This is a genomic window from Qipengyuania aquimaris (assembly GCF_020171965.1).
Lineage (GTDB): Bacteria > Pseudomonadota > Alphaproteobacteria > Sphingomonadales > Sphingomonadaceae > Qipengyuania > Qipengyuania aquimaris_A.
This window is the reverse complement of sequence record NZ_JAIUZK010000001.1, coordinates 1,247,051-1,300,931: the sequence shown is the minus strand read 5'-3', so window position 1 is coordinate 1,300,931 and position 53,881 is coordinate 1,247,051. Positions and strand designations below refer to the sequence as shown.

Annotated in this window: 64 protein-coding genes (2 of these 64 cut by a window edge); 34 read left to right on the top strand and 30 right to left on the bottom strand. The window is 62.0% G+C overall.

The annotated features are described in order from the left end of the window. The 7 genes from LCM24_RS06405 to LCM24_RS06375 form a co-directional block, all read left to right on the top strand. Window positions 1-788, top strand: the 3' end of a protein-coding gene (locus tag LCM24_RS06405; protein ID WP_224803227.1) for a helicase-related protein. 1,720 nt of this gene lie to the left of the window's left edge; the window shows 788 of its 2,508 coding nt (coding positions 1,721-2,508); the start codon falls outside the window, past its left edge; it ends in the stop codon at window positions 786-788. Then, the gene (locus tag LCM24_RS06400; RefSeq protein WP_318247361.1) at window positions 683-1,102 is read left to right on the top strand and encodes an RNA-binding S4 domain-containing protein; all 420 of its coding nucleotides are present in this window, start codon (window positions 683-685) and stop codon (window positions 1,100-1,102) included. Before LCM24_RS06405 ends, LCM24_RS06400 begins: the two co-directional genes overlap by 106 nt. Beyond that, window positions 1,099-1,437, top strand: a complete 339-nt coding sequence (fdxA, locus tag LCM24_RS06395) for a ferredoxin FdxA (protein ID WP_040964444.1) — start codon at window positions 1,099-1,101, stop codon at window positions 1,435-1,437. The genes LCM24_RS06400 and fdxA overlap by 4 nt, the downstream gene beginning before the upstream one ends. A gap of 13 nt (window positions 1,438-1,450) precedes the next feature. After that, window positions 1,451-2,269: a YihY/virulence factor BrkB family protein gene (locus LCM24_RS06390; protein WP_224803225.1), complete on the top strand. Its 819-nt coding sequence runs from the start codon at window positions 1,451-1,453 to the stop codon at window positions 2,267-2,269. 183 nt (window positions 2,270-2,452) lie between these two features. After that, on the top strand, window positions 2,453-2,986 hold the full coding sequence (locus tag LCM24_RS06385; protein WP_090477095.1) for a CarD family transcriptional regulator: 534 nt from the start codon (window positions 2,453-2,455) through the stop codon (window positions 2,984-2,986). 134 nt (window positions 2,987-3,120) lie between these two features. Beyond that, on the top strand, window positions 3,121-3,900 hold the full coding sequence (locus tag LCM24_RS06380) for a head GIN domain-containing protein (RefSeq protein ID WP_224803224.1): 780 nt from the start codon (window positions 3,121-3,123) through the stop codon (window positions 3,898-3,900). Between the two features lie 53 nt (window positions 3,901-3,953). Next, window positions 3,954-4,283, top strand: a complete 330-nt coding sequence (locus LCM24_RS06375) for a hypothetical protein (RefSeq protein WP_224803223.1) — start codon at window positions 3,954-3,956, stop codon at window positions 4,281-4,283. Here the strand turns inward: LCM24_RS06375 and LCM24_RS06370 are convergent. Next, a complete protein-coding gene (locus LCM24_RS06370; RefSeq protein ID WP_224803222.1) occupies window positions 4,280-5,215 on the bottom strand; it encodes an L-threonylcarbamoyladenylate synthase in 936 nt (311 codons plus the stop codon). The two genes, LCM24_RS06375 and LCM24_RS06370, sit on opposite strands and share 4 nt — an antisense overlap. 48 nt (window positions 5,216-5,263) lie before the next feature. On the opposite strand from LCM24_RS06370, the gene LCM24_RS06365 reads away from it, so the two are divergent. Then, a complete protein-coding gene (locus tag LCM24_RS06365; protein WP_224803221.1) occupies window positions 5,264-7,003 on the top strand; it encodes an acyl-CoA dehydrogenase in 1,740 nt (579 codons plus the stop codon). A 20-nt stretch (window positions 7,004-7,023) separates the two neighbouring features. On the opposite strand, the gene LCM24_RS06360 is transcribed toward LCM24_RS06365, so the two are convergent. Continuing rightward, complete coding sequence (locus LCM24_RS06360) at window positions 7,024-8,475, bottom strand: PQQ-dependent sugar dehydrogenase (protein ID WP_224803220.1); 1,452 nt, start codon at window positions 8,473-8,475, stop codon at window positions 7,024-7,026. Window positions 8,476-8,552: 77 nt separating this feature from the next. Here LCM24_RS06360 and LCM24_RS06355 point away from each other — a divergent pair, with 77 nt between their 5' ends. Both LCM24_RS06355 and LCM24_RS06350 read left to right on the top strand, forming a co-directional pair. Then, window positions 8,553-9,035, top strand: coding sequence for a GAF domain-containing protein (locus LCM24_RS06355; RefSeq protein ID WP_224803219.1), 483 nt, complete (start codon window positions 8,553-8,555; stop codon window positions 9,033-9,035). Between the two features lie 99 nt (window positions 9,036-9,134). Then, a complete protein-coding gene (locus LCM24_RS06350; protein WP_224803218.1) occupies window positions 9,135-9,899 on the top strand; it encodes a glycine zipper 2TM domain-containing protein in 765 nt (254 codons plus the stop codon). Window positions 9,900-9,942: 43 nt separating this feature from the next. On the opposite strand, the gene LCM24_RS06345 is transcribed toward LCM24_RS06350, so the two are convergent. From LCM24_RS06345 to LCM24_RS06320, 6 genes are all read right to left on the bottom strand, one after another. Beyond that, entirely contained in the window at window positions 9,943-10,881 is a 939-nt protein-coding gene (locus LCM24_RS06345) for a ParB/RepB/Spo0J family partition protein (protein WP_224803217.1), read from the bottom strand. Further along, window positions 10,878-11,669, bottom strand: coding sequence for a ParA family protein (locus LCM24_RS06340; RefSeq protein WP_224803216.1), 792 nt, complete (start codon window positions 11,667-11,669; stop codon window positions 10,878-10,880). Before LCM24_RS06340 ends, LCM24_RS06345 begins: the two co-directional genes overlap by 4 nt. Continuing rightward, on the bottom strand, window positions 11,666-12,298 hold the full coding sequence (gene rsmG / locus LCM24_RS06335) for a 16S rRNA (guanine(527)-N(7))-methyltransferase RsmG (RefSeq protein WP_224803215.1): 633 nt from the start codon (window positions 12,296-12,298) through the stop codon (window positions 11,666-11,668). Before rsmG ends, LCM24_RS06340 begins: the two co-directional genes overlap by 4 nt. Then, the gene (gene mnmG, locus LCM24_RS06330; RefSeq protein ID WP_224803214.1) at window positions 12,295-14,151 is read right to left on the bottom strand and encodes a tRNA uridine-5-carboxymethylaminomethyl(34) synthesis enzyme MnmG; all 1,857 of its coding nucleotides are present in this window, start codon (window positions 14,149-14,151) and stop codon (window positions 12,295-12,297) included. Before mnmG ends, rsmG begins: the two co-directional genes overlap by 4 nt. Before the next feature lie 65 nt (window positions 14,152-14,216). Then, window positions 14,217-15,491 carry a tRNA uridine-5-carboxymethylaminomethyl(34) synthesis GTPase MnmE gene (gene mnmE, locus LCM24_RS06325; protein WP_224803213.1) on the bottom strand — a complete coding sequence of 425 codons (1,275 nt, stop codon included), beginning with the start codon at window positions 15,489-15,491 and terminating at the stop codon, window positions 14,217-14,219. A gap of 14 nt (window positions 15,492-15,505) precedes the next feature. Next, window positions 15,506-15,769 carry a DUF6489 family protein gene (locus LCM24_RS06320; protein WP_090477074.1) on the bottom strand — a complete coding sequence of 88 codons (264 nt, stop codon included), beginning with the start codon at window positions 15,767-15,769 and terminating at the stop codon, window positions 15,506-15,508. 110 nt (window positions 15,770-15,879) lie between these two features. Here LCM24_RS06320 and LCM24_RS06315 point away from each other — a divergent pair, with 110 nt between their 5' ends. The 3 genes from LCM24_RS06315 to LCM24_RS06305 are packed head-to-tail and all read left to right on the top strand — an operon-like array spanning window position 15,880 to window position 18,574. After that, entirely contained in the window at window positions 15,880-16,575 is a 696-nt protein-coding gene (locus tag LCM24_RS06315; protein WP_224803212.1) for a dienelactone hydrolase family protein, read from the top strand. A gap of 14 nt (window positions 16,576-16,589) precedes the next feature. Continuing rightward, entirely contained in the window at window positions 16,590-18,179 is a 1,590-nt protein-coding gene (locus LCM24_RS06310) for an FMN-binding glutamate synthase family protein (RefSeq protein WP_224803211.1), read from the top strand. Beyond that, window positions 18,176-18,574: a nuclear transport factor 2 family protein gene (locus LCM24_RS06305; protein WP_224803210.1), complete on the top strand. Its 399-nt coding sequence runs from the start codon at window positions 18,176-18,178 to the stop codon at window positions 18,572-18,574. The genes LCM24_RS06310 and LCM24_RS06305 overlap by 4 nt, the downstream gene beginning before the upstream one ends. A 19-nt stretch (window positions 18,575-18,593) precedes the next feature. Here the strand turns inward: LCM24_RS06305 and LCM24_RS06300 are convergent, their stop codons facing one another. From LCM24_RS06300 to hemE, 4 genes are all read right to left on the bottom strand, one after another. Beyond that, window positions 18,594-18,983, bottom strand: coding sequence for a BLUF domain-containing protein (locus tag LCM24_RS06300; protein WP_224803209.1), 390 nt, complete (start codon window positions 18,981-18,983; stop codon window positions 18,594-18,596). A gap of 43 nt (window positions 18,984-19,026) precedes the next feature. After that, window positions 19,027-20,292 (bottom strand): transcription termination factor Rho, encoded by a 1,266-nt coding sequence (rho, locus tag LCM24_RS06295; RefSeq protein WP_090477067.1) that lies wholly within the window; start codon window positions 20,290-20,292, stop codon window positions 19,027-19,029. A gap of 163 nt (window positions 20,293-20,455) precedes the next feature. Further along, the gene (locus tag LCM24_RS06290; RefSeq protein WP_224803478.1) at window positions 20,456-20,899 is read right to left on the bottom strand and encodes a CopD family protein; all 444 of its coding nucleotides are present in this window, start codon (window positions 20,897-20,899) and stop codon (window positions 20,456-20,458) included. A gap of 31 nt (window positions 20,900-20,930) precedes the next feature. Continuing rightward, complete coding sequence (gene hemE / locus LCM24_RS06285; RefSeq protein WP_224803208.1) at window positions 20,931-21,956, bottom strand: uroporphyrinogen decarboxylase; 1,026 nt, start codon at window positions 21,954-21,956, stop codon at window positions 20,931-20,933. Between the two features lie 312 nt (window positions 21,957-22,268). Between hemE and LCM24_RS06280 the strand changes: the two genes are divergently transcribed. The 9 genes from LCM24_RS06280 (at window position 22,269) to LCM24_RS06240 (ending at window position 28,205) form a co-directional block, all read left to right on the top strand. Next, window positions 22,269-23,126, top strand: a complete 858-nt coding sequence (locus LCM24_RS06280; RefSeq protein ID WP_224803207.1) for a pyruvate, water dikinase regulatory protein — start codon at window positions 22,269-22,271, stop codon at window positions 23,124-23,126. Then, window positions 23,123-23,719, top strand: coding sequence for a Maf family protein (locus LCM24_RS06275; protein WP_224803206.1), 597 nt, complete (start codon window positions 23,123-23,125; stop codon window positions 23,717-23,719). Before LCM24_RS06280 ends, LCM24_RS06275 begins: the two co-directional genes overlap by 4 nt. Further along, a complete protein-coding gene (aroE, locus tag LCM24_RS06270) occupies window positions 23,716-24,567 on the top strand; it encodes a shikimate dehydrogenase (protein WP_224803205.1) in 852 nt (283 codons plus the stop codon). Before LCM24_RS06275 ends, aroE begins: the two co-directional genes overlap by 4 nt. Further along, a complete protein-coding gene (coaE, locus tag LCM24_RS06265) occupies window positions 24,564-25,166 on the top strand; it encodes a dephospho-CoA kinase (RefSeq protein ID WP_224803204.1) in 603 nt (200 codons plus the stop codon). Before aroE ends, coaE begins: the two co-directional genes overlap by 4 nt. 41 nt (window positions 25,167-25,207) lie before the next feature. After that, window positions 25,208-25,894 carry a DNA polymerase III subunit epsilon gene (gene dnaQ, locus LCM24_RS06260; protein WP_224803203.1) on the top strand — a complete coding sequence of 229 codons (687 nt, stop codon included), beginning with the start codon at window positions 25,208-25,210 and terminating at the stop codon, window positions 25,892-25,894. Between the two features lie 67 nt (window positions 25,895-25,961). Next, entirely contained in the window at window positions 25,962-26,531 is a 570-nt protein-coding gene (hpf, locus tag LCM24_RS06255; RefSeq protein ID WP_090477055.1) for a ribosome hibernation-promoting factor, HPF/YfiA family, read from the top strand. A gap of 12 nt (window positions 26,532-26,543) precedes the next feature. Next, window positions 26,544-27,002, top strand: coding sequence for a PaaI family thioesterase (locus LCM24_RS06250; RefSeq protein ID WP_090477053.1), 459 nt, complete (start codon window positions 26,544-26,546; stop codon window positions 27,000-27,002). Next, window positions 26,999-27,349: a DUF1491 family protein gene (locus LCM24_RS06245; RefSeq protein WP_224803202.1), complete on the top strand. Its 351-nt coding sequence runs from the start codon at window positions 26,999-27,001 to the stop codon at window positions 27,347-27,349. Before LCM24_RS06250 ends, LCM24_RS06245 begins: the two co-directional genes overlap by 4 nt. A gap of 202 nt (window positions 27,350-27,551) precedes the next feature. Continuing rightward, complete coding sequence (locus LCM24_RS06240) at window positions 27,552-28,205, top strand: cell wall hydrolase (protein WP_224803201.1); 654 nt, start codon at window positions 27,552-27,554, stop codon at window positions 28,203-28,205. Window positions 28,206-28,269: 64 nt separating this feature from the next. On the opposite strand, the gene xth is transcribed toward LCM24_RS06240, so the two are convergent. From xth to LCM24_RS06225, 3 genes are read right to left on the bottom strand one after another with little or no spacing between them, the layout of a single operon-like run. Continuing rightward, entirely contained in the window at window positions 28,270-29,055 is a 786-nt protein-coding gene (xth, locus tag LCM24_RS06235) for an exodeoxyribonuclease III (RefSeq protein ID WP_224803200.1), read from the bottom strand. A gap of 38 nt (window positions 29,056-29,093) precedes the next feature. Continuing rightward, complete coding sequence (locus LCM24_RS06230) at window positions 29,094-29,423, bottom strand: HesB/IscA family protein (protein ID WP_224803199.1); 330 nt, start codon at window positions 29,421-29,423, stop codon at window positions 29,094-29,096. Window positions 29,424-29,454: 31 nt separating this feature from the next. After that, the gene (locus tag LCM24_RS06225; protein ID WP_224803198.1) at window positions 29,455-29,886 is read right to left on the bottom strand and encodes a CBS domain-containing protein; all 432 of its coding nucleotides are present in this window, start codon (window positions 29,884-29,886) and stop codon (window positions 29,455-29,457) included. A 111-nt stretch (window positions 29,887-29,997) separates the two neighbouring features. Between LCM24_RS06225 and LCM24_RS06220 the strand changes: the two genes are divergently transcribed. Further along, the gene (locus tag LCM24_RS06220; protein ID WP_224803197.1) at window positions 29,998-30,303 is read left to right on the top strand and encodes a hypothetical protein; all 306 of its coding nucleotides are present in this window, start codon (window positions 29,998-30,000) and stop codon (window positions 30,301-30,303) included. Window positions 30,304-30,311: 8 nt separating this feature from the next. Here the strand turns inward: LCM24_RS06220 and LCM24_RS06215 are convergent, their stop codons facing one another. The 5 genes from LCM24_RS06215 to LCM24_RS06195 are packed head-to-tail and all read right to left on the bottom strand — an operon-like array spanning window position 30,312 to window position 35,498. Further along, on the bottom strand, window positions 30,312-30,680 hold the full coding sequence (locus LCM24_RS06215) for a (2Fe-2S) ferredoxin domain-containing protein (RefSeq protein WP_224803477.1): 369 nt from the start codon (window positions 30,678-30,680) through the stop codon (window positions 30,312-30,314). After that, window positions 30,670-32,790: an alpha/beta hydrolase family protein gene (locus LCM24_RS06210; protein ID WP_224803196.1), complete on the bottom strand. Its 2,121-nt coding sequence runs from the start codon at window positions 32,788-32,790 to the stop codon at window positions 30,670-30,672. Before LCM24_RS06210 ends, LCM24_RS06215 begins: the two co-directional genes overlap by 11 nt. Before the next feature lie 42 nt (window positions 32,791-32,832). Further along, entirely contained in the window at window positions 32,833-33,339 is a 507-nt protein-coding gene (locus LCM24_RS06205) for a DUF2497 domain-containing protein (RefSeq protein WP_224803195.1), read from the bottom strand. A gap of 56 nt (window positions 33,340-33,395) precedes the next feature. Next, window positions 33,396-34,898, bottom strand: coding sequence for a TolC family outer membrane protein (locus LCM24_RS06200; RefSeq protein ID WP_224803194.1), 1,503 nt, complete (start codon window positions 34,896-34,898; stop codon window positions 33,396-33,398). Continuing rightward, complete coding sequence (locus LCM24_RS06195; RefSeq protein WP_160595921.1) at window positions 34,899-35,498, bottom strand: protein-L-isoaspartate O-methyltransferase family protein; 600 nt, start codon at window positions 35,496-35,498, stop codon at window positions 34,899-34,901. Window positions 35,499-35,657: 159 nt separating this feature from the next. On the opposite strand from LCM24_RS06195, the gene LCM24_RS06190 reads away from it, so the two are divergent. The 3 genes from LCM24_RS06190 (at window position 35,658) to LCM24_RS06180 (ending at window position 39,231) form a co-directional block, all read left to right on the top strand. Next, window positions 35,658-37,175 carry a fumarate hydratase gene (locus LCM24_RS06190; protein ID WP_412093796.1) on the top strand — a complete coding sequence of 506 codons (1,518 nt, stop codon included), beginning with the start codon at window positions 35,658-35,660 and terminating at the stop codon, window positions 37,173-37,175. Between the two features lie 81 nt (window positions 37,176-37,256). After that, entirely contained in the window at window positions 37,257-38,501 is a 1,245-nt protein-coding gene (locus LCM24_RS06185; RefSeq protein ID WP_318247360.1) for a sensor histidine kinase, read from the top strand. Then, entirely contained in the window at window positions 38,494-39,231 is a 738-nt protein-coding gene (locus LCM24_RS06180; protein WP_090477030.1) for a LytR/AlgR family response regulator transcription factor, read from the top strand. The genes LCM24_RS06185 and LCM24_RS06180 overlap by 8 nt, the downstream gene beginning before the upstream one ends. Before the next feature lie 91 nt (window positions 39,232-39,322). Here the strand turns inward: LCM24_RS06180 and LCM24_RS06175 are convergent, their stop codons facing one another. Further along, entirely contained in the window at window positions 39,323-39,628 is a 306-nt protein-coding gene (locus LCM24_RS06175) for a UrcA family protein (RefSeq protein WP_224803192.1), read from the bottom strand. Between the two features lie 204 nt (window positions 39,629-39,832). On the opposite strand from LCM24_RS06175, the gene LCM24_RS06170 reads away from it, so the two are divergent. From LCM24_RS06170 to LCM24_RS06155, 4 genes are all read left to right on the top strand, one after another. Continuing rightward, window positions 39,833-40,099: a hypothetical protein gene (locus LCM24_RS06170; RefSeq protein WP_090477026.1), complete on the top strand. Its 267-nt coding sequence runs from the start codon at window positions 39,833-39,835 to the stop codon at window positions 40,097-40,099. Window positions 40,100-40,138: 39 nt separating this feature from the next. After that, complete coding sequence (locus LCM24_RS06165; RefSeq protein WP_224803191.1) at window positions 40,139-40,996, top strand: diacylglycerol kinase family protein; 858 nt, start codon at window positions 40,139-40,141, stop codon at window positions 40,994-40,996. Continuing rightward, window positions 40,986-41,846, top strand: a complete 861-nt coding sequence (locus LCM24_RS06160; protein ID WP_224803190.1) for a metallophosphoesterase family protein — start codon at window positions 40,986-40,988, stop codon at window positions 41,844-41,846. Before LCM24_RS06165 ends, LCM24_RS06160 begins: the two co-directional genes overlap by 11 nt. A 64-nt stretch (window positions 41,847-41,910) precedes the next feature. Continuing rightward, window positions 41,911-42,108 (top strand): hypothetical protein, encoded by a 198-nt coding sequence (locus tag LCM24_RS06155; protein ID WP_090478394.1) that lies wholly within the window; start codon window positions 41,911-41,913, stop codon window positions 42,106-42,108. Between the two features lie 107 nt (window positions 42,109-42,215). Here the strand turns inward: LCM24_RS06155 and rpsI are convergent, their stop codons facing one another. The 5 genes from rpsI to LCM24_RS06130 all read right to left on the bottom strand — a co-directional run bounded on the left by rpsI (window position 42,216) and on the right by LCM24_RS06130 (window position 45,437). Further along, window positions 42,216-42,740: a 30S ribosomal protein S9 gene (rpsI, locus tag LCM24_RS06150; protein ID WP_090477020.1), complete on the bottom strand. Its 525-nt coding sequence runs from the start codon at window positions 42,738-42,740 to the stop codon at window positions 42,216-42,218. Continuing rightward, a complete protein-coding gene (gene rplM, locus LCM24_RS06145) occupies window positions 42,740-43,219 on the bottom strand; it encodes a 50S ribosomal protein L13 (protein ID WP_090477018.1) in 480 nt (159 codons plus the stop codon). Before rplM ends, rpsI begins: the two co-directional genes overlap by 1 nt. 166 nt (window positions 43,220-43,385) lie before the next feature. Further along, the gene (locus LCM24_RS06140) at window positions 43,386-44,102 is read right to left on the bottom strand and encodes a hypothetical protein (protein ID WP_224803189.1); all 717 of its coding nucleotides are present in this window, start codon (window positions 44,100-44,102) and stop codon (window positions 43,386-43,388) included. Further along, window positions 44,095-44,415 (bottom strand): divalent-cation tolerance protein CutA, encoded by a 321-nt coding sequence (gene cutA / locus LCM24_RS06135; RefSeq protein WP_224803188.1) that lies wholly within the window; start codon window positions 44,413-44,415, stop codon window positions 44,095-44,097. The genes LCM24_RS06140 and cutA overlap by 8 nt, the downstream gene beginning before the upstream one ends. After that, complete coding sequence (locus LCM24_RS06130; RefSeq protein WP_224803187.1) at window positions 44,412-45,437, bottom strand: COX15/CtaA family protein; 1,026 nt, start codon at window positions 45,435-45,437, stop codon at window positions 44,412-44,414. The genes cutA and LCM24_RS06130 overlap by 4 nt, the downstream gene beginning before the upstream one ends. Window positions 45,438-45,578: 141 nt before the next feature. Between LCM24_RS06130 and LCM24_RS06125 the strand changes: the two genes are divergently transcribed. The 3 genes from LCM24_RS06125 (at window position 45,579) to LCM24_RS06115 (ending at window position 47,564) form a co-directional block, all read left to right on the top strand. Beyond that, window positions 45,579-45,983, top strand: a complete 405-nt coding sequence (locus LCM24_RS06125; RefSeq protein WP_090477010.1) for a MerC domain-containing protein — start codon at window positions 45,579-45,581, stop codon at window positions 45,981-45,983. 9 nt (window positions 45,984-45,992) lie between these two features. Beyond that, window positions 45,993-46,964 carry a sulfur carrier protein ThiS gene (gene thiS, locus LCM24_RS06120; RefSeq protein ID WP_224803186.1) on the top strand — a complete coding sequence of 324 codons (972 nt, stop codon included), beginning with the start codon at window positions 45,993-45,995 and terminating at the stop codon, window positions 46,962-46,964. A 72-nt stretch (window positions 46,965-47,036) separates the two neighbouring features. Then, window positions 47,037-47,564, top strand: a complete 528-nt coding sequence (locus tag LCM24_RS06115) for a hypothetical protein (protein WP_090478392.1) — start codon at window positions 47,037-47,039, stop codon at window positions 47,562-47,564. Here LCM24_RS06115 and LCM24_RS06110 read toward each other — a convergent pair. The 4 genes from LCM24_RS06110 to LCM24_RS06095 all read right to left on the bottom strand — a co-directional run bounded on the left by LCM24_RS06110 (window position 47,531) and on the right by LCM24_RS06095 (window position 52,904). Beyond that, window positions 47,531-48,232: an HAD family hydrolase gene (locus LCM24_RS06110; RefSeq protein WP_224803185.1), complete on the bottom strand. Its 702-nt coding sequence runs from the start codon at window positions 48,230-48,232 to the stop codon at window positions 47,531-47,533. The genes LCM24_RS06115 and LCM24_RS06110 overlap by 34 nt on opposite strands. Before the next feature lie 5 nt (window positions 48,233-48,237). Next, complete coding sequence (locus tag LCM24_RS06105; protein WP_412093792.1) at window positions 48,238-50,040, bottom strand: AMP-dependent synthetase/ligase; 1,803 nt, start codon at window positions 50,038-50,040, stop codon at window positions 48,238-48,240. Between the two features lie 111 nt (window positions 50,041-50,151). Then, window positions 50,152-51,864, bottom strand: a complete 1,713-nt coding sequence (ggt, locus tag LCM24_RS06100) for a gamma-glutamyltransferase (RefSeq protein WP_224803184.1) — start codon at window positions 51,862-51,864, stop codon at window positions 50,152-50,154. An 11-nt stretch (window positions 51,865-51,875) separates the two neighbouring features. Continuing rightward, window positions 51,876-52,904, bottom strand: a complete 1,029-nt coding sequence (locus LCM24_RS06095; RefSeq protein ID WP_224803183.1) for a quinone-dependent dihydroorotate dehydrogenase — start codon at window positions 52,902-52,904, stop codon at window positions 51,876-51,878. 349 nt (window positions 52,905-53,253) lie between these two features. Here LCM24_RS06095 and LCM24_RS06090 point away from each other — a divergent pair, with 349 nt between their 5' ends. Then, a protein-coding gene (locus tag LCM24_RS06090; RefSeq protein WP_224803182.1) for an AraC family transcriptional regulator crosses the window boundary here: on the top strand, window positions 53,254-53,881 show its 5' portion. The gene runs 290 nt beyond the window's last position; only the first 628 of its 918 coding nucleotides appear in the window; it begins with the start codon at window positions 53,254-53,256; its stop codon lies off the right edge, out of view.

The following is a 53,881-nucleotide window of genomic DNA, read 5'->3' as shown; positions in this document are numbered from 1 at the left end:
CGCGCGACGGGCAGGTGAAGCCCGAGCTCGAACCTGCACGAGAGCTGGCAAGCCTGTCCGATGCTTCGCGAGCCAATCTGATGGCGGCGCTCGACACATGGCTCGACAAACAGCTCGAGCCGCTCGAGCCGCTGCGCAAGATGCACATAGCCGCCACCAACCCAGACGCCGGATCGCAGGCCCGCGCATTGTTGCTGAACCTCATTTCTGGCCATGGCTTCGTCACGCGCGAAAAAGCAGGGATCGAGCATCTGCCCAAGGAAATGCGCCCTTTCCTGCGCAAGATCGGGGTCACGTTCGGCGCCCTCGACATTTATTCGCCGATGCTGCTCAAGCCTGCGCCGCGACAGCTGCTCCATTCCCTCGGCATCGATCGTCGTCCGCTGCAGGAGGCCATGCTTCCTGTCATTCCGGACGCGAAGAAGCTCCCGTCGGGCTATCGCCATGCCGGATCGCAGGCCATCCGGCTCGACCTTGCGGAGAAGATTTTCCGCTCCGCCCACGAAGCGCGGGCCAAGGCGGACAAGAGCCGCAAGTTCCACTTCGACCTCTCCCTTCCGATCTCGATCGGCCTGGAAGAGAAGAATGCCGAGCGCCTGCTCGGACAGGCCGGATTCCGGGTCCAGCGCGCGAAGCCCCTGGAAGAAGGCGCATTCGGCCCTCCCCGTCCCGACAGCTGGGAATGGCGTCCATCCCGCCGCAAGCAGCAACGCAGCGCTCCCGCCGCGAGCAAGACGCGCGAAGGCAGCGCTTTTGCCGGGCTGGCGGATCTCATGAAGCAGGGCTGAGGGTGCGGATCGACCGTTTGCTCTGCTTGCTGCGCTTCGTGCGAACGCGCAGCGCGGCGAACAAGCTGGTCGGCATGGGTCACATCCGGCGCAATGGCGAGCGCGTCACGAGGTCCAGCCGGGACATCCAGCCCGGCGATGTGCTCACCCTCCCCCTCGGGAACGCAGTGCGCCTGATCGAAGTTCTGTCACTACCCGATCGCCGCGGACCCCCAAGAGAAGCGCAGGCTTGCTACCGCGAGCTTGACCCGGGCGGACAAAATGGAAATAGCAGCGGCAAGACCACTGCGAGACAGGGAAATATCGCACCATGACCTATGTCGTCACCGACGCTTGTATCAAATGCAAATACACCGATTGCGTGGAGGTCTGCCCCGTCGACTGCTTCTACGAAGGCGAGAACATGCTCGTCATCAATCCGTCGGAGTGCATCGACTGCGGCGTGTGCGAACCGGAATGCCCGGCGGAAGCCATCCTGCCTGACACGGAAGACAATCTGGAAAAATGGCTCGAGCTGAACACCAAGTTCTCCGCCGAATGGCCGAACATCACCAGCCAGAAAGAGCCGCCCGCAGATGCGGACGAGCACAAGGGCGAAGAGGGCAAGTTCGACAAGTACTTCTCGCCTGAACCCGGCGAAGGCGACTGATCCAGCCATCGCTTTGCTGGACGATCTGAAAGCCGCCTGGGCCAGGGGCGGCGAAGACAATATCGGCATCATTGCTGCGGGAGTGGCGCATTATGCGTTGCTCGCCCTCGTGCCTACGCTCGGCGCAATGGTTCTCGGCTATGGCTTATTCGCCGATCCGGAGACGGTTGCAGGGCATATTGCGACATTATCAGAGAATTTGCCCGCGTCGGCGGCCGAACTGATTGGCGATCAGTTGAAGAATGTGAGTGAAGGCGCAGCCGGGGCGAAGGGATTCGGCCTGCTGCTATCGCTCGCAATTGCCCTGTTCGGCGCCCGCAACGGGGCGCGCGCCCTGATGACGGGCTTGAACATCGCTTTAGGCGCGAAGGAAGAGCGCGGCTTCGTGAAAGGTAATTTGGTCGCGCTGCTTATAACGATAGCAGGCGTCGTGGGACTAGCGGCCGCCGGCGGGGTGATTACCGCCATAGCCGCAGTGTCCGGTCCGATCGGCGATATTGCGGGTTTCGCGACCCTCCTGCTTGTCGCCAGCGGTGCGGCCGCCCTGCTCTACCGTTTTGCACCCAACAAGCCCGCGCCCGATTGGGACGTCATCTGGCCCGGTGCCGTACTGTTTGCAGTAACCTGGATCGCGGCAACGGCAGCCTTCGCCTACTATGCCGCAAATTTCGGCAATTATAACGCCACTTACGGATCGCTGGGTGCGGTGATCGTCCTGATCACCTGGTTCTATGCCAGCGGCTTCTTCCTCTTGCTCGGGGCGGAACTGGTGGCGGAGCGCGCGAAGGGAACGGGAACGCGATCGACCGAAAGCGTCGCAGACTCGCAATAATCCACATACTGTGCTATATAATGCAACAACTGCGCCGGTGTGCTCCCGGCCAGATGTGAGAATCGAAAGGGCCGGAAGAGCATCCAACCTGCAATTTGATCACTATACCGCGCTCCCTTGGGGAATGCGGGCAGGGTCATTCGCAGCGCGGAAATCTCGGTCGGCCCGGTGAAAGGATTATGCATGGCGAGCAAGGCTGATGCCTTCGACGTTGGCGATTACGTCGTTTACCCCAAGCACGGTGTGGGCCGTGTCATCGAACTGCAGAGCGAAGAAATCGCGGGAATGCAGCTCGACCTCTACGTACTGCGTTTTGAAAAAGAGCGGATGACCCTGCGTGTCCCGGTCAACAAGGTCGAATCGATCGGCATGCGCAAGCTGTCGTCGGACAAGACGCTCAAGGAAGCGATGGAAACCCTGAAGGGCAAGCCCAAGGTCAAGCGGACCATGTGGTCGCGCCGTGCGCAGGAATACGAAGCCAAGATCAATTCGGGCGAAATCGTCCTGATCGCCGAAGTGACGCGCGATCTTTTCCGCCCCGACGATCAGCCGGAACAGAGCTATTCGGAACGCCAGATCTTCGAGGCTGCCTCCAGCCGCCTCGCTCGCGAGCTCGGTGCGATGGAAGAAACCGACGAAGCGACTGCGCTTGAAAAGATCCTCGATGTCCTGCGCGAGCATGCGCCGCAGTATTACGAGAACACTGAAGAAGCCTGATCGGCAAACGCCATCGAGCAATCGACGAAGGGGCCGCTCCGCAAGGGGCGGCCCTTTTCGTTTGCCTTGAATTGGCGGTGTCAGTGTATTACGTGGGCAATACGGAAAATCCGGGCAATAGAGGGATACCGCCAATGCTGACCAGAATTCTCAAGGGCCTCGCGCCCGTCGCCGCCCTGGCCGCCAGCACGCTTATTGCGGGTTGCGACGGCGTGAACGTCACTATCGGAGATAGCGAAGGCGTGCCGCTGGCAGAAGTCGACATGGCCGATGCAAACCCTTCGGAAATCGTTCTCGCCTCCCCCGACACGATAATCGTCAACAAGGGCGACGCGCTCGATATCGAGGTCTCCGGCGACCAGGCTGCAGTCGATGCCTTGCGCTTTCATCTCGATAACGACTCTCTCGCCGTGAGCCGCGAAAAGGACAGCGGCAAGGACCTCGGCACGGCGACCGTGCGGGTCACCATGCCTAGTCTGACCGCCATGGTCCTCGCTGGCTCGGGCACCATAGAAGCCGACGAAATGAGCGGACCGGCCGAAGCGACCATCGCCGGGTCGGGATCGGCGAAAGTCGGCACTATCGCGGCCGAGAAGCTCGAAGTCACGATTGCCGGCTCGGGCGATTTCGAGGCATCCGGCACTGCAAAGTCGCTTGAAATGACGATTGCCGGGACTGGCAAGGGCGCGATGAGCAATCTCCAGGTCGACACCGCGGAAGTTACCGTCGCCGGTTCGGGCGATGCGGAATTTTCGTCCGATGGCACGGTCGAAGCGAATATCGTCGGATCGGGAACGGTGACGGTGAACGGCAGCGCGACCTGCGAAGTCTCCTCAATGGGATCGGGCAAGCTGGTATGTCGCAGCGGCGCAAAACCGGCGCAGGACGACGCCGCGGAAGAATCCGAAGCTTAAGTCATCGCCTGGCAAGGGAATATGGGCTAGGCGGCCACGCGAAAGGACTTCGCATGCGCCGCCCAGCCACCCTTGCCCTGATTTTCGCCGCATTCGCCGTGAGCGGCTGCGTAAGCACGCTCGTCGATGTTGCGACCGCTCCCGTAAAGGTTGTGAGCAAAGGTGTAGACCTGGCGACTACCAGCCAGTCGGAAGCCGATGAAAAGCGCGGGCGCGAGATCCGCCGCCGCGAAGAGCGTCTGGCCAAGCTGGAACGGGAATACGAAAAACAGCTGGATGAATGCGAGGAAGGCAATCGCCGATCCTGCAGCGAAGCGCGAGATACCTACGCCGAGATGCAGCAGATCTTGCCGACTATTCCCGTCGAGCCCGACGAGAATTAATCCGGCGGTTTCGCCGCGCGGCGCAGCCTGTCGTTGATCGCCTTGCCGATATCCCGATCCGGGATGGATGCCACAGCCATGCGCGGCTTGTCGGATGCCGCGCCGAGGTGCAGGCAGGCATAGAGGCGTGACGCCGCCTCTTCGAGATCGCCGGCCCCGGACAGGGTGCAATCTCCAGCGATATCGCCGAAGCCGATCATGAACTCGTCATCTGCGTGGTCGCCAGCGTTGAGACGCAAGGGCTTTCCGGGAGCATAGTGGCTGGCGAGCTGGCCCGGCGCCTCGATGCCCGCAAAGCCGGAAGTCGAGTTGCGCCGCGCGACTTTGACCGGACCCGGTCGTAGCTGGTCGACGCTACCATCGTCCCGGACAGCAAGGATCGTCGATTCCAGCCCCGCCTGCGATGCACCCCCATCGATCACTGCATCGATACGGCCATCCAAGGAGGCAAGCACATGCTGCGCACTCGTCGGACTGATGAAGCCGCTGCGATTGGCGGACGGGGCCGCCAGGGGAAAGTCGACAGCTTCGAGCAATGCCGACATGACAGGATGATCCGGCATCCGCAGTGCCAGGGTCGGCAGTCCGGCCGTGACGCTTGCGGCCAATCCTGCATCTTCCCGCCTGGGCAGTACGAGTGTCAGGGGGCCCGGCCAGTGTTCCTGGGCAAGCCTCCTTGCTTTCGCCCTGAATACAGCGAGGCGCTCCGCCCGCTCTATCGTAGGCACATGGACGATGAGTGGATTGAAGCTCGGCCGTCCCTTGGCCTCGTAAATGCGGCCCACCGCGTCTTCGCTGTCCGCCCTCGCAGCGAGTCCGTAAACCGTTTCGGTCGGCACTGCGACGAGCCCACCCGCCCGCAGGATCGCCGCGGCACGTGCAATGCCACTTTCGTTCGCCTGAAGCGTTTCCGTAGCGTATTTGCCGCTCATGCCCGCGCGCTATATCTGACGCTCGAGAAAGCCAAGAGGAATGCATTCGTGACTTACACCCCCGCCACCCAGGACCAGCTGCTCGCCATTCGGGTAAATGCCGGAATCGAAGAGCTCGCGACGACCGAGAAATTCGCCGCAGCAGAGCCCGACATGGTCGAGGCCATTGTCGAGGGCGTGGGCCAATTCGCGGCAGGGGAATTCGCCCCGCTCAACCGAATCGGTGATCTCGAGGGAGCAAAGCTAGAGAATGGGGTGGTGCGCCTGCCGGACGGGTTCGACTTCGCCTACGAGGCCTATGTCGAACAGGGCTGGAATGCGATCGCGTCCCCGGCCGAATTCGGCGGTCAGGGCCTGCCCTTCACGCTTGCATGCAATGTGCTGGAGAACCTCGGCACGGCAAACATGGCCTTCAACCTGCTGCCTATGCTGAGCGTTGGCGCGATTGAGGCACTAGAACATCACGGTTCCGGTGAACTGCAGCAGAAGTATCTTCCCAAACTGGTTAGCGGCGAATGGTCCGGGACGATGAACCTGACCGAGCCGCAGGCCGGTAGCGACGTGGGCGCCCTCAGGGCGACCGCCGTTCCGATCGAAGATGGCGAGCATGCCGGGAAATACCGCATCAAGGGCCAGAAAATCTACATCACCTGGGGCGAGCACGAGCTCTCGAAGAATATCATCCATCTCGTGCTGGCCCGGCTGCCGGATGCGCCGGAAGGCAGCAGGGGCATTTCCCTCTTCGTCGTACCCAAGTATCACGTCGACGCCGAGGGCAATCCCGGAGCGCGAAACGACGTGCGCTGCGTCAGCCTCGAGCACAAGCTTGGCATCAACGCATCGCCCACTTGCGTGATGAGTTACGGCGATAACGACGAATGCATCGGCGAACTGGTCGGCGCGCCGCACCGCGGGCTGATGGCCATGTTCACGATGATGAACAATGCCCGCATCAATGTCGGCAACCAGGGCGTCCAGATTGGCGAGCGCGCGACCCAGCAGGCGCTCGATTACGCTAAGGAGCGGGTGCAATCGGCACGCGCCGGTTCTCCGGATCGCAATCCCGTGTCGATTATCGAACATCCCGACGTACGCCGCATGCTCCTGAGGATGAAGGCCCTGACCGAGGGCGCGCGAGCCTTGCTTTACTACACCGCTGGCCAGGTCGATCGGGGAACGCTGGGCGACGATGCGGCGCGCGCGCGTGGCGAAGTCCTGACGCCGCTGATCAAGGCGTGGGGAACAGACATCGGGATCGAAGTCGCCAGCCTTGGCATCCAGGTCCACGGGGGCATGGGCTTTGTCGAGGAGACCGGTGCGGCGCAGCATTGGCGCGATTCGCGCATCGCACCGATCTACGAAGGCACGAACGGCATTCAGGCCGCCGACCTCGTTACCCGCAAACTCGGTATGGACGACGGCCAGGCGCTGATCTCGCTGACGGAAGACATCGCGCGCGACTGCGCCGACGAACCGGCATTGTTTGCGCTCGCCGGCGATTGCGCAGCGGTCGCCAAGTGGATGCGCGAGGAAGCCAGCCTCGACGATCGCCTCGCGGGCAGCGTGGCCTTCACGACAATGCTGTCCGTAGCTGTGGCCGGATGGCAGCTGGTGCGCCAGCTGCGCGCGGTAGAGGCTGGAAGCGCTCCGGCATTGGCCAAGACCAAGCCGGCGAGCGTTCGGTTCTTCCTCGATCGTATCGTGCCCGAAGCCGCGGGGCTGCGCGCCGCTGCGACAGCAGGATCGGAAGATCTCTACGCGATCCCCACCGAGGCGCTGCTCGGCTAAGCCAAGTTGCGCCGCGCGACTTAGTCTACAGTCACTTCCCGGGCGAAATCCTCGCCGGAGAACGTCGCGGCTTGCCCTCTGAGCTCACGCTGTGGAGGCAGGCTGCGACCGGTGACCCTTTCGATTGCACCCTGCGGCGTGGCACCTGGAGCGCTGACGCGCCAGATGATCCCGGCAGTGTCGTCGCTGACCAGCAGCGAGCCATCCCCGGCCCATTCGACCCACGTCGGCCGCCCGCGGGTCTTCCCATCGCCGGTCAGGAAGCCGCCCAGAACCTCGATCGGCTGCCCGGTCGGGTTTCCGCGGTCGTCGAAAGGCACGTAAACGACGTCGTAGCCCGACGGCGGCTTCCGGTTCCACGAGCCGTGGCGCGCAATGAAGGCTCCGCTCGAGAAGCCCTCGCCTAATGCCGCCCCCTCGCGGCTGAAGACCAGGCCGAGCGCGGCCACGTGAGGGCCCAGCGCATATTCGGGCGTGCGGATGTAGTTGATGTAGGATGGGTAGGGATATTTAACCCGGCGATCGAAGTTGTCGCCCCAATATACCCACGGCCAGCCGTATTGCGCGCCTACGGGGACGTTGGTGAGGTAATCCGGCACAAGGTCCGACCCGAGCATGTCGCGCTCGTTCACGGTCGTCCAGAGCTCACCCGACCAGGGGCTGAAATCCAGGCCGTTTGCATTGCGAAGCCCGCCGGCGAACACTCGCTGGTTTCCGGAAGCGAGATCTATCTCCCAGATCAGGGCGCGGCCCTCTTCTGCCTCCATGCCCTTGTCGCCGATATTGGTATCCGACCCGACCGCTACATATAGCCTGTCACCGTCAGGATGGAGGGCCAGATTGCGCATCCAATGGCCGCCAGCCGGCGCCAGGTCGGCAATCTTGACCGCTTCGCCGGCAGGTGCGTCGGCACCAAGTTCGTAGGGAAATGCAAGCACTTCGTCGTGATTTGCGACGTAGAGAGTGCCATCCGTCCAGGCGAGACCCGAAGGAGAATCGAGGCCGTCGATGAGTACCTGGCGCGTTTCAGCAATTCCGTCGCCGTCACCATCCCGAAGCAAGACCACCTGATTAGGCGATTCGCCACCCGCGCCCGCACGGCTCATCAGCAAATCGGCAATCCACGCGGTCAAGCCTCCCTCGTCCTTCGCGGGAGCGCGTGTCAGCGAGACCAGAATATCGCCGTTCGGCAGGGCCTGCAGGGTACGCGGATGGTCCAACCCGTCCGCAAAGCGCTGCACCTGAAGGCCTTCCGCGGCATCCGGAACTTCGCCTTCCTGCCAGCCGATCGGCTCGGCGATCGCAATGGTCGGGAAGGTTTCGGCATCCGGTTCATCGAGACGCGGATCGGTGCCCACCACCTCGTCGAACGGAATGTCGGCCGTGTCGCCGCGCGAGACGAAGAAGAAGACGATCCCGAGGATCACGATTATGACGAGAAGGGCGATGCCCAGCTTTTTGAGGATGCTCATGCGATCCAGCGTTACGCCAGCGAGGCTTGACCCGCAACGCCCCTTGCATCGCGCGCGCCGCCGCCTAGATCGCTGGCATGTTTGATTTTCGTCCCGATCCCGATTGCCCCAAGCCCGAAGCATACCGGCAACTTTGCGACGCTGCGGACGCCCTGACGTCCGGCGAGCCGGATGCCGTCGCCAATATGGCGAATAGCGCCGCCTTGCTCTGGGACTTTCTTCCGGACCTGAACTGGGCGGGTTTTTATCGCCTTGTCGATGGTGAGCTGGTGCTTGGTCCTTTCGTGGGCCGTCCGGCCTGCATCCGGATACCGCTCGGTAGCGGCGTTTGCGGTGTAGCTGCTGCCAAGAGCGAGACTCAGCTGGTCGAGGATGTCCACGCGTTTCCGGGGCACATCGCCTGCGACGGCGATACAAATTCGGAGCTGGTCGTTCCCGTGGTCCGCGAAGGCCAAGTCGTCGCGGTTATCGACCTGGACAGCCCCAAAAAGGCTCGCTTCGATCATGAGGACCGCGCCGGGATAGAGAAACTGGCCTCGATCCTGTCGGACCGGATCTGATTCTGCCCCGCAATAAGACGGTCTGCAGCAGCGCTTTGCGATAACGGGCCCGGCTTGGTATTTCGGCTTGAATAGCCTTTGCCTCATGGAGTCTCGGGAATGAAGAATTTCGCCATCGCCCTGTCCGGCGCCGCTCTGTGTGCGTTCACCCCAGCGGCCGCCCAGACGTCCGACCCGGACGCAACAACCGCGGGCGATGTACCGGCAGACCGGGGAATTGAGGTCGAAGTCGTTGAAACGGTATTTCCGGCGGAGCGCGTCATTCCGAGGCGCCAAGCGCCGGTCGTTATCGAGAGGGTCGAGATCGAGGACGTTCCTGACCATGCAGGAGCCGACTTTACCCGATACCCATCAGTGACCACCGCGCAGCGCGTGGTGACAAAACGGCGCATGTACACTCAGGGTAGTCAAGGCGAGCGAGTGGAGGTGATCGGTCTTCCCGCCGGTGCGCGCGTCGTGCAATTCGATCGCGAAGCATGGCTTTCGGAATGCCGCAACCGCTTGGCAACCTATGACGAGACCGATCGAGGCAAGGTTCTTGGCGCAGTGGTTGGCGGAGCGATCGGCGGGGTAGCCGGAAATCGTATAGCCGGTGACGGTAATCGCTTGCTCGGTACCGTCGTAGGAGCAGGCGTTGGCGCAGTAGCCGGTAGCGCTGTGGGGGATTCGATAGACGAAGCGCGTCGCGGCGCAGCCTCGCCCTATGGAGAATGCGAGGCCTACCTCGACGACTATATGGAAAGTGCCGCTGCAGGCGAGCTACGTCACTCACCAAGCTATTATGGCCAGGAATATATGCTGGTGCCGGTGACGGTTTCCGAGCCACAAAAGGCGGTCTATCGGGAAGTCGCTCCGGAAGAATGACCTATCGATTTCAAGCTATTGATTTAGCGTTGTTTTCTCAGTCTCAGATGTCCCCGCCTGTGAGGCGCTGACAGATGAGATCAAGTTGGTCGAGCGTGTGGTAGCGGATGGTGACCGTCCCCGTGCTCGGCGTCTCGTCCGTCTTGATCCGCACCGGCAAACCGAGAAATTCCTCGAGATGGCCCTGTACGGCCGCAATATCCGCATCCGTTTCTGCTTCGGGAATCTGGGGTTTGACCCGACCTGAGGCTGCCGGGCGAGATGCCTTGCGTACGAGTTTCTCGACTTCGCGGACCGAAAGCCCTTCCTTCGCTGCACGTGCCGCAATGGCAGACGCGTCGTCATTGCCGATCAAGGCGCGCGCATGGCCCATTGAAAGCTTGGAGTTGGCCAGGAGATCCTGGACATCGTCGGGAAGGGCCAGCAAACGCCGCAAATTGGCGATGTGGCTGCGGGATTTGTCGACCAGACCTGCGATTTCGGCCTGGGTCATACCCTCGTCTTCCGCGAGTTTCTGATACGCCCGCGCCTCTTCCAAAGGATTGAGGTCCTCCCGCTGGAGATTCTCGATAAGTGCCAGAGCAAGGACTTCGCGCTCTTCCAGATCGCGAACAATCGCGGGAATCTGGTGAAGTCGCGCCCGCTGTGCAGCGCGCCAGCGGCGTTCACCGGCCACCAGCCGATATTTGCCGCCTGCCCTCGCAGTGACGATGACGGGCTGGATCACGCCCCGCTGGGCGATGGATGCGGCCAGTTCGTCGAGCGCCTCATCGTCGAATTGCGTCCTTGGCTGCCCGGGCAAAGGTTCGATATCGGCAACGGGGATCGAGCTAAGGCCCGAGGTGGCAGAAGGCGCAGCTGCGGTAGCCAACTCGTTGCTTTCGTTACCGGAATTGACCAGCGGCTCCTCGCGCTGGACTTCTCCAAGCAGCGCGCCGAGCCCGCGGCCAAGCTTCTTCTTGCGATCGATTGCCTGGCTCATGCGGCCTTCCTCCTCTCGGGCAGTCTTCCGATTAGTTCGCGCGCCAATCCGATGTAGGCGCGACTACCGGGACAATTGTGGTCGTAGACGAGCGCCGGCATGCCGTGGCTGGGTGCTTCGGACAGCCGCACATTACGCGGAATTACGTTCTCGAAGACGAGATTCCCGAGGCAATCACGGACATCGTCCGCGACCTGGTCGGTCAGACGGTTGCGACGATCAAACATGGTGAGCGCTATTCCGACGATACCCAGGTCCGGATTGAAGCGTTGCTGGACCCGTTCAACCGTCTGCAAAAGTTGGCTCAACCCCTCCAACGCGAAGAATTCGCACTGCAAGGGCACCAGAAGCGTATCGGCTGCCCCAAGAGCGTTCAGGGTCAGAAGCCCCAAAGACGGCGGGCAATCGATGAAACAGATATCGTAACTTGCGAAACCGGATGTGCCCGACTGCGCGAGCGCTTTCGACAGGCGTGCAGTGCGGTCATCGACGGCGACCAGCTCCACCTCGGCTCCTGATAGGTCCTGGGTCGCTGGAACGATGTCGAGGCCAGGAATTTCAGTCGGCTGCGCGCATTGCGCCAAGGTTCCTTGCTCAAGCAGAAGGTCGTAGCTGGAATATTTCCGATCGACGCCCTCAATCCCCATGCCGGTCGACGCATTGCCCTGAGGGTCAAGATCGATGAGGAGGGTTTTCCAACCGGTGGCGGCCATCGCCGTTGCGATATTGATGGCGGTGGTCGTTTTGCCCACCCCGCCCTTCTGATTGGCAATTGCGACGGTAATCACGCTTTTTCCCTCACTTTGCCCCGACCAACAACAATTCCCGCGTCCTGATCCGTGAGTGACTGTTCCACGTGGAACATTTTCGACTCCCGTCCGGGTAGCTCCTGCACTTCATGAGCCGCAGATCGCCCTTTCGGCAACACCCAGCGTGTGTCGTCTGTGGAGAAGCGTGCGGATAAACGCAGCAGCTTGGCAAGCGGAGCGAACGCGCGAGCCGAAATGATTCCCGCCTCGACCGTCGTGACTTGCTCCAGACGACACCCTTCGATGTGGCAATTCTCAAGGCCAAGTTCGGAGCTCATTCTCTCGAGCCACTCCACCCGTAAACGACGGGACTCAATCAGCACAAACTCGATATCGGGCCGCAATGTCGCCAGGACCAGCCCGGGGAAGCCGGCACCACTCCCCAAATCGAGCCAAGGGCCATATGTTTCACGTGGAACGTGGTCCAGCAATTGCGCCGAGTCTGCAAAATGGCGGACCCAGATGTGGTCCAGCGAACCCTTGGCCACAAGGTTCTGGCGCTGATTCTCTTCTTTCAGCCGTTCGGAAAGCACCGACAGGGAGCGAATAGCGCGCGCTCCGCCCTTCTCTTCAATGTAGGCTCGCGCTTCTTTTTCCTGCTCTATCACAAGGCCTGAACCTCTTGTGCGCGCTTCACGTGTACCATCAACGCCGCAAGCGCTGACGGGGTAACGCCGGGAATTCGCCCAGCCGCAGATAATGTTGGGGGCTTTGCGGCAGTCAAACGCTCGACCATTTCGTTGGACAGGCCAGGCACCTCAGCAAAAGCGAACTCCTCCGATATCCTCAAATGTTCGCCCGCACGAAGCTCGCGCAACTCAGCATCCTGTCGCTCCAGATAAGGCGAATAGAACGCATCCTCCGCCATCTCGACAGCCAAGGAGTCCGCTGCATCGAAACCATCAAGGTGAGAGGCAAGATCCTGAAGTGTGACGTGACCGCCCTTCAGCCAATCGCGAGCGCTTCGGCCGCGCGCATCCGGCTTCACCGGGCGGGAGCTGGACTGCAGATCCTTGGCGGAGATCGTTTGCGAGAGAAACGCATCTATCACGTCGCGCCTGCCCTCACGCTCCTCGAACCACCGGCGACGCCCCTCGCCAACCAGTCCGACGTCGATCCCCAAGGGTGTGAGGCGAGTGTCGGCATTGGCTGCGCGGAGCCGCAGACGATATTCCGCACGCGAAGTGAGCATGCGATATGGCTCCGTCACACCCTGCAGGGTGAGATCGTCGATCATCACTGCGATGTAGGAATTTGCCCGGTCGAGTTGTGCGCCCTCTGTTTCAAGCGCCCTCCCCGCTGCATGCATTCCCGCCACGAGCCCTTGCGCCGCAGCTTCTTCGTACCCTGTCGTGCCATTGATCTGACCCGCGCAATACAAGCCCGGTATGGCTCGCACTTCGAGAGTTGAACGGAGCGCGCGCGGATCGATGTGATCATACTCGACAGCATAGCCCGGCACCTCCATCGATACTTTCTCCAAACCCTCAATCGCGCGGAGCATGTCCAGCTGCACGTCGACCGGAAGCGAAGTACTGATGCCGTTGGGGTAGACCGCACGCGTCGAGAGGCCTTCCGGCTCGAGGAATATCTGGTGCCCGTCCCGATCTCCGAAACGATGGATCTTGTCCTCGATCGAAGGACAATAGCGCGGCCCGGCGGCGCCAATCGCACCGGAGAATAGCGGTGATCGCTCGAGATTGTTGCGGATGATGTCGTGGGACGCCTCGTTGGTGCGTGTGATTGCGCAAAAGACCTGGGGGTTTAGCCGCCCACTCGACAGGGACGACATAGTCCACTGCTCTTCGTCCGATGGCTGAACATCCAACCGCGCCCAGTCGATTGTTCTCCCATCGAGGCGAGGCGGAGTTCCCGTCTTGAGCCGCGACATCGGTAAATCAGCACCACGCAGCTGCTCTGCCAGGCGATGTGCGGCATTCTCTCCGATGCGCCCGCCCTCGAAACGCTCCTCACCGCGGAATAGCGTGCCCCCTAGGAAGGTGCCGGTACACAGAATGACCGAGCGCGCCTCCATGGAACTACTGTCCGCAAGCTCAATGCCCGTAACGGTGCCATTTGCGAGCCTCAGCGCCGCAGCTTCTCCCTCAACCAGTGTCAAATTGGATTGAGAATGGACGATGCCCTGCACCGCCGCATGAAACAACGCGCGATCCGCTTGGACACGCGGCCCCCATACCGCACTGCCTTTTGACCGATTGAGCATCCGGTAATGGATTGCCGCCGCGTCGGCAGCACGGCCAATCACCCCGTCGAGAGCATCCACCTCCCTCACCAGGTGACCCTTGCCGAGGCCGCCGATTGCGGGATTGCAGCTCATCGCACCGATCTTCGACAGATCGAAACTGACCAGAGCCGTATGAGCGCCCATCCGCGCAGACGCGCAGGCCGCCTCAACGCCAGCGTGCCCGCCGCCGATCACTATGGTGTCAAATCTTTGCATAAAGCGCCCGATAAATGTGTTTGCCTATCGGGTCAAAGCCTCGCGGTGTTCCACGTGAAACATTCTCATTTTCCGATGCAGAAGCGCCCGAACAAGGCGTCGAGAACCTCCTCGGTCGATTGGCGGCCAAGCAGCCTGTCAAATGCCCTGCGTGCGAGCCTCAAGCGCTCCCCTATAAGAAGGAGGTCATCACCCTCTTCGATCCCCTCAAGGGCGTCAAATGCATGACCAAGCGCCTCGGCCTGGCGTTGATTGAAGGCAGCCATGCCGCGCTTGGGGACCAAACCCCTCGCCCTCGCCACCAAATCCTCCACCAAGCCCTCCAGCCCGAAACCGCTGGCGGACGAGAGTGTGTGATCGGCGTTCTTCTTTCCAGCCCCTTCGAGATCGCATTTGGCCGCAATCTCCAATGCACCTTCCGGGCCTTCTCCTTCTGCGCCGAGCCAAAGCACAATGTCGGCCTTCTCGAGCTCTTTGCGTGCGCGGTCGATACCGATGGCTTCAACCAGGGCCGCGCCATCGTCCCTGAGGCCGGCCGTATCGATCAATACGAACGGCATGCCTTCGAACGCCACCGGCCGCTCGATAACGTCACGGGTAGTCCCCGCTTCATCGGTGACGATCGCAGCGCCTTCGTTAAGGAGGGCATTGAATAGAGAGGATTTTCCGGCGTTCGGCGGACCGGCAAGCACGACCCTGATGCCATCGCGCAACCGCTCTGCGCGCGGAGACTGCAGCGCGGCGCGAATTTCTGCCAAGACTGCTGCCAACCCATCCTGAAAGGCGGGCGGCAATACTTCGACATCATCCTCATCAGAAAAATCGAGTGCCGCCTCGACATAGGCGGACAAGCCGAGAACTTGCGATCGCCATGCATCGACCTGAGTCGAAAGCGCGCCGTCGGCAGAGGCTTGGGCTGCGAGCCTCTGCAATTCGGTTTCCGCCGCCAGAAGGTCCGCCAGACCTTCCGCCTCGGCGAGATCCAGCACACCATTCGCGAAGGCCCTTCTGGTGAATTCGCCGGGCTCTGCTTTGCGCAACCCCGGGATCGAAGCCAGTGCACCCTCGATCGCAGCGACAACGGCGCGCCCCCCATGGCAATGGATTTCCGCCAGCTCCTCTCCCGTGGCTGTTTGCGGGCCATCGAACCAGAGGACGAGCGCACGGTCCAGAACGCCCCCTGCCCCGTCTCTCAGGGTCCGCAGCGTTGCTCGGCGAGGCTCCCGCACCCTTCCTGCCAGCCGCTCCAAAGCCTCACGCGCACTTCCACCGCTGATCCTGATGATCCCGATAGCGGCAGGAGGCGATCCGCTCGAAAGAGCGAAGATCGTATCACTCATGAGGAAGAGCTATCCTAGTCGTCCGAAGACTTGGTGGTCTTGCCGGACGTGCGTGCAGCATTGGCGCCTTCCATGAAGCTCTGGAACAGCTTGAAACCGGCCTGCCCCATGGGCGCGAGCTGTCGCGCGTATTCCTGCAGCTGGTCCGGACTGGAAACACCCTTCATCGCTTTCGACATCATGTCGACGTAGACATCGTTCGCCTTTCCGACGTCGGGCAGGCCCATGAAGGTCCGCGCCTCCTCTGGCGTACAGTCGATTTCGATTTGGACCTTCATCGCGTTTCCTCCGTTGAATGCCCAGAAGACATCTGGGTCTTTCCATATCTGGGTTTGCCAGCCCCGCGCCACAAGCGCTAGGCCTGCAACTATCTAGGGAGAATACACGCATGAGCGAACTGGTCACCATCTCCACACTCGATGGCGCAAACACATTCAACGCGTATGTCGCGAGGCCGGCAGACAAGCCGAAAGCCGCGATCGTGGTCATCCAGGAGATATTCGGCATCAACGCCGGAATCCGCCGCAAGTGCGACAAGCTCGCAGAAGACGGCTACTTGGCCGTGGCCCCGGATCTCTTCTGGCAATTCGAGGATGGCATCGAACTCGATCCCGATATCGAGCCGGAGATGAATAAGGCCTTGGATTTATTCGCCAAGTTCGACCAGGACCAGGGCATCCGGGACATCGAGGCGGCGATCAAATACGCTCGCGGCGAAGGGTGCGCCAAGGTCGGCGCGGTCGGCTACTGCCTTGGCGGACGCCTCGCCTATATGACGGCCGCGCGTACGGATAGCGATGCGACGGTCGGATATTACGCCGTCGGCGTCGACAATCTTCTGGGCGAAAAGCACGCCATCGCGAATCCACTCATGCTCCACATCCCGACCGAGGACGGTTTCGTGGACAAGGATACGCAGGCGGCCATGCATGCGGGCCTAGACGACCACCCCAAGGTAACGCTTCATGATTACGAGGGTCTCGATCACGGCTTCGCGACGGAGTTTGGCAATCGTCGCAGTGATGACGCTGCGAATTTAGCCGACCGCCGCACCAGCGAGTTTTTTGCCGAACACCTGGCCTGAAGGCGTCGGTTCCGATGGAAAAGCTCCCCTTCCGGTACATTATCCCGGTCCTTCTCTACGTACTGGTGGCGATTGCCGGACTATGGGAGCCGGCAAGGTGGTTGCTGTGGATCCTCGTTCCCGCTCTACTTGTTGCAGTTTGGGATTTTTCGCAGGAAAAACATACCCTTAGAAGAAATTACCCGCTCATCGCCCGGATCAGGTGGATCATGGAGGACCTGCGCCCCTTCGCCCAGTCCTACGTGGTTGAAGGGGATCTTGAGGGCAGGCCGTTCAGCCACCAGGCTCGCGCGCTTGTTTATGCAAGGGCCAAGGGCGACCTCGACTCGCACCCCATGGGGACCGAGCTCGACGTCTATTCCGATGAATACGAGTGGGTCGGCCACTCGATTGCCCCCTCCTCCACCGCGCCCGAGGAATGGCGCGTGACGGTTGGCGAGACTACGTGCGCCAAGCCGTACTCATCGTCCCTCCTGAATATCTCCGCCATGAGCTTCGGGTCGCTTTCCGGCCGTGCGATCGAAGCGCTCAATGCCGGGGCGAAAGAGGGCAATTTCGCGCACAACACAGGCGAAGGGTCGATCAGCAAGTATCACCGCAAGCCCGGTGGCGACCTGATCTGGGAATTGGGAAGTGGGTATTTCGGCGCCAGGGCCAAGGATGGCCGGTTCGATCCGGACCAATTCAAGGAAAATGCCGCCTCCGACCAGGTCAAGATGATCGAACTCAAATTGAGCCAGGGCGCCAAGCCCGGTCATGGCGGCGTCCTGCCAGGCGCGAAGGTGACGAAGGAAATTGCAGAAGCCCGCGGCGTGCCGGTTGGCGAAACCGTCACCTCCCCGGCAGCGCACCCCGAATTCGACACTCCGATCGAAATGCTCGAATTCGTGACGAGGTTGCGCGAATTGTCGGGCGGCAAGCCTGTCGGCATTAAGCTTTGCGTGGGCCTTCCTCACGAGATCTTCGCTGTCGGGAAAGCGATGTTGGAAACCGGGATGCACCCGGACTTCATCACCGTCGATGGCGCGGAAGGCGGGACGGGCGCCGCACCTCTCGAGCTTTCCAATTCGGTCGGAATGCCCCTGCGTGAGGGGCAGATTTTCGTGCGCAACATGCTCGTGGGCACTGGCCTGCGCGACAAGGTCAAAATTGCCACGTCCGGGAAGATCCACTCAGGCGCGCAAATGGCCAAGAGCTTCGCCCTCGGTGCCGATTGGTGCAATGCGGCGCGGCCTTTCATGTTCTCGCTCGGCTGCGTGCAGTCGATGAATTGCCACAAGGGCACCTGCCCAACAGGCATCGCCACACAGGAAGAGTGGCGTCAGCGCGGCCTGATCGTCGAGGATAAGGCCCCGCGCGTAGCCCGCTTCCAGCGCCAAACGCTGCATTCCTTACGCGAGATCACGATCGCCATGGGTCTCGATAACCCTTGGGACATGAAACCGCTCGACATGCGAGAACGGATCAATGGGGCGCGATCCGATGCCTTCGACAAGATATACTATTTTGCCGAACCAGGTGTGCTGCTCGACAAACCGTCCTCCACTCCCCTCGCCCGCCATTGGGAGGCGGCGAGAGCCGACAGTTTCCGGAGGCACGCATGAGCGCTAAAATCGGTTTGAAGCGATGGCATGAAGTAATCGATGCCGGGTCGCAGCCGGAGGACCTGGCCGCAATCATCCGGGAAGATGCCCAGTTCCACTCACCCGTCGTGCATACGCCGCAAAAGGGCCGCGACCTGGTGGTGGGATATCTCTCCGCTGCAGGCAAGACCCTTGGGAACGACAGTTTCACCTATGTGCGCGAACTGGTCGACGGCCCGAACGCCATGCTGGAATTCACTACGGAAATGGACGGGATACACGTCAACGGCATCGACCTGATCGAGTTCGACGAAGCTGGAATGATCGCGGATTTCAAGGTGATGGTGAGACCACTCAAGGCGGTGAACAAGGTCTGGGAAGAAATGGCCGCTATGCTGCAAAAGCAGGCGAGCTGACCTGCTCTCTAAAGCAGATTTACTTTCCCAAGAAACCATCCACCAGCGCAAAGATCTCCCGACCGCCGGGCTTGGTCGACAGTTTGCGCCTCAATTCCTCGAGGGCAGGCTCGGCCGAAAAGGAAATCAGGTGCTTCATTTCCCAATCGGGAAACCAGCGCTCGTCTGCCGCACTGCGGTGCAGGACCTCGATGGTGTGATGCCTCGGATCCGCTTCTAGCTCTTCTAGCAAGGCCTGGAGCGCCAATGCCGGTCCTTCGATCATCTGCAGGAAGCGGTCCGCATCGTACAGCAGGAAGCCTGTCACCGCACGTTTGGGATTGTTGCGCGCCGAAATCTCCACGATCTCGAACACGTCGGGCGTGTCGGTGCCTTTGGCGGCAATGCTGCTGTAGACGATCCGATCCACTGAAGTGCCTCACGGCGGGGCGGGCCCGCCGTGCCTCGTCCTCCTACTGGTTCATATTGGCGAAGAAGTCCTCGTTGGTCTTGGAATCCTTCATCTTGTCGAGGAGGAATTCCATCGCGTCGACCGTGCCCATCTGCATGAGGATACGGCGCAGGACCCACATCTTCGAAAGCTTGTCCTTCTCGACCAGCAGTTCTTCCTTGCGGGTACCGGACTTGCCGACGTCGAGAGCCGGGAAGATGCGCTTGTCGGCAACCTTGCGGTCGAGGACGATTTCGCTGTTACCGGTGCCCTTGAATTCTTCGAAGATGACCTCGTCCATGCGGCTGCCGGTATCGATCAGCGCGGTTGCGATGATGGACAGCGAGCCGCCTTCCTCGATGTTGCGGGCCGCACCGAAGAAGCGCTTGGGGCGCTGGAGGGCATTGGCATCGACACCGCCGGTGAGCACCTTGCCCGAGCTGGGCACCACGGTGTTGTAGGCGCGGCCGAGACGGGTGATGGAGTCGAGCAGGATGACGACGTCGCGCTTATGCTCGACGAGACGCTTCGCCTTCTCGATCACCATTTCGGCGACCTGGACGTGGCGGTTTGCAGGTTCATCGAAGGTCGAGGAAATAACCTCGCCCTTCACGCTGCGCTGCATGTCGGTAACTTCTTCCGGGCGCTCGTCGACGAGCAGGACCAGGAGGAAGACTTCCGGGTGGTTGTCGGTGATCGCCTTGGCGATATTCTGCAGCAGGACGGTCTTACCGGTACGCGGCGGAGCGACGATCAGCGCGCGCTGGCCCTTGCCCTGCGGCGAGATGATATCGATCACGCGCGCCGACTTGTCCTGGACCGTCGGATCGAGCGTATCGAGCGACAATTTCTGTTCCGGATAGAGCGGGGTCAAATTGTCGAAATTGGTGCGGTGGCGGACCTGGTCGGGATCTTCGAAATTGACGCTGGTCAGCTTCGTCAGCGCGAAATAGCGCTCGCCTTCCTTGGGCGCGCGGATTTCACCTTCGACAGTGTCACCGGTGCGCAGGCCCCATTTACGGACTTGGTTCGGCGAGACGTAGATATCGTCGGGACCGGCGAGATAATTCGCTTCGGGGCTGCGCAGGAAGCCAAAGCCGTCCTGCAGCACTTCGATCGTGCCGATGCCCATGATCTTCTCGTCATATTCTTCGTCTTCCGCCAGTTCGCGGAGGATGCAGAACATGAGGTCCTGGCGGCGCATGGTCGATGCGCCTTCGACGCCCAGTTCCTCGGCCATTGCCACGAGGTCTGCGGGCGCTTTTGCTTTCAAATCTTTGAGATGCATGTGTTATTACTCAGGTATGTGGAATGGCCGGCGGGTCGGTATGGGCTTGGAGAAAGCAGACCCGGCACCCTTATGAATCGCGGGGGCCTCTTGCCGGTCGGTGGAATGCAGATAAATGTCGCCCCGCCTGCCGTCAATCGGCAAACGATGGTCGCGGCCGACGTCAGAACGGTTTGACGATCACCAGCACGACAATCACCGCAAGCAGGATGCCGGGCACTTCGCCGTACAGCCGCAACTGTTTTTCGCTAAGCGGGCGATCGCCTTTCGACATGGCCTTCGACTTGGCGACCATGAATCCGTGAAAACCGGTCAGAAGCAGCACGAACAGCAGTTTCGCATGAAACCAGCCCTGGTCGAACGCTCCGATGCTCATCGCAAGCGCGAGACCAAGGACCCAGACGACGATCAGGCTTGGCGTCAGGATGATCTTGCGAAGCAGACCCATGCGCTTGGCCCAAGTCGCTTCCTCGTCGGATCCCGCCGCGGCTTCGTGGCAATAGATCATCTGGCGCGGGAGCATGAACAGACCGGCCATCCAGAACACCATGAAAATGATGTGGCCGGCCTTCAGCCAAAGATAGGTCATCGCAAGAATATCCTGCATGCAGTCGATGTAGGGATAGCAGACAGCTTCGTCACCCCTGCCAGCCCCGGACAGTTGCAATTAGGCGCTCCACATTCGCAATCGGGGTGCGGCGATCGATGCCGTGACCCAGATTGAAGACATGGGGCCGGTCGGAAAAAGCCTCGAGGATTGTCTCGATGCGTGTTTCGAGGGCCGGACTACCCGAAAGCAGGAGAAGCGGGTCCAGATTGCCTTGTACGGCCATCCCAGCAGGCAATTCGCGCGCGACCCACACCGGATCGAGCGTTTCATCGACCCCGAGGGCCTTCACACCGGTTTCGCGGGCATAGGCGGGGAGCTTTTCACCAGCCCCCTTCGGAAAGCCGATGATGGGCGTTTCGGGATGTCGCTCGGCCAGGGCCGTAACGATCTTCGCATTGGGAGCGATGACCCAGCGTTCGAATTCATCGGGCGCCAGACTGCCGGCCCAGCTGTCGAAGAGTTGGACGGCTTCTGCCCCGGCCTCGATCTGGCCGGAAAGATATTCGATCGTCTCATGGGCGATCGCATCGATGATCGCCTGCAGTTTGCCCGGGTCGCGATAGGCCATGGCCCGCGCATCGTGCTGGTCGCGGCTCCCCTCGCCGGCGACCATGTAGGTCGCGACGGTCCATGGGCTACCCGCGAAGCCGAGCATCGTGGTATCGTTAGATAGACGCTGACGGCAAAGGCGAACCGTTTCGTAGATCGGTTCATAGCGGGAGCGGTCGGGATTCAATCCGTCGAGGTCGGCCTCCATCAGCGGCGGGGAAAGCTTCGGGCCTTCGCCTGCCAGGAACTCGAGATGCTGGCCGAGCGCATGGGGCACGATCAGGATATCGGAAAACAGGATCGCTCCGTCGAAACCGAACCTGTCGATCGGCTGCATCGTGATCTCGCAAGCCGCCTCGCTGTCGTAAGCCATCGCGAGGAACCCGCCCTTCTCGGCGCGCAATTCGCGATACTCGGGAAGGTACCGGCCAGCCTGGCGCATGAGCCAGAGCGGCACCTTGTCAGCGCGCTTACCGTTCAGAGTGTCGAGCAGAAGGCCGGGCATCGAGAGAGAGTCCAATCCAATAAATAATGATTATTATAAGAGTTGAAGGAGTCTGTTGGCCCTGTGGATATCGGGCATAGCCGCCCCCTGCCCCATTTCTCCCGCAAGGAAAAGGCCGGATGCCGGATTGCGACTCGCGGCAGGCCGTGAGTCGAGTCAAACTTATCCCGCTTCTCCCCAGCCTGCGAACAAGTTCCATTTGCTGTGCGGGAATCGCCCCCGAAGAGGACTCGCAATGGGGAGTGAATCGATCCCCGAACTTGTCGCCAGACTTGTGCCGTGGTTTATCCGGTGCTTCTCCACAGGCCGAAAGTGACCACCATCGCCGACCGTATCCATCTCCACCTCCTGTCCGATTCCACCGGCGAAACGCTGGAAATGCTGGCCAAGGCCGCGCTCGCCCAGTTCGACGATGCCGATGTCGTGCGCCATTTCTGGCCGATGGTCCGCTCGCGGCAGCATCTCGACAGGATCGTGCCGGAACTCAAGGCCAATCCGGGCCTCGTACTCTTCACTCTCGTCAATCCCGAGGCGCGTGCCCGCCTTGAAGAGGTGTGCACGCAAAATGCCCTGCCTGCGGTGCCGATCCTCGACCGGGTAACCGAAGCGCTCGAGAAAGCGCTTGGCCAGGAAGCTCATGGAAGACCGGGGCGCCAGCACCAGATGGACAAGGCCTACTTCGAACGCGTCGAGGCAATCCAGTTCACGATCGCCCATGACGACGGGATCGGGTGGGAAAACTGGGAAGAAGCGGACATCATTCTCGCCGGTGTGTCGCGTAGCTCCAAAACCCCGACAAGCATCTATCTGGCCAACCGCGGGTTCAAGGTCGCGAACATTCCGCTGGTGGTCGAAAGCCCACCGCCCCCGAAGCTCTTCGAGCTGAGCAAGCCTCTTGTGGTCGGCCTTACGACCGCGCCAGAGCGGCTTGTCCAGATCCGCCGCAACCGCCTGCTCACGCTGAACGAACAGTCCCAGACCGCCTATATCGATAACGAGCGGGTCAAATCGGAAGTGGCCTTCGCGCGCCGCATGTTTGCCGACAATGGATGGCCCGTTATCGACGTGACGCGCCGCTCGATCGAGGAAACGGCGGCCGCCATCATTCGCCTGTGTAGCGAGCGCAGCCACAAATCCGGTGGCGATTTCGAAGGGGTGAAGGCGATATGAGCGGCATTGCAGGCACCGGCATCGTGCTCGCCTCCAATTCCGCCTCGCGCAAGGCGATGCTCGATGCGGCCGGCGTGTCCTATGTCGCGCAGGCCGCCGATGTCGACGAACGTGGTTTGGAAGCGGAGATGGAAGGCGCCGATCCTGCGGAAATCGCGCAGGCTCTCGCCGCAGCAAAGGCGACCGGCGTGAAATCCGACGGTCTGGTTCTGGGCAGCGATTCTCTCGTCGAGGTCGATGGGCGCAGGTTCGACAAGCCTGCAACCCGCGACCAGGCCGCTGAGCACCTGCGTTTCTTTTCCGGCAAGGTAATGACCTTGCACAGCGCGGCTGCGCTGGCACGAGACGGGAAGATCGTCTGGATGGGATCGGATTTCGCGCGCCTCAGGGTTCGCGAACTGTCCGAGGAATTCATCGAAGCATACCTCGATGCCGAATGGCCGGAAGTCTCTTACTGTGTCGGCGTTTTCCGGATCGAGGGTCCGGGCGTGCAATTGTTCGAAAGCATCATGGGCGACCAGTTTACCGTGTTGGGAATGCCATTGCTCCAGGTTCTCGATGCGCTGCGCGATGAAGGCGCCCTTCCCTCGTGAAACCTTACGCAGAGGTCATCGGCGACCCGATCGCGCAGTCCAAGTCTCCTGCGATCCATGGCTTCTGGATCGAGAAGCTCGGGATCGAGGCCGAATATCGCGCCCACCACGTCGCATCGTCCGGTCTCGAAAACTATCTTGTCGAAAGACGGGGAGACCCCGACTGGCGCGGGTGCAATGTCACCATGCCGCATAAACAGGCGATCATCCCCTACCTCGACCGGATGGAGCCCCTCGCCAAGCGCGTGGGAGCGGTAAATACGGTCGTGAAGGCTCCTGACGGAGCGCTGGTGGGGCGCAACACGGATGTCGCGGGCTTTCTCGAACCCTTGCGATCGGAACTGTCGGGCACGCACTATTTCCGGATGGCACGTATCCTGGGCACAGGAGGTGCGGCGCGTGCGATCGTGGCGGGTCTTGCGAAGGAAGGGTTCACTCTCGTCCTCGCCGGACGCAATACCGATAAGGCACGCGCTCTTCTCGACGAGCTAGCCGAGGGAGAACACCACGTCGCGCCGCTGTCGCATTTTGCCGAAGTGACGGACTTTGCTTTCGACGACCGTGACGGCTGCTGCGATTTGGTCATCAATGCCAGTCCCTTGGGGATGCGCGGACAGCCCCCCCTCCCCTTCGACTGGAGCCATGCCCCACCCGGATCCATCGCCTATGACATCGTCACCGACCCGCTCGAGACAGCTTTCCTGAAGTCGGCGCGCGATGCGGGGCTGCAGACTATCGATGGCCTTTCCATGCTGATCGGTCAGGCGGCGGCCGCCTTTCGGTTTTTCTTCGGCACAGAGGCACCGCGAGAGCATGATAGCGAGCTGCGTGAAAGGCTGACCTTGTGACCCGTCCGACCATAATCGGTCTCACCGGCTCGATCGGGATGGGCAAATCCACGGTCGCCGAGATGTTCGAACGTGCGGGCGTGCCGGTGTTTGATGCCGACAGGGAAGTGCGCAGGATGCAGGGTCCTGGTGGCAGGCTGGTTGCAGCTATCGAAGCTGAATTTCCGGGCAACACGGATGAAACCGGGGTTCTGCGCGACAAGCTCGGCAAGCTGGTGTTCGGCGATAAAGCCGCCCTCGCCCGTCTCGAGGCCATCGTTCACCCGGCAGTCGCCGAAGAACGGGGCGCCTTCCTGATCGAACACGCCGGTCAGGACATGGTGGTATTCGACATCCCCCTGCTGTTCGAAAAAGGCGGCCACGAGGCGGTCGATGTGATCGTGGCCGTCTCGGCCCCGGCCGAGGTCCAGCGCGAACGGGTTCTGGCCCGCCCCGACATGACGCCCGAGAAATTCGCGCACATACTGTCGCTTCAGGTTCCCGACGCAGAGAAGCGCGCTCGCGCCGATCACATCATCGACACCGGGACGACGCTTTCGCAAACCGAACAGGCGGTGCGAAGCCTTATCGATGAATTGCGCAGCCAGTCGCGAGTCTAAAATCCTTGTAATCCGCCAGCACGAGTCCGATAGTCACTGCAATGCGCGAGATCGTTTTCGATACTGAGACCACCGGCCTTGATCCCAAGACAGGCGACCGGATGGTCGAAATCGGTTGCGTGGAAATGGTCAATCTCGTCCCGACGGGTGAGGTGTTCCACGCTTATTACAACCCGGAACGCGACATGCCCGCCGGAGCAGAAGCGGTGCACGGCTTGTCTGCGTCTTTCCTGTCCGACAAACCGCTATTCCGCGATACGGCGCATGAATTGCTCGATTTCATCGGCGACGCGCCTCTCATTGCGCACAATGCCGGCTTCGATTTCGCGTTTCTCAACGCCGAACTGGCCCTGTGCGAGCGCGAGGCGATCTGCATGAGCAGGATGGTCGACACCGTCGCCATGGCCAAGAAAAGGCACCCGGGCGCGAAATTGTCGCTGGATGCGCTGTGTTCGCGCTACGGCATCGATCGCAGCCATCGCGTCAAGCACGGGGCTTTACTCGATGCGGAATTGCTCGCCCAGGTTTATGTTGAACTCAAGGGCGGTCGCCAGATCGGCCTCGAACTTGCGGCAGAGCGCGTGCAGGTCGTCGAGCAGGAAGTGGTCGCCGTTCGCCAGGCCCCGGACCGTCCGCGCCGCGAACCGCGAGGTCACGCGCCCAGCGAGGAAGAGCTTGCGCGCCACAGGAAATTCATGAGCGGGATCGAAAACCCGCTTTGGGGTTAGTTTCGTTGGAGGGCGCGGCGCGTGTCGCCACGGTCCCGACCGGCATGCTGCGGTAAAGGAGAGAAATATGGATATTCGCGTCTCGGGTCATCAGATCGATACCGGCGCTGCGCTGCAGACCCATGTCGAAGACCGCATGCAAGGCATCGTCGACAAGTATTTCAACCGCGCGATTTCCTCGCACGTCACCTTCGGCAAGGCGGCTGGCGGCGCGTTCTCTTCGGACATCGTCACCCATGTCATGCAGGGCCTTATCCTCAAGGGTCATGCAGAGGCGCACGACATCCACCAGGCGTTCGACAAGGCGGCTACCAAGATCGAAAAGCAGCTCCGCCGCTACAAGAGGCGGATCCAGGACCGGCACGAGCAGGCGCAATATGCCATGCGCGAGGAAGAGGCCGCCTACACGATCTTCGCCGCGCCCGAGCCCGAGAATGATGATGAGATCACTGCGGACAGCCCGCCGATCGTTGCAGAGACAAGCGCGATGATCCCCGAATGCTCGGTGGCCGATGCGGTCATGATGCTCGACCTGCAGAATACGAACGCGCTCCTCTTCAAGAACGGCGCTACGGAAGCGCATAACATGGTCTACCGCCGGCCCGATGGTTCGATCGGCTGGGTCGAGCCGCGCTGACGGGACAATTCAATGGCTATGTCTGGCAATAGCGGCGCGGAGGGTCACTGGCGCGCCCTCGAGGGATTGTACGCCTCTGCACCCGTAAACGGCCTGTTCGATTCCTCGCTCGAGATCACCGGGGAAGGCAGCGCGCGCATCACTTTCGATGTGACCGAGGCTGCCTATCATGCTGCCGGCGCAGCGCACGGGACGATCTACTTCAAGATGCTCGACGATGCGGCATTCTATGCGGCGAATACGCTGGTTACGGACCGTTTCCTGCTGACCACGTCCTTCAACCTCCATTTCACCAAGCCGGTCCGCGAAGGGCGCGTTACTGCGGAAGGGCGCTGGGTCAGCGGCAAGCGCAGGGTGTTCGTGGCCGAATCGCGGCTGGTCGATGCCGAAGGGGACGAAATAGGCCGCGGCACGGGCACGTTCATGAAATCGCGCATCTCGCTCTCCGGCCTACCGGGATATGCCGCTTGAGCCACGGCTTCGAAGACGCGCGCCTGCCGACACATATCGAGGTGAGCGGCCTGATACGCCAGGCCCAGGCCGCCGGAGGCTTTGCGACCGTACTTCAATCGGGCGAGCGTGATGCAGGAACGCTGGGCATATTAACCACAAACAGTGGCAAAAATACAATGTTCTGGGAGCGGATGCCGCAGCTCGACGGGACGCGCCGCTTTCAGGCGATAATGACGCAAGATATTGAAAAACTGCGAGAATTCGACGCATATATCCGCCGCCGCATGGACCAGGACCCCGATCTTTGGATTCTGGAACTGGATGGCCCCGAAATGGAACGCCTCATCGATTCCGACCTCCGTTAACTTGACACGGTTTCAATTGTGACTATTTGGCTGCCCAGCTTCGATGCGTAGGCGGCTTTGGACGACAATGGGGTCGGCAAGCTAGCACGCAGACGGGGAACGACCGGCAGGCTCGAAAAACGGATCTGAATACCATGGCACAAATAACGTGCCTCTGATCCCGGCCTGCGACTGCGAGTTCACCGCTTAGTCACTCGGAATAATGCGAAAGACTTACCTAGCCCTCGCGGCGAGCGCGGTTACGCTTGTTGCAAGTTTCGCCGGTGCGGAAGAAACCGGCTCCATCGCCTTCGCTGCCGAAGCGGATGGCGAGACGATCGTCTCCGAAACCGAACTGACCGATGAGGTCGTGCCGGTATTCGTCGAAGGCGAAGTCGTCCAAGAGCTTCCTGAAGAAACGGAAGCCACCCAGGAAATTCCCGCGGAATCGCCGAAGGCCGAGAGCCTGCACGCCCTCGTTTCCGCCATGCCCGCAGTCGGACAGCTTTCGGAAGAGATGCGCTGCCTTGCAGGTGCCGTCTATTTCGAATCGCGCGGTGAGCCGCTCGAAGGCCAGCTGGCTGTTGCGCAAGTCGTCATCAACCGCAGCGAATCGCGTCAGTTCCCCTCCAGCTATTGCGGCGTCGTTTACCAGCGCGCCCAGTTCAGCTTCGTTCGCGGCGGCAAGATGCCGCGCATCAAGCAGGGCTCTGCTGCATGGAAACGCGCCAAGGCTGTTGCGCGCATCGCGCACCAGGGCCTGTGGGACAGCGAAGCCGACGATTCGCTCTATTTCCATGCGAATTACGTCCGCCCCAGCTGGGCAAAGCGCAAGGTCGCTCGCGCGACCATCAAGACGCACATCTTCTACCGGTAAAATTCCTTGGACGGGAATATGAGGCCGCTGCGCTCAGGCGTGGCGGCCTTTTGCTTTCGGATCGTCAGCCGGCGATCTCGACCCAGACCGGCGTGTGGTCGCTGGACTTCTCGCGACCGCGATACTCCTTGTCGACGCCCGCTGCCGTCATCCGGTCGGCGAGCTCGGGCGAGAGCAGCAGGTGGTCGATCCTGAAGCCATGGTCGCGCTGCCAGGCGCCTGCCTGGTAGTCCCAGTAAGTCCACACTCCGCCGCGCGGATTGAGCGTATCGATCGCATCGGTCCAGCCATCGCCAAGCAGGCGGAAATAGGCGTCGCGCGATTCCGGTTGCATCAAGGCATCGGACGCCATCGCCTTGGGCGACCATACGTCCTTGTCTTCAGGAATGACGTTGAAATCGCCCAGCACGACCGCAGGCACTTCTTCTTCCCACACGGCCTTCATCCGCGCGCGAAGCTTATCCATCCAGGCCAGCTTGTAATCGAACTTCGGGCCCGGATGCGGATTGCCGTTGGGCAGGTAGAGATTGCAGATGCGCACCCCGTTCACCTCGGCTTCGAGATAGCGGGCCTGCTCCCCCTCGCCCTCCTTGGGCCCGTCGATGCCCAGCCCGCGCTGGATTTCGACCGGCTTCACGCCATCGGCCAGGATCGCGACGCCGTTGAAGCTTTTCTGGCCATGCCAGATGGCATGATAGCCGATGCTTTCGAATTCTTCGGCCGGAAAGCCTTCGTCCATCGTCTTGATTTCCTGCAGGCAGGCGACCGACGGGCGAGTTTCTTCAAGCCACTCCTTGAGGCGTGGCAGGCGGGCCTTGATCCCGTTGATGTTGAAAGTGGCGATACGCATGGGCGAACTGATGCCCGAAAGCGTCGCGCGGGTCTAACCTAAATCCCGAAGCTCGAACCGCAGCCACAACCGGCCGCAGCCTGGGGGTTCTCTACCTTGAATGCCGCGCCGCCGAGAGATTCCACGAAGTCCACCGTGCTTCCAGCGACCAGATCGAGGCTGACAGGGTCGACCACAAGCCGCACGCCATCGGTTTCGCTCACGCTGTCGTCGGCATCGGGACCGTCGGAAAGATCGAACTTGTACTGGAAGCCGGAGCACCCGCCGCCTTCCACCGAAAGGCGCAGGATGGCAGGTTTCGCCTGCTTTTCGGCGATGGCCGCGACTCGCGCAGCTGCCGAGGGGGTAAGGATGAGCATATCAGCCATGTCGGTCATGTAGGGAGCAGGTCGGTCCTGCTCAAGCGTGCGTGATGTAATCCCGCAAAGCCTCGGCTTCGTGCTGGACCTCGTCGAAGCGGGATTTCACCAGGTCGCCGATCGAAATGAAGCCGCACATCGCCTCGCTTTCGATCACCGGAAGATGGCGAATGCGACGACGCGTCATGAGCGCCAGGGCGTCGTCGATGAGCGTTGCCCGCTCGACGGTAATCGCCGGGGAGGTCATCACGTCTCCGACACGCTGATCGAGGCAGCTTTGCCCCTCTTCGGCCAAGCGGTGAATTACATCGCGCTCGGAGAAAATTCCGGCCACACGGCCCTGTTCGAGCACGGGGAGGGCGCCGATCCGCTTCTCCGCCAGGATGCGAACGGCATCGCGCACGGTCTGACCCACTTCCACCGAGATGATGTCCGAACTTGCCCGACCCTCGATAAGTGTGCCGATATTCATGCGCGCCTCCGTGTTCTGCCTGTCGGAAGAATGCCATTTTTTGCCTGCCTTGGCGAGTCGGGCGCATCACGCTTGTTGAAGAGCCGTGCCGCAATCGCCATGAGAAGGGTCATGACCAGACACTCGCCGCTCGACGATCCGGAACAGGCTGCATATGCCTGGGCGCGTTTTCGCCGCCTCATGCGCTTCCTGTTCCTGCTGACCGTCGGCATCGTCGCGATTGCCATGGCGCTGCTGTACAAGCAGGGGAGCGCGGCTTCCGTGCATTACTACATCGCCATCGCGCTCGGCATCGGTTTCACCATGCTGCTGACAGGCGCGCTGATGGGTCTGATGTTCCTGTCGTCCGGTACGGGACACGATGAATCAGTCGAAGACCCGACCCGCGACAGCTGGCAGGACAAGGACGCGGATTAGGGCAGGGGCTATTCCGGCGCCTGGAGCCTATATTCTTCTACCGGAACACCGCCGATGAGGTGACGCTGGATGATGGCCTCGAGGACTTCTTCGTTGCAGGAATGATACCAGACGTTCTCCGGCCACACGACAGCAATCGGACCTTTCGCGCAGATCTGCAGGCAATCGGCCTTGCTACGCTGGACTGTCGCTTCCCGGCCGACGAGGCCGAGTTCCTTCATCCTCTTCTTGAGATAGTTCCAGGCCGCCTTGCCGTCCTCGCGCGAGCAGCATTTCTGCTTCTCGCTGACGGCGCACAGGAAAATCTGCCGCTCGACACCCCCCGCCCCGATCTTGGCAAAGGCGCGCCGGGCTTTCTCCAGCGACTTACTCACTATCGCTTTCCGGCTTCAGCCAGCGATCGAGCCAGGCGAATACGGTGTTATGCCATTGAAGTGAGTTCTTCGCGCCGAGAACCCAGTGGTTCTCGGTCGGGAAGATCAGCAACTGGCTCGGGATCTGGCGCTCCTGCAGGGCAGTGAAGCTCGCGAGGCCTTGCGTGTAGGGTACGCGGAAGTCCTGTTCGCCGGCGATGACGAGCATGGGAGTCTGCCAGTTCTCGACGTAGTTCACCGGGTTCCAGCGCTCATAGGCTTCGCTGTTTTCGGCATAGGAGCCTCCGAATTCCCATTTGGGAAACCACAGCTCTTCCGTCGTGTAATAGAAGCTGCGCATATCGAAGAGGCCGTCGTGCTGGACAAGGCAGTCGAACCGGTCGGGCCATTGTCCGGCGATCCAGTTCATCATGTAACCGCCGTAACTTGCACCCATTGCACAGGCGCGGGTGCCATCGATCTGGCTGTCCTTCTCCAGCGCTGCGGCGAGGCCCAGTTGCAGGTCTTCGAGGGGCTTTCCGCCCCAATCATTACGGATGCTGTCGGTGAAGGCCTGCCCGTAGCCCGTCGATCCATGGAAATCGACGGAGATGACGGCATAACCCTGGCTGGCGACGACACGGGGATTCCACCGGCTCGACCAGCCGTCGTTGAACGATCCTTGGGGGCCGCCGTGCACATACAGGATGGCGGGCATGGGCCCTTCCTGCCCGTCGAGCTTGGTAATCTGGCCCCAGACGGTATCGCCGCCCGCGCCGGTGAAACTGAAGCGTTCGACCACGACAGGAGCGAGCCGTTCCATCACGTCGGCCGCTACCTGCGTCATCGGCTTGGCCTGGCCCCAGTCCCGCGACAGGTACATTTCGGACGGCGCACCGATCGAATTGCGTGTGAAGAGCAAATCGCCGCCATGCAGCGGTGTGATGTCTGAAATCCGCGCCTCGTTTCCGGCCATCAGATCGAGCCGCTCGACCGAGCCGTTACGCGGGTCGATGCGGTATGCGGGCGTATCGAGCACGTCCTGTGCCCCGGCAACCAGCCAGCGCGAATCCGGCGTCCAGGCGAGGCTCTGGAAGCTGCGGTCGAAGGCCGAGGTAAGGGCGGTCGTCACGCCGGTCTTGAGATCGCGCAGCATGACCACCTGGCGGTCGGCCTCGTAGGTGGGGCGCGCCATGGCGACATAGGCCAGGTACTGGCCGTCGGGCGAGGGGGTGGGAAGTGCGTCCAGCGCCTCGTTCTCGGCGGTCAGGTTTACCGGCGCATTGCCGGACAAATCCGAGAACCAGATGTCGAGATTGGTGGAGTAGGGCTCGCCCGCGCCGCTTTCCCGCGCGGTAAAGAACACGCCGTTGCCATCGCTCGACCATGCGACGTCCTCTCCGCCGCCGAAGGGCATCGTCGGGGTGTCGCCGTTCGGGCCGCCTGCACCCAGCGGGCCGTCGACGGCCGTACCCGTGCCTGTGGCGACACCGTTTTCGATCGGGAAGGTAAAGACACGGCTGAGCGTGCCGGGCGTTTCCCAGCTATCCCAGTGCCGGTAAAATCCGCCGTCGCCTTCATAGAGGCGACCGTCACCGGGCCCCGAGAGGTGCGCCTTCGCGCTATTATCGCAATCGATGGCGGTGCAGGTGCGCGCAATGTCGGTCCAGATCGCGATACGCGCGCCGTCGGGCGAGACGCTGTATCCGTGAACTGCGCGGGGCAGGGCGGTAACCTGGGACTTGTCCGAAACCGTTCCGTCCGCAGCGATCCGTGCGCGCCAGACCTGGCTCGTCGCATCGTCTCCCTCGCCGTCGGCCATGAAATACAGCCAGTTGTCGTCGGCGAAGGATGCCGATCCGCCATCGATGTCGAGTGGGATAGGGGCGCTGTCCGGCTCTGCAAGCGAGCGCAGGTAAAGCGTGCTGGTCCGCTTGTAGCTTTCCGGGTCGGTGATCGTCACCGCGTAGACCGCGTGCGTGCCTTCGGGATTGACCGCCGGACTTCCGAGGCGCGGCATGGTCACGAGATCCTGCGCGCTCATCGGTGCAGCTGCGTCTTGCGCAGCGAGCGGCGTGGCGAGGAGCGCGAGTGCGCTAGCGAGCGGGAGTGCGGCCCGGATGTTCTTCGTCATGGCGCGCGGTGTAGCGCGCACAAGTGCCCAAGGGTAGGGGAATTAGCTCTTCTTGCCGGCGATGCGGGCGATCTCTGCTTTCACGAGGTCTTCGACCATCCCGGGCAGGTTGTTATCGAGCCATTCCGCCAGCATCGGGCGCAGCATATCGCGCACCAGGCCCTCGAGCGAAGTTTCGCCCTGACGCACGATCTGCGGCTGCTTGCCGGGCTGCGAAAGCATGGCGAGCGCGGCAAAGTTATCGCGCATGGCCTGACGGGTATCGCCGCGGGTCAGGGCGTCCGCGTCGTCATCATCCTCGTCAGACGTGTGAGCGTCCGCATTGCTGGAAGCCGCAACATCGACAGCGATCTCTTCGCCGAGATCGTTGCCCAGTTCGAGCACATCTTCGGCTTCCTGCTCGTCGACGGGTTCGCTGGTTTCGGCTGGCGCTGCACGGCGGCTGCGACGCTCGGCGATCATCTCGCTGCGCTCTTCACTATCGCGTGCGATGACTTTCTTGATCGAGTCGAGGATTTCCTCGACCGAAGGTTCGCCCTGCTGTCCCATGCCTGTCCCTGTTGCCTCCAACGAATCCCGAATCGGGACGCTTGGTATAGACCAGCCTAATCGGCCGAGTCAGCAGTTTCGGGAATTTCCGCAGTCGCAGCAGGGACATCCACCGTCCTCGGGGACTGCGCGACCGGGTCGGGATCCCGCGCCCAGTCGAAGATATTGCCGCTCACGCGGTCGTAATTGACGACCGGATCGTAAAGGACGCCTTCGTCCGCAAGGCCCAGATCGCGCGCTTCGGCACGGCCCATTGCGGCGAGGAGGCTGAAGCCTGCGACATAGGCATTGCGGCGCGCGGTCACGAGCTGGACGCGGCTTTGCAGCAATTCCTGTTCGGCATTGAGCACGTCGAGGATCGTCCGGTTGCCGATCGAGTTCTCCGCACGCACGCCTTCGAGACTCAGTTCGGCGGCGGAAACTGCCGATTGCGAACTTTCGATGATGGCGAGGCTGGCCTGCCAGCTCGACCACGAGGCCCTGACCTGCGCAATCACGTCGCGTTCTGCGGCGATGACGTTTTCGAGCGCAGCGGATGCGCGGGCCTGCGCCTGGCGCTGGAGGGCTGCGGTCCGGCCACCCTGGAAGATCGGGAGGCGGAGGGAAACACCCATCGATGCGCCGGCTGCCGTCTGGTCGCTGGGCACGATCGGGCTATCCGGATCGGTCGGGTCGAGGCGCCCGTCAGCCACACTGCCAAGGAAGTTCTGGTAATCGTAGCCGGCGAAAACGGATACCCGCGGGAGACGTCCCGAACCGGCAACGTCGATATCGTAGCCCGCAGCGGCCGCCCGTTCGCGTGCGGCGATCAGGTCCGGATTCGATTCCAGCGCGATATCGACCGCCGTCGATACATCCTCAGGGAAGCCCGGAAGCGGGGGAGGGGGCGCGAGCTCGTTGGGGGCGTCGCCGACTAGGGCGATGTAGGTCTCGCGCGCGGCAATGAGGTTGGCTTGCGCGCTACGAAGATCGCCCTGGGCAACGGCGAGGCGCGCCTGCGACTGGGCCACATCGGTGCGCGTAAGGTCGCCAATCTCGAATCGGTCGCTCGTTGCATCGACGTTGATCGAGAGTACGTTCACCTGGTTGGTCGAAAGGGCGACCAGTGCCTGGCCGCGCAGGACGTCCATGTAGGCGGCAACGACCTGGCTGAAGATGGCGCTTTCAGTGGCGCGCAGATCGGCCCGGCCGGCATCGACACGTTCCTTGGCGGATCGAACGGCATTCTTGACCGCTCCGCCTGAATAGATCGGGACGCCGAGATCGACCCCGGCAGTCAGCGAACGGCCGGGAGCGAAGAAGCTGGTCGAATTCTGCTTCAGGACTTCGGTGTAGGTCGCAGTGCCATCGACCGACGGCAGGCCTGCAGCGCGCTCCAGAGGCACTCCGGCGTCGACCGCACGCAATTGCGCGCGCGCTGCCTCGAGTGTCGGATTATTCAAATACGCGTCGGTAAGCGCTTCCTGCAGCGTGTCGGCAAGCGCGGCACCCTGCGGAACAGCGATCGCTCCGACCGCTGCCGAAAGCGCCAGAATTTTGCGGACCCCTCCCGAAATCATTCAGAAACTCCAGCTTTCCGGTTTGTCGAATGCGCCGAGGCGGGGAACGCCCATTTCGGCGAGCGGCAGGAGCGCCAGCGCCTTGCCCGATTTGCGTCCGGTGGCGAGGCGGGTCACGCCGCGCTCGACCAGGCCGGTTACGATGCGCCCTTCTTCGGCCACCAGCTTGGCCACATTGGCAGGGACGTGCTCTACCGCGCCGTCGATCAGGACGAGCGTGTAATCGCCCTTTTTCTTCGTTGCCGCAGCCTTGTCCGCACCGAGCACCTCGACCGAGCCGACCAGCGGTTCGACCAGGGCGGGCAAATATCCGCTGCCGCCATCGATCACGAGAACCCTGTCCTCGCTCGAAGGGCGTGCTTCGGCCAGCATCGCACCGTGAAACAGCGGCGCAGGCAGGAAACCGCCATCGGCAAGCCGGATGGCGCGGTCCATATAGGCCGTGCCCTTGGCGTTGTCGGGTACGAAGTCTTCGCGCGGCACGGTGCCCATGCGTTCGATGACGAAAGCCTCGTTGACACCGCTGGTGCGCAACTGGCTGTCGATCATCGCCTTGCGGGCGACGGAGAAATCGGGGCGAGTGGTCGTTGTAGTGTTCATGGCTATCCGCGAGCTGTATTACAGTAATAACACGCTTATGCAAGCTCCCGTTGCCTTAGGCGCAAGACCCGTTGCTTCCAAGCGCTTTGACCGATGGCCTCAATCGCGCCTATCGGGGAGCGCAAATCTGCAACATGGGAACGCGCGGCGATGAGCGACATGATAACCATCAAGGAACAGGACCTGATCGAGAGCGTGGCCGACGCTCTGCAATACATCTCCTATTATCACCCGATGGATTACATCCGCGCCCTGGGTGAGGCGTACGAGGCTGAGAAGGGCCCGGCGGCCAAGGACGCGATCGCGCAAATCCTGACGAACAGCCGCATGTGTGCGGAAGGTCATCGTCCGATTTGCCAGGACACGGGCATCGTCAATGTCTTCGTGAAATGGGGCATGAATTGCCGCCTCGATTCGAAGCGCTCTCTTCAGGAAGTCGTCGATGAGGGCGTGCGCCAGGCATACAACCACCCCGACAACAAGCTGCGCGCCTCGATCCTGGCCGATCCCGCCTTCACCCGCCGCAACACGCGCGACAACACGCCCAGCGTACTCTCTGTGGAGATGGTGCCCGGCGATACTGTCGAGATCGACGTCGCAGCCAAGGGCGGCGGCAGCGAGAACAAGTCCAAGTTCAAGATGATGAACCCGTCGGACAACATCGTCGACTGGGTGGTAGAACAGCTTCCCTCCATGGGCGCGGGCTGGTGCCCTCCGGGCATGCTCGGCATCGGGATCGGGGGTACGGCCGAACACTGCATGAAGCTGGCCAAGCTGTCGCTGATGGACCCGATCGACATGGGGCAGCTCAAGCAGCGCGGTGCGCAGACTGACCTCGAACAGCTGCGGATCGATATCTTCGATGCGGTCAATGCGCAGGGTATCGGTGCCCAGGGGCTAGGCGGCCTGTCGACCGTGCTCGATGTCAAAATCATGGATGCGCCCTGCCATGCGGCGGGAAAGCCCGTGGCGATGATTCCCAATTGCGCCGCGACGCGTCATGCGCATTTCACGCTCGACGGATCGGGTCCCGCCTATCTCGACCCGCCGAATATCGACGAATATCCGCAGGTCACGTGGAAGCCGGATTCGGCCGCGCGGCGCGTGGACCTCAACTCGCTGACGCAGGAAGAGGTCGCCAGCTGGAAACATGGCGATCGCCTGCTCCTGTCCGGCAAGATGCTGACCGGGCGCGATGCCGCGCACAAGCGCATCAAGGACATGCTGGAGGCCGGTGAAGAGCTTCCCGTCGAATTCAAGGGCAGGGCGATCTACTATGTCGGCCCGGTCGATCCGGTCATGGGCGAGGTCGTCGGTCCCGCGGGTCCGACCACTGCCACGCGCATGGACAAGTTCACCGAGATGATGCTCGACCTCGGCCTTCTCGCCATGATCGGCAAGGCCGAACGCGGCCATGACGCGGTCGAGGTCATCAGCAGATTCAAGGTGGCCTACCTCATGGCCACCGGCGGGGCCGCCTATCTGGTCAGCCGCGCGATCAAGGGGGCGGAGGTCGTCGCTTTCGAGGACCTCGGCATGGAGGCGATCTACGAGTTCGAAGTTCAGGACATGCCTGTCACCGTTGCCGTGGATAGCGAAGGCAAGAACGTCCACACGCTAGCCCCCGCCGAATGGCGCCGGCGCATAGCGGAAAACGATCTCGAACCCGCCGAATAGCATTCATCATCGACCAACGGCATGAGCCGTTCGACCGCCGGACTTCCCTTGTGACCGGCGGACAGGCACATAGGGCCTGTTTTGAACGCTGAACGCCAGATGAATTCGGAAGTCGCCAATGTCCCGGTCAGGACGGTCCTCGTCTCGATCGCAGGGTTGTGGCTGGCCTATTTCCTGCTGATCACAGCCCGCGGTGCGGTTGTCGGTCTGGAAATGCAGGACGCGCTGTTGTGGCGCCGTTTCCTGGTCTGTGTCGCCGGGGCGGGGGTAACCGTCCTGCTGTGGCTATGTATCCGGCTCTTCATGCGCCACACGCTGGCGGTGAAGATGTGGGTGGCCATCGTCATGGCCGCGCCTGCCTCGCTGCTGATTGCGCAGATCAACACCATGGTTTTCTCGCCCATCGAAGACCAGGTCCGGCAGGAAATAGGCGCGAAGAGGGGCCTCAATATCCGCCGCGACGAATCGGGCAACCTCCTCCTCGATGTGCCCGCGCCCATTCCCGATAACGGAGGAGCGGGCGACGGATCACCCGGTGCCGATAGCCAGACCGTCACGGCATCCATCGTAATCGAGCCGGCACCGACTGCTGCCGACACCTGGCGCCGACTGACGGACCTCGCGCTCAGCCGCTATTTCCTGCTGCTCGCATGGGCCGCGCTCTATCTGGCAATGTTCGCCGGAGTTCAGGCCAGGGCCGCAGAGCGCAGGGGCGAGCGGTTCAGGAGCGCCGCGAAGGCGGCCGAGCTGCGCAGCTTGCGTTACCAGGTCAATCCGCACTTCCTGTTCAACACGCTCAATTCCCTTTCTGCCCTGGTGATGACCGGCAAGGAGGATCGCGCCGAACAGATGATCCAGTCGATATCGCGCTTCTATCGCCACTCGCTCGCAGACGATTCCACCGGCGATGTAACGCTCGAAGACGAAATCGACCTGCAGGAACACTACCTCGAGATCGAGTCCGTCCGTTTTCCCGAGCGGCTGAAAGTCGATGTCGACCTTCCGCGAGACCTTGCCCAGCTGAAAGTGCCCGGCATGATCCTGCAGCCGCTGGTCGAAAACTCGGTCAAGTACGGGGTTTCGGCCAGCAACAAGCCGGTGACCATCAGGATCGTCGCGCGCGAGGAATACGGACGATTGGTGCTGCGTGTCAGCGACAACGGGCCGGGAATGCCAAGCGGGCATAAGGGCGGCTTCGGGATCGGCCTCGCCAACGTCCGCGATCGTCTGGAGGCGCGGTTCGGGAACGAGGCGTCGATCACATCCGGCGCATCGCTCGACGGTTACGAAACAGAACTCCGACTACCGATGGTGAAGCATGGCTGACGAGAACGGCGATAAACTCAAAACCCTGATCGTCGATGACGAGCCGCTCGCGGTTGAGCGCATGCAGGTGATCTGCGCGAAAATGGAAGACCTTTCGGTCGTGGGCACGGCAAGCGACGGTGCGCAGGCACTGCGCTTGATCGAGGCCCTGGGGCCGGACCTGATCCTGCTCGACATGACCATGCCCGAGGTGGACGGCCTGTCGGTCGCCCGCGAGCTTGCCGGCCAGGACGAACGTCCGGCGGTGGTTTTCGTAACGGCGCACGACAACTATGCGGTGGAAGCTTTCGACCTCGACGCAGTCGACTATGTGCTGAAGCCGGTCAAACCGGAACGGCTGGAGCGCGCAATCCAGCGCGCCCTGTCACGGCGCACCGATACAGAGCGCAGCGAGAGCAAGTGGCTCGAGGAATTGTGGATCCCGCATCGCAGCGAGCTTATTCGGATCGAAACCGATGAAGTAAGCCGCATCGATGCCGAACGCGATTACGTGCGCCTGCATGTCGGAGACAGGTCCTATCTCCTGCTGCAGACGATCGCGGGGCTGGAAAAGCGGCTGGACCCAGCGAAATTCATTCGCATCCATCGTTCGACCATCCTCAAGAAGGAACACATCAAGGGCCTGCGCCACGATGGGCTTGGCGTGTGGTCGGTGGAAATGGATGACGGTGAGGCGCTGCGCATCGGGCGGACCTACCTGCCCAAGGTCAAGGCGATGGCGGGCCGCTAAAAGTCTGGCGAATTCGCCGAGGAAAAGGGAGGACCCCGACCGGGGGACTGCATTCCGATCGGGGTCCAGAGGATTAGACGGACTGGGGGTATCAGCCGCCTCTTGCGTGCCGTTCTACGACGGCAGCAAACTGGGCATCGATCATTTCCTTGGTTTCATCATAGCAGCGCTGGGAATCGCGGCTGCGGATGCGCGATCCGAGACGCGTTTCGTCAAGGCCGCAAACCTTCCGCGCCGCCGCTTCGATGCGGTATTCCAGACGTTCCAGGCCTTCCGGCGAGGACAGGTTGAGGTCGCGATATTCGACTGAAATCGATTCTTCCTGCGCCTTGGTTGCAGATGCGGCACCGGGCGCTGCAAGGGCAATGGCGGCGAGCATAATCAGGGGGGTCTTCATAACATCTCTCCAGTTGGCGGCAGGCCCCGGGTGTCTAGGGGGACTGTTGGGGTAGGGCCTGCCGCTGCACACCGTATTACTCAGCTACAACTGTAGTCGCACGCCTGTATCGACCGGCGGCGACGGCGATTGGACGATTTGCGTTCAACCTCCGACGAAGCGCGATTCGCAATCTGCGAACGACAGGCCTATTCTTTCGCCCCTATGCTTCTGGTTGTTCTTTTCGTTCTCGGGGTCGCCAATTTTGCCGTTCATCGGGCCGTGCTCGACAGTGGACACCCCATGCTCGATGCGCTCCCCGGCTTTTATCGCAGCGCCGGAGGCCGCATGTCGCTCGGCTTCGAGTTCCTGGTGTTGCTGGCCGCGATGCTTCTGGCGGGTAACGGATGGCCCGGCGCGGTCACTGCGTATGGCGTCTATAGCGTGCTGAATCTCGGGACGGCGTGGCTGGTTTTGTCGGGCCGGATATAGCCTCGGGGAACCGCCTCGGAGCTGGCGCGCTAAACCCCTATGCCGACTGAGGAAACCATCTGGCTTCTGTGCAACGCCGAAAGCGGTAGCAATAGCGACGCTGCGCTCGAAACGCTCGACACCTATTGCTGCGATCACGGCTTCAACATTTCGCGGCGAATTTGCTTCCCGGACGAAGAACTGCCCAACGCAAAGGATCTCGAAGATGCCGGGATCGAACGCCTCGCAATCTTCACGGGGGACGGCACGTTGAATGCGGCCATCACCAATCTTTACGGTTGGTCAGGTGAAATCCTCGTGCTGCCGGGCGGCACGATGAACCTCCTGTGCAAGAGGTTGCACGGTGAAGACGCCGATCTCGAAACGATCGTGACGCGTGTTGCAAAGGGCGCAGGACGCAGGGTCAGGCCCAATGTCGCACGCTGCGAAGCGGGCGATGCACTTGCAGGGCTGCTTGTGGGGCCGGCAACCGCCTGGGGCGATGTGCGCGAAGCCATGCGCGACGTGGACGTCGCCGCGCTCTCTGAAGAAACCGGCGACGCGGTCGCGCAGACCGCGGGAGGTGACAAGATTCATTGCCTCGAGCCCGCGCTCGGGCGCAAGGACGGCTACCCCCTGGTCGAAATCACACCCTCCCATCGCGGCATGCAGCTCGACGGCTATTACGCCGACACGACGACGGATTACCTGCGCCACGGTTTCTCCCTCTTGCGCCGCAGGTTCCGAGAGGGCCCGCACGAAAGGCTCGGCCTCGTCGACGAGATGGTGTTCGAAAGCCAGCAGAAGCAGGATATTCCCGTCCTCGTGGATGGGGAGAAGGGCAAAGTGAGCGCCGGATCCGCATTCACGGTGGCTGCATGCGAGGTTGATCTGCTAGCGACACACCATGGCTACTGACGCACGGCGCATATTCCATCTTTCGGACATTCACTTCGGGCTCGAAAACAATCGCGCCCTCGACTGGGTGAAGCAGGAGATTTCAGAGAAGCGTCCCGACGCCGTGGCGATCACGGGTGACTTGACCATGCGGGCGCGGCATCGTGAGTTCGCGGCGGCGACAAGCTGGATCAATTCGCTGGATGCCCCGGTGACTGTCGAAGTCGGCAATCACGACATGCCGTATTTCAACCCGATCGAACGCTTCTTTGATCCATATCGCCGCTTTCGTGGAATGAGCGAGAAGGTCGAACGCGAAATCGACCTGGGCTGTCTCGCCATCATACCCCTGAAGACCGCTGTGCGCGCACAGCCGCGACTTAACTGGTCCAAGGGATGGGTCACCGATGCCGCGCTCGAAAAATGCCTGCGGATGATCGACAACCTGCCAGCGGGCGAGCAAGCGCTCGTTGCAGTCCATCACCCGCTTCGTGAAGTCGGCACGCAAGGGACTGCGCTGACGAAGAACGGCGACAAGGCCCTGCGCGAGCTGGCAAAACGCCCGGTCGCGGCCGTCTTGTCCGGTCACGTGCATGACGCCTTCGACATTCTCGAGGACACGGTAGAGGGTCCCGTCCGAATGATCGGTGCCGGTACGCTGTCCAAGAGGACGCGGTCCACACCGCCCAGCTTCAACGAAATTGCGTGGGACGGCGAGCGGCTCTCTGTCACAGTGCGCAATCTGGAGGATGTGCAGACCGGCGACATGCAGATCGACGATGTCCCTGAAAATGCACTGCCTCCCCGCGGCCCGGGAGAGCCCGTCGCTCCTGTCCGGCAAATCCCTCGGGTTGACCCGCCGGTTCACTGATCGTCGCCTAAGCAGATTTTAACCAGTTTCTGCGATGTCGGTTTTCTACAAAGGGAAACTGGCGATGGAATTTGTCAAAGCTGTGCCCCTTGGGGGCATCCTGACCTTCGTGGTTGCACTGATCATCGGATCGCAGGGGTCGCGCGGCGGCTTTCTGTCGATCTTCCGTGCCGACATGATGCAGTACGAGTTCTGGTGGAGCTGGCCGCTCTTTTTCGCAGGCACCGGCCTCGCCTGGATGATCATGATGATCCAGCGCTGACAGCCGGGCGACTGGCTCCGCAGCAATTCTCATAAGTTCAAACGAAAAGGGCGGCCCCAACCGGAGCCGCCCTTCCTCGGTGTTCGTAGAGAACCTTGGGAAGCGAATTAACGCTTCGAGAACTGGAAGCTACGACGTGCCTTGGCGCGGCCGTACTTCTTACGCTCGACCACGCGGCTGTCGCGGGTGAGGAAGCCGGCGGCCTTGACCGTCGAACGCAGGGCCGGCTCGTACTTGGCGAGAGCCTGCGAGATACCGTGCTTCACGGCGCCTGCCTGGCCCGAGAGACCGCCGCCCTTGACGGTGGCGACCACGTCGTACTGACCCTGGCGCTCGGTGATGGCGAACGGCTGGTCGATCACGAGGCGCAGCGTCGGACGTGCGAAGTACACTTCCTGATCGCGGCCGTTGACGGTGACCTTGCCGCTGCCCGGGACGAGCCAGACGCGTGCGGTAGCGTCCTTACGGCGACCGGTTGCATAAGCGCGGCCCTGGGCGTCGAGTTCCTGCTCGCGCAGGGGAACGTCGGCCTTGGCAGCGATCTCTGCCGAATCACCCTCGGGTGCGTCGCCGGCGATGTCCTTCAGATCAGCGAGATCCGAGACGGTTTCGTTCTTGGTTTCGTCAGCCATTATGCAACAGCCTTGTTCTTGCGGTTCATCGAAGCGACGTCGAGCGTCTTGGGCTTCTGGCCCTCATGCGGATGCTCGGTGCCGTTGTAGAGGTGGAGCGCCTTCATCTGCGCACGGCCAAGCGGGCCACGCGGGATCATGCGCTGCACGGCCTTTTCCAGGACGCGCTCGGGGAAACGGCCTTCCAGCACCTTGGCCGGGGTCGTTTCCTTGATGCCGCCGGGGTGGCCGGTGTGCTTGTAGTAAATCTTGTCGGTCATCTTCTTGCCGGTGAACTTCACCTTGTCGGCATTGATGACAATGACGTGATCGCCGCAATCGACGTGCGGAGTGTAGCTCGGCTTGTGCTTGCCGCGCAGGATGTTGGCGATGATCGCCGCAAGACGGCCGACGACGAGGTTTTCCCCGTCGATGATGTGCCAGTCCTTTTCGACCTCTGCCGGCTTGGCCGACTGGGTCACCTTGGTGAGAGCCTTCATGGCTTGATGTCCGTTTTCTCGAGTTCAACGTGCCGTGGGCCGACACGAAATCACATCGCAAGCCTTGAATCAGACCTGCTGAGCGCGCGCCAAATGGCCTTTGAACCTCGATTCGTCAAGCTTTTCCGCGCGTCTCAGGGGAGGTAAAATAGTACGCAGAGATAAATCAGGCGATTTCCCACACCTCGCCGGACTGGCGCGAAGTATCGCCGACAGTTGTCGTCACGGTTCGTTCGAATGTACGCAGCAGGCCGCTGAGAGGATCGACCTCGACCGTCACCGCCACTTCGTAGGAGCCCGAGAGCCCCTCAGAAAGTTCCACCGGACGCGCGTCGATCCGGGTCCCGGGGACAGGATAGATCAGATCCTGCGGTATTTGGCTGACCATTTCGGCCGCCGTCTTGCCGATATTCGTCACGAAATCCGCCGCGGTCTGCCTTTCGCTCGTGTTAGCGAAGGCGTCGTCGAACATTTCGATCGCTTGTCTGACGGCCTGGCGGGCGCCGACGCCCTGCCCTTGCGACCAGTCGACGATCAAACCTGTACGATCTAGTTCCAATGGCAGGAAACCGCTGGCATCGCGCTGCTCCTCGATCGCGGCCATTGCTTTTAGAGGAGGCGGGACCTGCACGCTGACGCCCACCTGTTGGCCGCTGAGCCGGGCGCCTGCGCCCAGCCTCTCGAACCTGCAGGACCAGTCGCGCACCACCTCGATGGTGGCACCTCCACGAAGGCTGCGGACCAGTTTGCGCCTCAGCCGGATCGGATATTGCGGAAATGCGACCGGCTTTCTGGGGGAGGCAATCACCAGCGTCGTGCCCATCGGCAGCAAGGCCAGCGCACCAAGGGCACGCAAGACGCTTCGCCGGTTCTTGTCAGTCATCGACCCCGCTCCCCAAATGCCCCAGCCAATCGGTCGTGGCCGTTCCGGCGATGCAGGGCCATCCGAGTATTGCCGGAGTGTCGTAAGGGTGCAAGTCTTCCAGCCGGGAAATTGCCCGCTCAAGCAAGGACTTGTCCGTTTTTATAAGGACCGGAATCTCTTCGCCTTCCCCGATCTCGGAATTCCAAACGAAAAGCGAGTGGATCGATGGCCCGACATTGATGCAGCCTATCAGCCCTTCCTCGATCAGGACGCGACCGGTTTCCTTCGCGCTATCCTCGTCGGGGAACGGACAATAGATCAGGGCGGTCACACCCTGCGTCCAAGAAGATGTGCGGCCCAAACGAAGGCTGCCACCAGCAGCGCGCCGACCACTTGGTGCGAAACCGCTATCCAGAGCGAAACGCCGGTCATGACGGTGGCGATGCCCAGCACGATTTGCGTCCCGAATGCCGAATGGATTGCGACAGAGGCTTTTCGCTCTAGGGGCCTCACCTTCCGGGCCATCACGATCAGCGCGGCGACGGCCACCCACGCCCACCAGCGGTGCATCCAGTGGATGAGGTAGGGATCGTGCGTCATCGCGTAGAGCAGGCCGCGCGAGCTATCGTATTCGGGAATGAAGCGCCCCTGCATCAGCGGCCAGCTGTCACTGGCGAGCCCGGCGTTGAGGCCCGCCACCCACGCAGCCAACAGCAATTGGATGCACAGCACGGCGCCGACCCAGCTCGCCGTAACAGTCCAGTGAGCCATGCGCTTGTTGCCTCGCGCAAATTGCCTGAGATCTAGCGCGACCCAGACCAGCGCGCCGAGCGTCAGCATGGCGGTAAGGAAATGGAGCGACAGCATGAAGTGGCTGACGTCGGTCATCGTCTCGTTGAGGCCGCTCTTGACCATGAACCAGCCGAAGACGCCTTGCAGGCCGCCGAGCGCCAGCAGTGCGACCAGGCGAAGCTTGTAGCCCTGCGGGATTGCCTTGCGGACCCAGAACCAGGCGAGTGGCAAGGCGAAGGCAAGGCCGATCAGCCGGCCCCAGAGCCTATGGAACCACTCCCAGAAATAGATGAACTTGAAGGCAGCCAGATCCATTCCGGCGGGTCCGGTCACATTCTTGTATTCGCCGGTGGCCTTGTAGAGGTCGAATTCCGCCTGCCATGCCGCATCGCTCAAAGGCGGGATCGCGCCCGTAATCGGCTTCCATTCGGTAATCGACAGGCCGCTTTCCGTGAGGCGTGTGATGCCGCCCACGGCGACCATCACGATAACCATGGCGGCGACGAAGAAGAGCCAGTTTGCAAGGGCAATCGGGCGAAGCTGCGCAGGATTGGAAATCATGACGCGCCTGTTTGCCGCCGCAGGACGCGAGCGCAAGTGAGAATCGCTCAACGGCAGGTTCGCCGCCTGCAAGTCCGGAAAAAGAAAGGTTTTAACGCGAGACCCTTGTATCACGTGATACTATCACATATCTCGCATGACATGTTGCAACGCGCCATTTCTCCGATTCGTCGGCGTCTCGACCGTGTCGGTATCGGCCTTTCGGGCCTGTGCGCGCTTCATTGCCTGCTTTCGATCGTGCTCGTTTCCGGCCTGGGCATCGGGGGGGAATTCTTCCTTGCACCCGAACTTCATCGCTGGGGGCTCGTTGTCGCCACGTTGATCGCGGCAGTTGCGATCGGCTGGGGCGCACTGCGCCACCGGATGGCCGCGCCTTTCGTGATCGCCATGACCGGCCTGACCTTTATGGGCGGTGCACTGGCCGTGCCGCACGGGATGAAGGAAGCGGTCCTGACGATTATCGGGGTCGCCCTCGTTTCGCTCGGACACATATTGAATATGCGCCATTGCCACTCCGCCGCTTGCAAGGAGCGCTGCGGAGACTAAGTCGGGCGCATGATTGCGCTGACTGTAAATGGCGAAACCCGCCGCACCGCTGCCTCGACCATCGCCCAACTCGTGCGTGAGCTCGAACTCGATCCGGCCAAGGTCGCCGTCGAGCACAATGGCGTGATTGCTCCGCGCAGCGAACTCGATTCGCACGCGATCGCGGATGGAGATACGCTCGAGATTGTCCATTTCGTGGGCGGCGGCCAGGGCGACGACAGCTGGAGCGTGGCCGGCAGGACTTTCAAGAGCCGCCTCATCGTGGGCACTGGCAAATACAAGGATTTCGAACAGAACGCGGCCGCGCTCGAAGCGAGCGGGGCGGAAATCGTCACCGTGGCGGTGCGCCGGGTCAACGTCAGCGATCCCAAGGCGCCGATGCTGACCGATTATATCGATCCGAAGAAGGTCACCTACCTGCCGAACACCGCGGGCTGCTTTACGTCCGAAGATGCCATCCGCACTTTGCGGCTGGCGCGCGAGGCAGGTGGCTGGGACCTCGTCAAGCTGGAGGTGCTGGGCGAAGCGCGCACGCTCTATCCGAACATGCGCGAAACACTCACTGCAACGGAAACGCTCGCCAAGGAGGGCTTCCTGCCCATGGTCTACTGCGTGGACGATCCGATCGCAGCCAAGCAGCTCGAAGATGCGGGCGCGGTCGCGGTCATGCCTCTCGGCGCACCTATCGGCTCGGGCCTCGGCATCCAGAACCGCGTGACGATCCGGCTGATCAAGGAAGGGGCAAATGTCCCCGTGTTGGTCGATGCGGGTGTCGGCACGGCCAGCGATGCTGCGGTGGCCATGGAACTGGGTTGCGACGGCGTGCTGATGAACACTGCGATCGCGGAATCGAAAGACCCGATCCGCATGGCCCGCGCCATGAAGCGGGCGGTCGAGGCCGGGCGCGATGCCTATCTCGCCGGACGCATGGCGACGCGTAAATACGCCGATCCGTCGAGCCCGCTGGCCGGTCTGATCTAACGCTGCGCGGCGCGCTTACCTGACGTTAACCATATTCGCGGACACTCTGCCTGTAACAGGGGGGTGCCGATCATGGCCGTTGCAAATACCGCTTCGATGACCATCGCAGAGATGCGCGAGTTCGCCAGCTTCACTGCGGCGGAACAGCGATACATCCGCCGCAGCCTCGATATCGGCCTCGGCCGATGCGATGCGTTTCGCATCTGGGGGCGCAATGCGGGCGAGAACGCAGCGATCCGCAGCCAGTATGTGACCTATCAGGAACTCAAGGCCCTGCGCGGTTCGATCCCGGTGGATTCGAGCCTTGACCGGATCGAGGGTTTCGTGGGCAAGCTCACTCGCGTCGCTGCCTTCGACCTGGCGCAGGAGCGGATCGACAGCTTCTCGGCTTTCCGGTTCCTCTACGAACGCCTCCTCGGCGCCGACGCACGGCCCTGGCTGCCAAGCGCCTTTTGCGCCGCAGCCGCCCTGCCTCAAATTCGGCCCGACCGGCGCAAGATGCTGCTGCAGTCGCTGAGCGAAGCCGCCGCGACCGCTCCCGGCTGGTCCGACCGCGCGCCGAGTTTCTACCCCGAGTTTATCGAGGAAGCGGCTGCCTGACCGTCTGTTCTGCCCGCCGCCGCACCGAAAAAATCTGCGACCTCGGTCCAGCTGCGCATCACGGCGTCCGCCCCGGCTCGTGCAAGGACTTCGGATTGATCGGGGGGCAAGTGTGAGGCGGCGACGAGGCCGATGACATGCATGCCGGCAGCCTTGCCAGCCAGAACCCCGCTTTCGCTGTCCTCTATTACGGTACATTGCGCCGGCGAGACTCCGAGCTGCTCTGCAGCATGCAGGAAAAGATCGGGTGCGGGCTTACCCTTGGGCACTTCCGATGCGCTGAAGACCCGCGGCCCGAAAGCGTCCACGAGGTCCAGTCTTCTGAGACACAAATCTAGTCGGGCTGGATGGCTCGACGATGCAATGCAATAACTGGTGCCAGACAGGGAGCGGATGAAGCTCTTAGCCCCCGGAACTTCTTCGAGCTCCCCGGCCAGCGCCGCCAGCGTGTTGTCGAAGAGCGTCTGCTCGAAATCCGCCGGTACAGGCGTTCCGAGGCGCCCCTCAATCATGCCGATCACATCGGAAAAGCGGCGACCACAATATTCACGCAATGCCTCTTCGAGCGTCGTAGGGTAACCGAGCGCGGTGATGGCGTCGGCCAGCACCTCATTCGCAAGCGTCTCGCTTTCCGCGATAACGCCGTCGAAATCGAAAATGACGGCCATAGCCGTTAGCTACGATAAAGCCCGTCCAAGCGGTCGCCGTAGCGTTCCTTGATCTTGTGGCGGCGGATTTTCATCGAGGGCGTCATTTCCTCGTTCTCGATGCTGAAGGCTTCGTCCGCGAAGGCGAACTGGCGGACCTTCTCGATGACCGACAGGTCCTTGTTCACGCGGTCGACCGCCTTGCGCACGGCGCTGCGGAACTCCGGATCGTCCTGAAGCACCTTGAGGTCGAACTTCTTGCCGTTGGCGCGCGACCATTCGACTGCCCATTCTGCATCCGGCACCAGCAGGCCGACGATGTAGGGACGCTTGTCGCCCGCCACCATGGCCTGGCCGATCTCGGGCTGCAGCGTCAGCATGCCTTCGATCTTCTGGGGCGCGACATTGTCGCCCTTGTCGTTGACGATCATGTCCTTCTTGCGATCGGTGATCACGATCCGGTCTTTCTCGTCCAAATGGCCGATGTCGCCCGTGTGCAGCCATCCGTCCTTGATCGTGCGCTCGGTTTCGGACTCGTTCTGCCAATAGCCGTGCATGACAAGCTCGCCGCGGCACAGGATTTCGCCATCCTCGGCGATCTTCACATCAACGCCGCGCATGGCCGGACCGACGGAATGCATCGCGATGCCTGCCTTGGGCCTGTTGCAAGCGATCACCGGGCCTGCCTCGGTCTGGCCGTAGCCTTGCAGCATGGTGAGTCCCATCGAGTCGAAGAAGATGCCGACTTCGGGGTTGAGCGGTGCGCCGCCCGATACCATCGCCTTCATCCGCCCGCCGAACCGCTGGCGGATCTTCGGCTTCAAGAGCCGCCCGACCATCGCATCTTTCAAACCGTCGCCGAACTGGCGCTTGCCCTCTGCCCGGCGCGCGCCGACTTCGAGCGCGGTGTTCATCAGCTTTTCGGCAAGGCCGCCCTGTTTCTGGACCTGCTTCATGATCCGCGTGCGCAGCACTTCGAACAGGCGCGGGACGACGACCATGATGGTGGGGCGGGTTTCCTCGATATTGCTCGCGAGCTTTTCCAGCCCTTCGGAATAGAAGATCTGCGCGCCCACGCTGATCGGCAGGAACTGGCCGCCGGTATGCTCATAGGCGTGCGACAGCGGGAGGAAGGATAGGAAGCGTTCTTCCTCGCCAAGTCCGAAATCCTCGATCAGGATTTCCGCCGCGCCCGCAGAATTGCACAGGATCGCGCCGTGATGCTGCTTCACCCCGCGCGGGGCACCGCCGGTGCCGCTGGTATAGATGATACAAGCCGTATCGCCCCGGCCGATCTCGGCAATGCGCTTCTCGACTGCGGCACGCGCAGCAACGGCGTCGCCTTCGATCATGGCCGACCAGTCGTGGTAGGTGAAGCTGCCCGACTGCTGGCGATGCAGGTCCTCGATGCCGATGACATGCTCGGCAATGCCGGTCGATTGCAGCGCGCCGTGCAGCGGCTTGAGCAGTTTTTCGGTCGAGACGATGACGGCGCGCGAGCCCGAATTGTCGAGGATATGGGCGTGATCGCGCTCTGTGTTCGTGACGTAGGCAGGAACCGTAATACACCCTGCAGCCATGATCGCGAGATCGGCAATGCACCACTCCGGGCGGTTCTCGGAGACGAGGCACACGCGGTCGCTGTCTTTGAGGCCGAGCCCGCGCAGGGCTTCTGCGAGCAGGCAGACGCGGTTTGCCGCTTCGCCCCAACTCATCGTTTGCCAGCTGCCATCCGCTTTCCAGCCGAGGAACGGCTGGTCGGACTTGGCATCGGCGCGCTTCAGGAAAAGTTCGACCAGATTGTTCGCGGAATCGATATCCGACAGCACAGGCAGGCTCCTCGAAAAACGTATGTTCTGTTCTGTTCTGACGCGGCAAGGCCGCACGGCAGGGGCTTAGGCTCACGCCGCGCCAACAGCAAGAGAGCCGCACCTCGCCCCTCAGGGCATATCGACAAATCCTTCGAGGCGCGGATCGCGCGCACTCTGCCACCTATCGCCGCGCATCAGAAGTGCGCCCGCCTTGATCGGCGCCTGGCGTATGACCAGCTCTTCGTGCCTGAGCGCGCGGAAGGCCTCCGCCTGATCCTCAAGCCATGTGCCTTCTTCCAGCAATACGCGCTCGCCGAAGGCCATCATGAACGGCAGGCGCAGCGCCTCTTCGGCCGATAATCCGAAGTCGATCGCTCCAATGATGGCGCGTGCGGTCGTCACAGGGATCGTGCTGCCGCCCGCAGCGCCGACGGCCATGAACGGACGTCCTTGGGAATCGTAGATCACGGTCGGTGACATGGACGAGCGCGGCCGTTTTCCGCCCTCGACACGGTTGGCCACCTCGCGTCCGTCCACGACAGGCGAACGGCTGAAATCGGTCAGCTCGTTGTTGAGATAGAAACCGCCCACCATCAGGCCGGAGCCGAACGCGCCCTCGATCGTCGAGGTGTAGCTCACCATCGTATTGTCGCTGTCGACGACCGCGAAGTGCGATGTGCCGTGTTCTTCCGGCTCGTCGCCATCGGCCATTGCAGTGGTGGCACCGGGAGGTGTTCCGGCTTTCGCCTCGGCCATCGACCCTTCAGGCGAAATCAGCGCGCTCCTGCCTGCAAGATAGGTGCGGTCGAGCAGCCCTTGGACCGGAACGCTCACGAAGTCGGTGTCGGCAAGGTAGATCTCGCGGTCGGCATAGGCGAGCCGCTGCGATTCGAGGAACAGGTGCCAGGTGACCGGATTGTCTGCGCCCAATGCTGCGAGGTCGAACCGCTCGAGCTGAAGCAGCATCTGCTGGACCGCCACGCCGCCCGATGTCGGCGGACCCATCGAGCAGATGCGATAGGTGCGATAGTTGCTGCAGACGGCACTGCGTTTTTTCGCCTCGTAGCCGGCGATGTCCTCATAGGTCATTGCGCCCGGTTTCGGCGTGTCTGCCGCCACGGCCGTTGCGATCGCAAGGGCGCGGGTGCCGGAATAGAATGCTTCGCGGCCGCCGCCGGCTAGCGATTCGAACGTGCGTGCCAGCGCCTCATTCTGCACCAGCGTGCCGACCGGAAGCGGCTCTCCGGAGGTGTCGTAAAAGAGGGCGCGCGCTTCGGCACTGTGGGCGGCGCGATCCTTGGACCGGCCAAGCGCATCGTGCATCCGCGGATTAATCTGGAAGCCTTCACGTGCCAGCTCGATGGCCGGGCCGAACAGCTCCGACCAAGCCAGCTTGCCATGCGCGGCATGGGCCTTCGCGGCGAGCGCGATATTGCCCGGCACGCCCACACTCAGGCCGCTGCGAACCGATTGCATGAATGGCGGCGTATTGCCCTCCTCGTCGAGGAACCAGTCGGGCGTTGCACCCGCGGGCGCCGTCTCGCGTCCATCGAATGTCGTGACATCGCCGTCGGCTTCGCCCCGCACCAGGAAGCCGCCACCGCCGATGCCGGAGCTCTGTGGCTCGACAACTGTGAGCGCGAGCATCACTGCGATCGCTGCATCGGTGGCGCTGCCACCCTTGGCGAGGATCGCCTCGCCCGCTTCCTGCGCGCGCGGATCGGCGGCGCTCACCGCTCCTGCGGGCACGGTGGCGACCGTGTCCTGAGGCGCGGGTGCGGGATAGGTCGCGCACCCGGTGAGGGCGAGCGATGCGAGCGAGGTTACGAAGATGTTTCTCATGGTCGGCGACGCTATGCCGTTCCGACGGCCTCTGCAATCGAGGAAAAGCCGTCACGCTTCATCAGGCGCTCCAGCCCGCGAGTGATCGCACGGGGCAGGCCCGGTCCTTCGTAGACCATGGCGCTGTACAGCTGGACCAGGCTCGCTCCCGCCCGAATGCGTGCCCAGGCATCTTCTGCGGTCGCAATTCCGCCGACGCCAACCAGCGGTATTCCCCCGCCCGTCGCGGTGCGGAAATCTACGAGCCGCTGCTGCGCGAGGTCGCGCAGCGGCCTGCCCGAAAGGCCGCCGGCCTCGTCGCGCTGTCGCGACGCCAGGCCGGGCCGCGTGATGGTGGTGTTCGAGACGATGAGCGCGCCCAGCTTCTTGTCGAGCGCGATGCGCGAGATCGCATCGATGTCTGCCGGTTCGAGATCCGGTGCGACCTTGAGAAAAACCGGTGGACCTTCATCGCCGCGCGCATCGAGAACCGCTTCGAGCAGCCCGGTAAGAGCGCTCTCGTCCTGCAGGGCGCGCAGGCCCGGAGTGTTGGGGCTGGAGATGTTGACCGCGAGATAGCTGGCCAGAGGCGCCATCATGCGCGTCATTTCGACGTAATCGGCAACCCTGTCTTCGCTGTCCTTGTTGGCGCCGATGTTTATCCCGACGATCCCGCCACGGCGCGCTCTCGCTTCGAGGCGCTGGCGGGCCGCTTCTCCGCCGCCATTGTTGAAGCCCATGCGATTGATGACGGCGCGGTCTTCCACCAGCCGGAACAGGCGCGGCTTCGGATTGCCCGACTGCGGGCGCGGCGTGATCGAGCCGACCTCGGTGAAGCCGAATCCCAGGCCCAGCAATTGGTCGGGCACTTCCGCGTCCTTGTCGAACCCTGCCGCCATGCCAAGGGGGTTGGGAAATTCAAGTCCGGCCACATTCACAGCGAGTTTGCCGGGGCGCGAGCGCGGTGCCCGCGGCATTGCTTTCAGTCCGGCGATCGTAAGGCGGTGCGCGCGTTCGGGGTCGAGTGCGAACAGGGCGGGACGGGCAAGATGGAAGATCATGGCCGGGCGCTATGACGCAGCCGCAATCGGCTGTCGAGCGAGCGCCTCAAGTCATTGTAAAATTCCGCCAAAGTTGCCCGAATTGAAACGAGTGTCGCATGCATACAATCAAAAATCGGCCGACTCGTTCTATTCAGCACCTGCGACCCGAAGGGCTCGGAGCAGCTTTGCAACGAGTTCTCAACTATAGAGGGCGGCTCTCAACGGGCCGCCCTTTTTTTGTCTGCCGTATCGTACGACTTCGCCGCTGCTGTCACATTCCGGACATAAACTTAGGACAATTGCCTGTTCCGTCGCGCACCGCTAGTTACAGCGCACGCTTGAGTGCTCGGGTCGCAGGGGACAGAGCTTGGAAAATCAGAACGGGGCAGATGGCCTTCCGTACAGCTTTGAATTTATCGAAGCGCCGGCAGACCTGAAACCCTACTGCAATTCGCTTTACATCTTCCGGGCGCAAGCCCCGGGGTTCGAGGACTGCCTGCCCGCCTATTCCGGACAGCTCGCCGTAGTGCCTCAGGGTACCGCGGACGTATTCTTCGAGAAGAGCAAGCCATCGCGTACAGGTGATGTCGTGATGCAAGGCGCGCTGCTGAAGGCGCGCGATTTCCATATTCACGGCCCCATGCTGATGCTGGGCTTCTCGCTGAACTTTCGCGGCTGGGCTGCGCTAACGGGCCTGCCCGTGAACGAATACCATGATTGTTTCGTCCCGATCGAAAAAGCCTTCGCTCCCGATCTTCAAGCCCGGCTGGAGGCGCTTCCTCTTGCCGTGCGCGAGGGCAGGATGGACGAGAAGGCCGGCCTTGAAGAGCTGGCCGACATCGTGCGGTGCGGGATCAGCGAATTGTCCGAGCGCCATGTCCAGGTGATCGACACGACGCTGCAGTGGCTGTCTTCCTCGTTCAAGCCGGACATCGAGGAATTGCAGGACAAGCTGCCCTACTCGGAACGGCAGATGCAGCGCCTCGTCACGCGCT

Bases quoted from the DNA above. Each gene is read 5' to 3' on its own strand.
- LCM24_RS06400 (WP_318247361.1), top strand. From the start codon at position 683: ATGGCGTCCATCCCGCCGCAAGCAGCAACGCAGCGCTCCCGCCGCGAG.
- fdxA (WP_040964444.1), top strand. From the start codon at position 1,099: ATGACCTATGTCGTCACCGACGCTTGTATCAAATGCAAATACACCGAT.
- LCM24_RS06385 (WP_090477095.1), top strand. From the start codon at position 2,453: ATGGCGAGCAAGGCTGATGCCTTCGACGTTGGCGATTACGTCGTTTAC.
- LCM24_RS06380 (WP_224803224.1), top strand. From the start codon at position 3,121: ATGCTGACCAGAATTCTCAAGGGCCTCGCGCCCGTCGCCGCCCTGGCC.
- LCM24_RS06375 (WP_224803223.1), top strand. From the start codon at position 3,954: ATGCGCCGCCCAGCCACCCTTGCCCTGATTTTCGCCGCATTCGCCGTG.
- LCM24_RS06370 (WP_224803222.1), bottom strand. From the start codon at position 5,215: ATGAGCGGCAAATACGCTACGGAAACGCTTCAGGCGAACGAAAGTGGC.
- LCM24_RS06360 (WP_224803220.1), bottom strand. From the start codon at position 8,475: ATGAGCATCCTCAAAAAGCTGGGCATCGCCCTTCTCGTCATAATCGTG.
- LCM24_RS06355 (WP_224803219.1), top strand. From the start codon at position 8,553: ATGTTTGATTTTCGTCCCGATCCCGATTGCCCCAAGCCCGAAGCATAC.
- LCM24_RS06350 (WP_224803218.1), top strand. From the start codon at position 9,135: ATGAAGAATTTCGCCATCGCCCTGTCCGGCGCCGCTCTGTGTGCGTTC.
- LCM24_RS06345 (WP_224803217.1), bottom strand. From the start codon at position 10,881: ATGAGCCAGGCAATCGATCGCAAGAAGAAGCTTGGCCGCGGGCTCGGC.
- mnmG (WP_224803214.1), bottom strand. From the start codon at position 14,151: ATGCAAAGATTTGACACCATAGTGATCGGCGGCGGGCACGCTGGCGTT.
- mnmE (WP_224803213.1), bottom strand. From the start codon at position 15,491: ATGAGTGATACGATCTTCGCTCTTTCGAGCGGATCGCCTCCTGCCGCT.
- LCM24_RS06320 (WP_090477074.1), bottom strand. From the start codon at position 15,769: ATGAAGGTCCAAATCGAAATCGACTGTACGCCAGAGGAGGCGCGGACC.
- LCM24_RS06315 (WP_224803212.1), top strand. From the start codon at position 15,880: ATGAGCGAACTGGTCACCATCTCCACACTCGATGGCGCAAACACATTC.
- LCM24_RS06310 (WP_224803211.1), top strand. From the start codon at position 16,590: ATGGAAAAGCTCCCCTTCCGGTACATTATCCCGGTCCTTCTCTACGTA.
- LCM24_RS06305 (WP_224803210.1), top strand. From the start codon at position 18,176: ATGAGCGCTAAAATCGGTTTGAAGCGATGGCATGAAGTAATCGATGCC.
- rho (WP_090477067.1), bottom strand. From the start codon at position 20,292: ATGCATCTCAAAGATTTGAAAGCAAAAGCGCCCGCAGACCTCGTGGCA.
- LCM24_RS06290 (WP_224803478.1), bottom strand. From the start codon at position 20,899: ATGCAGGATATTCTTGCGATGACCTATCTTTGGCTGAAGGCCGGCCAC.
- hemE (WP_224803208.1), bottom strand. From the start codon at position 21,956: ATGCCCGGCCTTCTGCTCGACACTCTGAACGGTAAGCGCGCTGACAAG.
- LCM24_RS06275 (WP_224803206.1), top strand. From the start codon at position 23,123: ATGAGCGGCATTGCAGGCACCGGCATCGTGCTCGCCTCCAATTCCGCC.
- dnaQ (WP_224803203.1), top strand. From the start codon at position 25,208: ATGCGCGAGATCGTTTTCGATACTGAGACCACCGGCCTTGATCCCAAG.
- hpf (WP_090477055.1), top strand. From the start codon at position 25,962: ATGGATATTCGCGTCTCGGGTCATCAGATCGATACCGGCGCTGCGCTG.
- LCM24_RS06250 (WP_090477053.1), top strand. From the start codon at position 26,544: ATGGCTATGTCTGGCAATAGCGGCGCGGAGGGTCACTGGCGCGCCCTC.
- LCM24_RS06240 (WP_224803201.1), top strand. From the start codon at position 27,552: ATGCGAAAGACTTACCTAGCCCTCGCGGCGAGCGCGGTTACGCTTGTT.
- xth (WP_224803200.1), bottom strand. From the start codon at position 29,055: ATGCGTATCGCCACTTTCAACATCAACGGGATCAAGGCCCGCCTGCCA.
- LCM24_RS06230 (WP_224803199.1), bottom strand. From the start codon at position 29,423: ATGGCTGATATGCTCATCCTTACCCCCTCGGCAGCTGCGCGAGTCGCG.
- LCM24_RS06225 (WP_224803198.1), bottom strand. From the start codon at position 29,886: ATGAATATCGGCACACTTATCGAGGGTCGGGCAAGTTCGGACATCATC.
- LCM24_RS06220 (WP_224803197.1), top strand. From the start codon at position 29,998: ATGACCAGACACTCGCCGCTCGACGATCCGGAACAGGCTGCATATGCC.
- LCM24_RS06210 (WP_224803196.1), bottom strand. From the start codon at position 32,790: ATGACGAAGAACATCCGGGCCGCACTCCCGCTCGCTAGCGCACTCGCG.
- LCM24_RS06205 (WP_224803195.1), bottom strand. From the start codon at position 33,339: ATGGGACAGCAGGGCGAACCTTCGGTCGAGGAAATCCTCGACTCGATC.
- LCM24_RS06200 (WP_224803194.1), bottom strand. From the start codon at position 34,898: ATGATTTCGGGAGGGGTCCGCAAAATTCTGGCGCTTTCGGCAGCGGTC.
- LCM24_RS06195 (WP_160595921.1), bottom strand. From the start codon at position 35,498: ATGAACACTACAACGACCACTCGCCCCGATTTCTCCGTCGCCCGCAAG.
- LCM24_RS06190 (WP_412093796.1), top strand. From the start codon at position 35,658: ATGATAACCATCAAGGAACAGGACCTGATCGAGAGCGTGGCCGACGCT.
- LCM24_RS06180 (WP_090477030.1), top strand. From the start codon at position 38,494: ATGGCTGACGAGAACGGCGATAAACTCAAAACCCTGATCGTCGATGAC.
- LCM24_RS06175 (WP_224803192.1), bottom strand. From the start codon at position 39,628: ATGAAGACCCCCCTGATTATGCTCGCCGCCATTGCCCTTGCAGCGCCC.
- LCM24_RS06170 (WP_090477026.1), top strand. From the start codon at position 39,833: ATGCTTCTGGTTGTTCTTTTCGTTCTCGGGGTCGCCAATTTTGCCGTT.
- LCM24_RS06165 (WP_224803191.1), top strand. From the start codon at position 40,139: ATGCCGACTGAGGAAACCATCTGGCTTCTGTGCAACGCCGAAAGCGGT.
- LCM24_RS06160 (WP_224803190.1), top strand. From the start codon at position 40,986: ATGGCTACTGACGCACGGCGCATATTCCATCTTTCGGACATTCACTTC.
- LCM24_RS06155 (WP_090478394.1), top strand. From the start codon at position 41,911: ATGGAATTTGTCAAAGCTGTGCCCCTTGGGGGCATCCTGACCTTCGTG.
- rpsI (WP_090477020.1), bottom strand. From the start codon at position 42,740: ATGGCTGACGAAACCAAGAACGAAACCGTCTCGGATCTCGCTGATCTG.
- rplM (WP_090477018.1), bottom strand. From the start codon at position 43,219: ATGAAGGCTCTCACCAAGGTGACCCAGTCGGCCAAGCCGGCAGAGGTC.
- LCM24_RS06140 (WP_224803189.1), bottom strand. From the start codon at position 44,102: ATGACTGACAAGAACCGGCGAAGCGTCTTGCGTGCCCTTGGTGCGCTG.
- LCM24_RS06130 (WP_224803187.1), bottom strand. From the start codon at position 45,437: ATGATTTCCAATCCTGCGCAGCTTCGCCCGATTGCCCTTGCAAACTGG.
- LCM24_RS06125 (WP_090477010.1), top strand. From the start codon at position 45,579: ATGTTGCAACGCGCCATTTCTCCGATTCGTCGGCGTCTCGACCGTGTC.
- thiS (WP_224803186.1), top strand. From the start codon at position 45,993: ATGATTGCGCTGACTGTAAATGGCGAAACCCGCCGCACCGCTGCCTCG.
- LCM24_RS06115 (WP_090478392.1), top strand. From the start codon at position 47,037: ATGGCCGTTGCAAATACCGCTTCGATGACCATCGCAGAGATGCGCGAG.
- LCM24_RS06110 (WP_224803185.1), bottom strand. From the start codon at position 48,232: ATGGCCGTCATTTTCGATTTCGACGGCGTTATCGCGGAAAGCGAGACG.
- ggt (WP_224803184.1), bottom strand. From the start codon at position 51,864: ATGAGAAACATCTTCGTAACCTCGCTCGCATCGCTCGCCCTCACCGGG.
- LCM24_RS06095 (WP_224803183.1), bottom strand. From the start codon at position 52,904: ATGATCTTCCATCTTGCCCGTCCCGCCCTGTTCGCACTCGACCCCGAA.